Here is a 55,140-nt window from a genome sequence, read left to right as displayed (position 1 = left end):
GATCGGAATGCCGTAGAAGATCGTGGGCAGGCTGAGATTGGGGTTGCCGGTGGCGTAGCCGATCCAGCCGATCACCGAGAGGGAGGCCCCGGCAATCGTGACTAGGCTGCCGGGGGAAACGATGGAAAGCATGGGCTCATCTTCGGTCAGCGCGGGCAGCGCCGGAGACGCGGGCAGCGCCGGGGAACCGAGCACTGCAGAAGTGAGCAAGCCGGAGGCCAGCACAGCTGAACTGGTGGAGCAGCTGCGCGCCGATCGGCTCTGGCTGCTGCAACAGATCGATGGGGGCCGCTGGCCGGAGCTGCGGCTGGATCTGGCCGCCCTCGAGCGCGAATTGGGCCAGGTGCTTGAGCAGGCCCAGGAGAAGCTCAACCTGGGCAGCAACAGCTGAAGGATCAGAACGGAATCTCGTCCTCACCCTCCGGTAGATCCGGCACCAGCGGTGAGGCATTCCAGGCCGGGGGTGCTGGAGGAGCCGCAGGGGCCGGTGCTGAAGCGCGAACCGGTGCTGCGGCTGGAGGCCGGCTGGAGGCCATGGGTGCGGGGGCGCTGGCAGGCATGGGGGTAACCCCGCCGCTGCCGCCAACGGGATGCAGGCGCGAGAGGGTGAACTCAGCACGCTTTTCCTTCACACCGTCCTGCCGGGTCACGGTGTTCATGCGCAGGCGGCCCTCCACCATCAGGCGCTGACCCACCTGCACACGGTTCTGCAGGTCCTGCGCGAGGCTGCCCCAGCCCACCACCTTCAGCTGGCCCGGCGGATCATCGGGGCGAAGCCCATCGAACTGCACCGCCATCTCCGCCACCGGAGTTTGGTTGTCCTGGGTGTAGCGCACCTGGGGCGCCTCCAGCACCTCCACCTCCAGCAAGCAATGGTTCACGGCAGCGTTCATGGGCAGGGGGCCACATCCTGATGCACGGCCCGGTTTTGCACCAGGGGGCCCCAGCAGCAGGGCACTGGGTGTGGCTGTTCGCCGGCACCGCCGAAGGACCGCCCCTGGCGGAGGCCCTGTTGGCCCGCGGCTGGCAGGTGCGGGTGAGCGTGGTCACCGCTGGAGCCACGCGGGCCTACCGCCCACACCCAGGCCTGGCCCTGCAGGTGGGTGCCTGCAGCAGCGATGCCGCGCTCGAGCAGCAGTTACGGCACCTGGCGCCCCGCTGGGTGGTGGATGCCACCCATCCCTTTGCGCAGGAGATCACGGCACGGCTGGAGAGGCTCTGCGGCGAGCTGGATCAACCCTTGCTGCGGCTGGATCGGCGCGAACCTGTCGCCTCACAACCCGCTGAACAGCTGCAGCTGCTGGAGAGCTTCAAAACTCTGAGTGGCTTGGCGCTGGCTGGTGAGAATCTGCTGCTGGCGATCGGCGCCCGCCAGCTGCGGGAGGCCATGGCAGCAACACCACACTGCCAGCACTTTGCCCGGGTGCTGGAGCAACCCGGCAGTCTGCAGGCCGCGCGGGCAGCTGGGTTACCCGATCACCACATCGCCTGCCTGCGGCCGGATGCCAGCGGCGAGGGCCGGCTGGAGGAAGCGCTGTGCCGGCGCTGGCAGATCGATCGGGTGCTCTGCCGCCAGGGGGGCGGCCGCAGCGAGCTGCTCTGGCGGAAGGTGTGCCTGCGGCTGCAACGACCGCTGCTACTGCTGCGCCGGCCAATCGATGCCACCGGGTTGCCCCTGGAGGCTCTGCTGGAGAAGCTGGGCCAACCCTGAGCCCTGGCTGGATCTCACCAATGGCCGACACCGCGATTCTGGGCCTCACCACTGAAGCCAACCTCCAGCTGGCGGAACAGCTCGCGGCAACCCTGGTGGAGCGGCGACTGGCCGCCTGCGTGGCCCTGAAACCGGTGACCTCGATCTACCGCTGGCAGGACCAGATCGAGCGGAGCGAGGAGGTGCAGATCCTGATTAAAAGCCATCCATCCCAGGCCGCCGCTCTAGAGCAGGCCGTGCAGGAGCTGCACAGCTACAGCACGCCGCAGTGGTTGGTTTGGGCGGCCGAGGCCAGTGACGCCTACGACGCCTGGCTGAGCGAGTGCTGCGCCATCAGCTGACGCAGATCCACCTGGGGACGAGGACCCAGCTGGGTGACGACCTGACCGGCGCAGAGCGATCCGAGGCGCCCGCAGGCCTCCACCGATTCACCCTGGGTATGGGCATGGAGGAAGCCGGCGGCATAGAGATCACCGGCACCAGTGGTGTCCACCAGGGGGCCGAGCTTCACCGGTTCGATCACGTGGGTGCCGCTGCCGTTCAGGAGCACGGAACCGAGCTCACTACGGGTGAGGGCAGCGATACGGCAACGGCCGCGCACCTGTTCAGCTGCCTCCTCAAAGCTGTTGGCCTTGTAGAGGGAGGTGATCTCCATCTCGTTGGCAAAGAGGATGTCCACATGGCCATCCACCAGCTCCTGGAAGCTGTCGCGGTGGCGCTCCACGCAGAAGGCATCGGAGAGGCTCAGGGCCACCTCGGCGCCGTTGGCGCGGGCCACTTCGGCGGCGGCGATGAAGGCGCGCTTCGCTTCATCGCTATCCCAGAGGTAGCCCTCCAGATACAACACTTTGGCCTGGGCCACCATCTCCAGATCGAGATCACCGGGATCGAGGCCCACCGAGGCACCCAGATAGGTGCACATCGTGCGCTGGGCATCGGGGGTGACAAGGATGAAGCAGCGGGCCGTCGACGGGCCGTCGGTGGCAGCCGGGGTGTCGAAGCGGGCACCCACGGAGCGAATGTCATGGGCAAAGATGCTGCCGAGTTGGTCGTTACGCACCCGGCCGATGAAGCCGGCGCGGCCGCCCAACTGAGCGATGCCAGCCAGGGTGTTGGCGGCGGAACCGCCGGAGGTTTCCAGGCCAGGACCAACGCTGGCGTAGAGCCGCTCGGCCTGCTCTTCGTCCACCAGGGCCATGGTGCCCTTGGTGAGCTCAAGGTTGTCGAGCTGGTCGTCGTCGGCGTGCACGAGCACGTCAACGATGGCGTTGCCGATCCCGACAACGTCGAGGGTTTTGGATTGGGCCATCAAAGGGATCAGCGGCTGAGGAGAGCCCGCTTGGGCCCGTGGATCGGATCTTCCACCACGATCGTCTGATCACGGTCGGCGCCAAGCGACACGATCGCGATGGGCACCTCCATCAGCTCTGCCAGGAACCGCAGGTAGCTCATCGCCGTTGGGGGCAAATCCTCAAGGGTGCGGCAGTCGGCCGTCGAGGTTTGCCAACCGGGCAGGGTTTCGAAGATCGGCTGGCAGCGAGCGAAGTCTTCAGCGGAGCTGGGGAAATGCTCGATGCGCTGGCCGTCGAGCTCGTAGGCCACACACACCTGGATCTCATCAAGCTCGTCGAGCACATCAAGCTTGGTGATCGCGAGGCAATCGAGGCCGTTCACCTCCACGGCGTAGCGACCAATCACGCCATCGAACCAACCGCAGCGGCGGCGGCGGCCGGTGGTGGTGCCGTATTCCCCGCCGCGATCGCAGAGGTGATCGTTCAGGCTGCCCTCCAGCTCAGTGGGGAAGGGGCCTTCACCCACGCGGGTGGTGTAGGCCTTGGCTACACCGATCACACGGTCGATCAGGGTGGGGCCGACGCCGGCGCCAATGCAGGCACCGCCGCTCACCGGATTCGACGAGGTGACGTAGGGATAGGTGCCGTGGTCGAGGTCGAGCAGCGTGCCTTGGGCGCCCTCAAACAGGATGTTTTGGCGGGCCCGGGCAGCCTCATGGATGGTGCGGGTGCAATCCACCACGTGGGGCGCAAGACGCTGGCCGTAGGCCACGTATTCAGCCACCACCACCTCGAAATCGAGCGGTTCAAGGCCGTACAGCTTCTGCAGGGTTTCGTTCTTCTCGGCCAGGGGGCCGGCCAGGCGGTCCCGCAGACGTGCTTCATCGAGGATGTCGATGATGCGAATGCCGTTGCGCTGCGACTTATCCGCATAGGTGGGACCGATGCCCCGACCGGTGGTACCAATGCGCCGATCGCCCCGCTGCTGCTCCATCGCCTGATCCAGCAGGCGGTGGTAGGGCATGGTCACGTGGGCTGTTGAGGCCAGGCGCAGACCATCCACCGCAATGCCGTTCTCGGCGAGCATGTCGAGCTCACCGATCATCACCTTGGGATCCACCACGGTGCCTGAGCCGATCAGGCACACGGTGTCTGGGTACAGGATGCCGGAGGGGATCAGGTGCAGCTTGAGCACCTTGTCGTCCACAACGATGGTGTGGCCGGCGTTCACGCCGCCCTGATAACGCACCACCACATTGGCGGAGCGGCTGAGGAGATCGGTGATCTTGCCCTTCCCCTCGTCACCCCACTGCGCACCGATGACGACGACGTTGGCCAAGGACACAGCGGCCCGCAGCCGCTTCAAAGCACAAACAAAGAGGATCTCAGATCGAGCTGCCGTCCGTCAAAGTGCCGGCTTCAGATGCGACTTCTTGACACAAAAAAGCGGCCCACAGGCCGCTGTTGCAACGTTGGAAACGTTGGGGGCGTACCAGGACTCAGGCGCCGCGAACCACTCCGGTTTCCGCTTTCTTCAGCTCCTTCGAAACGCGGTCGCGAAGCGCGTCAGGCACCGGACGGTTGGGGTAGTTGGCGTAGTGACCCGCCAGGGAGTTGAGGGCGGTCTGCATGGTGGTGAACGACGCCAGGCCGTTCACCTTGGGCTGAGGCCGGTAACGGGCCATGTAGTCGTTGATGAGACCGCGAGCTGAGGTTTCAGCTTCGCTGCGGCCGGGATCATCTGCGGGCAAGGCAATGGTGGCCAGCAGGGTGTCGGCCACAGCCACCGTGTCTTCCACGTAGTTGCCGCTGAGGGGGCCTCCGCCGGAGCAGGCGGTGAGCATCAGGCAGAGGCACAGGCACACCGCCAGGACGGCTGCTTTGAGTTGACGCCAACCAGCCGCCATGGAGTTCCTGCAAGGGTTGTGCGGATCCTATGGCGTCAGGCTGAGAGCAGCCCGGCTCGTTCACGCTCCAAGTGCACCTGCAGCTGGGCGAGGACAGCAGAGGCTGGAACGTCGCTGCGCTCGCCGCTGGCGCGCTGCACCAGTTCCACCTGACCATCAGCAGCACCACGGCCCACCACCACCCGCCAGGGGATGCCCAGCAGATCGGCGTCCTTGAACTTCACGCCGGCGCGCTCGCTGCGGTCATCCAGCAACACATCGATGCCAGCGGCCTGGAAGGCTCCATAAAGCTGTTCACCGAGCTCCCGCTGCGGAGCCTCGGCCACGTTGGCGATCACCACAATCACCTCGTAAGGGGCAATGGCGGTAGGCCAGCAAATGCCGTTGGCATCGTGGTGCTGCTCCACGGCGGCCTGGGCGAGTCGCGAGACGCCAATGCCATAGCAACCCATCCAGAGAGGCTCATCCTGGCCGGCTTCGTTGGTGAAGGTGGCCTCGAGGGCAGCGGAATACTTGCGCCCCAGCTGGAAGATGTGGCCCACCTCGATGCCGCGGCTGGCCTGCAGCTGCTGCGCAGGATCGTGCAGGCAGCGATCACCCGGCTGGGCTGCCCGCAGATCCAGGCTCTCAGGCGCCGGGCAGAGGGCGCCCCAGCTGGCACCCACCCGGTGGGTATCGAGGCTGTTGGCCCCACAGACAAAGCTCTGCAGCGCAGTGGCTGTGGCGTCGGCCAAGCGCAGAAAACGGGGCTGCCAGCTGCGGGCACCCGAGAGCACAGCGTCCTCCAGGTGGGGGCCCATGAAGCCGAAGGGAATCGGCTCGAGCCCCTCCTTGGCCGCCGCTTCAGCCGTCAGCGGGGTGATTTCAAGCAGGGTGCCGTGCTCGGAGCTGCAACGCGCACTCACGGCATTGGCCAGCTTCACCTCATTGAGTTGCTGATCGCCCCGCAGGCTCACCAGCAGCGGCTGCAGGCAGCCGTCTTCGAAGCGGGCCAGCAGCAGCAGCACCTTCACGGTCTGGCTGGGATCAAATCCATGGGCGCTGCAGAGCGCCTCGATCGCGCTCTGAGCAGGGGTGGGCAGCGCATCGCCGCTGCCACCGGCGCGGGCCCCACCGGGCAGGGGAACCGCGTCAGCCGGCAGCGACACCGCACGCTCCTGGTTGGCGGCATAGCGGCCGTCACCACTGGCGAGGATCAGGTCCTCGCCGGCCTCTGCCGTCACCATGAATTCCTGGCTGGCGGAGCCGCCAATGGCGCCGCTATCGGCCTCCACAGCCACGGCGCGAAGGCCGCAGCGGCTGAAGATGCGCCGATAGGCCTGATCCATCGCCGCGTAGGTCTGCTTCAGGCAGGCCTCATCGGCATGGAAGGAATAGGCGTCTTTCATGATGAATTCACGCCCCCGCATCAGGCCGAAACGGGGCCGGATCTCATCGCGGAATTTGGTCTGGATCTGATAAAGGTTCACCGGCAGCTGCCGGTAGGAGCGCAGCAGATCCCCCGCCAGAGCGGTGATCACCTCTTCATGGGTGGGACCAAGGCCCAGCTCGCGGCCTTGACGATCTTCGAGGTGGAACATGATCCCCTCACCAGCGGTGTAGCCGGCCCAGCGGCCGCTGCGTTGCCAAAGCTCGGCGGGTTGGAGCTGGGGCAGCAGGGTTTCGAGCGCGCCGGTGCCGTTCAGTTCTTCGCGGACGATCGCGGAGATCTTCTGCAAAACCCGCCAGAGCAACGGCAGATAGGCGTAGATGCCACTGCCCACCCGGCGGATGTAGCCGGCACGCAGCAACAGCTTGTGAGAGGGGATCTCGGCTTCGGCGGGATCATCCCGAAGCGTCACCAGCATCAGGCGGGAGACGCGCATGGGATGCTCAGCAGAGAAGGAGGCCGGAAGCTACCACCGAGCTCTGGCCCAACCGGCTGCAGAAGCGCCACACCGCCAGCTTGAAAGCAGAAAGATTTCCAGTTCGGCAGCGAAAACTCTGCTAACTTCCGCTGCAAGTCCAATCTGTCGCATCCAGGTCTCATGCAAGCCCATTCGGTCGCAACGGCAATGGGCGGAGGCGCGCAGTTCACCGGCACCCAAGCCGAAGCACCTGCTGGCGAAAGCGGCGACAACCTGATCGGCATCGACGAGGTTCAGCGTTGCCTGAACCGATCCCGCGCCTCGGTGTACCGCTACACCAACACCGATCCGCGCAATCTCAACCCTCCCTTCAATCCCCGCAAACTCAATCCGGAATACCGCAGCGATCAAAAAGATCCGCTGCTGTTTCACCCCAACGAGGTGGCGCGGTTTGCCCGGGATGTCCTGCGGATCAAGGAAGTGACCGTTGAGGTGCTCAATTCGCCCTCGACCGCCACACAGCAGCTCCTGGGCTCAATCCTGGAGGAGCTGCGCGCGATCCGTGGCCTCCTGAGCGAGGCCGAAGGGCGCCCAACCTCCCTGGAGAGCCGCAGGGAGCATCACGATCAAGCCCGGCCCGCCGCCTGAGCGGTTTTCACCACTTGCCAGCCGGCCTGGAAATGCCAAGCTGAGGGGAATTAGACGCTGATCCGTTGAACGGTGGTTGCATCGCACCCTGCCGATGCGTCGCCGCCAACAGCTTGCATGGATTCAGAACCCCCTCCTCGACCCTCCGATCACTCAACGCTGCTCGCTGCAGGTGAATCGGAGCCACAGCCTTCAGGCCAGCCCTCTGACTCCGGCGACGAACCCTTCAGTCCTCTCTACAGTTCGGGCAGCCTGTTCCACACGGCAGCTCCCCTGTTCGGCGTTGTCGTTGCCCTCTGCACCCTTGTGGTGCCCCTGGCAAGCGTGATTGGCGATCGCCGCTCGGCCCCAACAGCCATCTCCCCAGCCACGGCCCATGGACTTGCACAGCCTGCAGGCCTCACCGGCGCCAGGGCTGGTGAATCTGATGGTGGAGATTCCAGCCGGCAGCCGCAATAAATACGAGTTCAACGCGGAGGCCGGCCTGATGGTGCTGGATCGGGTGTTGCACTCCTCCGTGCGCTACCCGTTCGATTACGGCTTCATCCCCAACACCCTCGCGGAGGACGGCGCTCCCCTCGATGCCATGGTGATCATGGATGAGCCCACCTTTGCCGGCTGCCTGATCACAGCCAGACCGATCGGCATCCTCGACATGGTGGATTGCGGGGCCCACGACGGCAAGCTGCTCTGTGTTCCGGCCGCCGATCCGCGTCAGCGCGAGATCCACAGCATCCGGCAGATCGGGGCCAACCAGCTGGAGGAGGTGGCGGAATTTTTCCGCACCTACAAAAACCTCGAGGGCCGGGTGATCGAGATCAACGGCTGGCTGGATGCCGATGCCGTGCCCGCACTGCTCGAGCGCTGCATCGCCGCCGCCGCCAGCCTCAGCTGAGGCGCTGCAACAGGAAGCCCTCGAAGCCAAGGGCCTGAAAGATGCGGGCTGGATCACCGAAGCCAGCCGCATTCACCAGGCTGGTGAGCCGCGCCAGGCCGATGGGATGGAGCCCCTCCTGCAGCGCATCCTCAAGGCCGCTGGCCCGCTGGAAGCCGCGCCAGGCCTGATCCAACTGCCCTTCCAGTGAGGGCAGGCTGGTTTGCATCAGATCCACCAGCACCAGCTGGGCGCCAGGCTGCAGGCAGCGGGCCAGAGCGGTGAGGAAGGCCAGTTTGCTGCCGTCATCCGGCAGCGACTGCAGCACCAGCACCGAGAGTGCGCCGGCAAAGCGGCCTGCCATGCCCGGCTCATCCACCAAGGCCTCCACTGTGGACTGCTGCCACTGGATCGACGCCTGCTCACCCAGGCGCTGACGCGCTTCCTGCAACATCTCTGCGCTGGGATCGAGGGCCGTGAGGCTCCAGTCGGGCCGTTGGGCCACAGCTTCCAGCAGCTCAGAACCGGTGCCGCAGCCAGCCACCAGCACCTCAGCCCCCGAGGTGGCGGCCACCGGCGAGGCGGCCAACAGGGCCACCGACAGACGCGCCAGGCTGCCGTAGCCAGGAATCATCTGGCTCTGGAGCCGTTCGTAACCGGAGGACTGCACCGCGTATCAGCCAGAAACCCAATGTTACGGAGCCCGGCCATCACGGCATTTGGTGTCAGCCCTCAACATCGGCCGCAGGAATCGGCTGCGGCCAGGTAAGTTTGTCGGCGCCGAAGATCCCCGTCCGACCGTGCCCACCATCCGTTTCGAACAGGAAGGCCAGCAGGTCGGATGCATCGAGGGGGCAAACCTGCGCAAGGCCGCCATCGATGCCGGCATCAACCCTTACAAGGGCCTGAACAACCTCAACAACTGCGGTGGCGTGGGCCAGTGCGGCACCTGCGTTGTGGAAGTGGTGGAAGGCATGCAGAACCTCTCCCCCCGCAGCGATGTGGAGCAGGTGTACCTGGCTGATCGTCCCGCGAATTACCGCCTGAGCTGCCGCACCAGCGTCAACGGCGATGTCACCGTGCGCACCCGTCCCCAGGCCGGTGCGGGTTCCGGGTCCAACAGCCTGATGGGCGCCCTCAAGAGCCTGATCGGCAAGTGAGCCCGCGGCTCCGGATCTACAGCTACGCCAAATGCGGCACCTGCCGCAAAGCCCTGCAATGGCTCGCCCAGCAGGGCTTTTCTGTGGAGGCCGGCAATGTCGAGCTGCTGGACATCACCGAGCAGCCGCCCACTACCGCCGAACTGAGCGCGGCCTTCAAGAGCCTCGGCCGCAAGCGCCTGTTCAACACAAGCGGCCAGAGCTATCGGGCCCTCGGCAGTGCCACCGTTGCCGCGATGGACGACCAGGCCGCCCTGGCAGCCCTGGCCGCCGATGGCAAATTGATCAAGCGGCCCTTCGCGCTGACCCCCGAGGGGGCAACGCTGCTGGGTTTCAAGCTGGAGGAGTGGCAGGCGGCTCTGCAGCACTGATGGGGGCGGTGAGCTCATCGAGCTCATCCATCAGCGCATCAATGCCCGCCCGGTTCATCTGGGCCAGGTAGTTGAGTTTGAGCTGCTGCAGCAGCGCACAGAGCAGCTCCTGGCTGCGCTCGAGCGTGCCGGCCTTCTCGAGGGCCGCCGCCAGCTCCTCCCAGAAGCGATCGATGGCCTGTTGCAGCAGGGCGCTCTGACGATCGTCGCTGCGGGCCAGGCGCTGGGCGGTGCCGCGGGAGAGGTCGAGCAGGCTGTCGACCACACCTCCGGCCAGCTGCCGGCTGACGCCTGCCGGCACCATCACGCCACCGGGAACCTCCCGCAGCTGCTGCTGCAGGGCATGGCCCAGCAGCGACTGCAACTCCGGCGCCAACCGCGGGGTGACCTGACCCAACACCATCGGCCCCCAGAGGCGCAGCAGATCCAGGAGCTGCTGCTCATCGGCGCCGCTGACGCTCTGGTGGCTGCGGAGGCTGCGGATCCAGCGCGGCCACTGGGAGGAGCGAATCAACGACTGGGTGCCATCCACCAGCTGCAGCGCCAGAACCTCGAACAGCTCAAGAGCCAGCAGCGACACCACAGCCCGGCTCACGGCAGCCCGCAGCGGCTCCACGTTGATCAACTGGGCCTGGCTCAGGCGCTCCACCACGGGAACAACCCGCATCCAGCGCCAGAAGGGCAGCAACAAAGGCAGATCGATCCAACGACGCAGCAACGCATCCCGCCAGCTCAGCCCCGGGAAGCGCCGCCGCATGCGCAACATGCGCAGCAGGATGTCGAGGGCGAACACACTCTGGAAGAGCAGCAGGTCGATCCGCCAGAAGTGATCGGTGGGCCTGCCGTTCTCATCGATGGAGCGCCAGTAGCTGGTGGCCACCAATGGGAGCACCTGCTGCTGCCAAAAACGCCGCTCCTGCTGCCAGCTGCTCTGAACAAGCCAGGGATCGCCCAGCAGTTGGGCGGCCGCCTGCTTAGCCGAATCATTGCCGGCTCGCTGCCGCAGGCGGTTCTTGATCTTTTCGAGAGTGCCGCTGTTGCCGGAGGCTGCAAACGGGTTCTCGTTGATCATCGCCTCAGTGAGAGCCACCAGGCGGCGCCGCTGCGCTGCGCTCTGGGCGGGCGTGGCACCGTTGAGAAGGGCCTGATCCAGCCGCTGAAAAGCCTGCAGATAGGCCTGCGTTTCCCGGTGGGGCTCGATTCCCTTGACAGGGTCGTAAAGGGGGGTGAGATCGGGCAGCAGGCTGAGGGGAACCACCAGGGGCACCTGGGGCAGCGGCGTGAGGTTGCGCTGCAGCCAGAAGGTGCGGAGGGGGATGTAGGTGATGTCGAACAGCACCAACAGCAGGTTGACCCCAGCCCAGAGGGCCACAGCCCGATCCCAGTGGCGCCAGAGCCGCGAGGCCGTGACCCTCTGGGCCGACAACCAACGCGGACGAACCATCTGAAGCTGAGCCAACGGCCCTAATCTGCCTCACTTGCACCTGCTGCAGGCAGTTCCAGCCCTTGTCCAGCCCCGACCAAGACGCGACCGCACCGCAGCCCGACCCACAACCAGCCGCGCAGCAGGAAAACCCCTGGGTGTTCTGGCGGGGTGTGCTGATCACCATCGGTGTCGCCCTGGGTGTGCGCCAAACCGTGATCGAGGCCCGCTACATCCCTTCGGGCTCGATGCTGCCGGGGCTGCAGCTCCAGGATCGGCTGCTGGTGGAAAAGCTCAGCTACCGCAGCCGTTCACCCCAACGCGGCGAGATCGTGGTGTTCCATGCCCCGCACCATTTCGATCCGGTGCTCAAGCCCAGCCATCAGGCCGGCCCGCTGCGGTGCCTGCTGGTGAACCTGCCCCTGGTGAACCTGGTGCCTGGTCTGCAGGAACCGGCCTGTGATGCCTACATCAAAAGGGTGGTGGCCGTAGCCGGCGATCAGGTGGTGATCAATCCCCGCGGCGAGGTGATGGTGAACGGGCAGCGGCTGAAGGAGCCCTACGTGAGCAACTACTGCCCGGTGGATGAGCAGGGCATGGGCCCCTGCCGCACGCTCAACGCCACGGTTCCCCCCGGCCATGTGCTGGTGCTGGGCGACAACCGCGGCAACAGCTGGGATGGTCGCTTCTGGCCCGGTGGTGCCTTCCTGCCGGAACGCGAAATCATCGGCCGGGCTTTCTGGCGGTTCTGGCCACTGGGCACCGCCGGCGAACTCAACAGCAGCGATCCGCTCAAGCCGGCGAAACCGACCAGCGCCGCAGCTCCGGGATGAGGCCACTGGCGAGCACCTGGCCCGTGAGCGTGCCTGTCGCGGCCGGCTGATTGGCCGCCTGGGGGCCCCAGCTGTCGTTGCGGGGCTCCCAGCGACAGCTGGGATCGAACACCACCCATTGATCGCTGCCCAGGCTGAGGCTCGGGGGAGCCAGGCCCAGCAAGCGAGCAGGAGCGAAGCAGAGGGCACGCCAGAGCTGCTCGGCGCTCCAGCCGCGTTTCAGCACGAGCTCCTGCCACAAACAGGGCAAAACGAAGCGATGGCCCGCTACCCCGGGCTTGCGCTGATCCAGCGGCAGCAGCTGCTCCTCCGCATCCAGCGCCTGGTGGTGCACGGCGACAGCAGTGAGGACTCCATCGGCCAAAGCCTGCTGAAGGGCCTGGCGATCCGCCGGGGTTCCCAGGGGTGGCACCACCCGCCAGCCCTCCGCAATGGGATCAAGGCTGCCGCTATCGGCCAGCAGATGCCACCAGCACACCGTGGCCTCGGGGCGCTGCTCAGCCGGCAGATCCCGCAGCAGCGCAACGCCGCCTTCCGTGGAGAGATTCATCAATTGCACGCGCCGCTGCGGGTGACGCCGGGCCATGGCCAGCAGGTTCTGCAGCGGCAGGGTTTCGCTGATGGAGGGATCGGTGGGCCAACCCGCGCGCAACGCTTCCACCCCCTCGCGCATGAAGCCGCCCTGGCTGAGGCTGGCGTCGCGGGGGAGCAGGAGCACAGGTGCGTCGCCGCATTCGCCCAGGCTGAGGCCGCGCTCCAGCAGCGCCAAGGGCGGGATCTGATCCGCCTCAGCCAGGCCGATGGCACCGGCGGCGAGCTGATCGCCGTGGGGCGCCAGATCAGCGCCGCTGGCGCCATGGCTGAAGCTGCCCCAGAGCAGCAGCTGCAAGCGGCCGAGAGGCGTCAGACCCTGCAAGCGCTCGGGCCGATCGCGCCAGCTCGAGGCACGCGGCAGCAGGGCCACGGTGCCATAGCCGGCCGCCAGGGCCGAACGCTCCAGGGAGGCCAGGGATTCGGCCGATCCGGTGGCCGGATCCTCCAGCTCGGAATGGGGATCCACCAAGGGCGGTGCGAGCAGCCAGGCCTGGGCATCGAGCACCTGAGCACCACAGGCCGTGGCCTGAGCTGCAGCATCGCCGCCGATGGCCATGAGCCGCCCCGCCTGGATGAGCACATCACAACGGCGCAGCCCAGCACCTTCCGCTTCGAGCAGCTGAACCTGATGCAGCAGCAGCGGCTGCTCGGGGTTGCGGGTCATAGAGCGCCGGCGGCGGTGCGATCCAGAACACCCCCAAGATGGGCCGTTTGGTTCAGACACACCACCACCGGCGCTTGATCGGGCCCGTGGGGGTAATCGATGACGGTGACGCCTCCATTGCCCTGCTTGACCGCCCAGATATCGGCGGGCCCAAGCCCCAACAGGGCGCAAAGGATGGTTTTGTTCACGGCGTCATGAGCCACCACCAGGGCCGTTTCATCGCTGTGCAAGCTCGCGGCGATGGTGTTCCATCCGCGCAGCGAACGGTCCCACACGTCGTGGATGGTTTCGCCATTGGGCATCTGCACCGTTTCCGGCGCGCGCTTCCAGGCAGCCAGCAGCTCGCCCCAGCCTTCGGAGATTTCCGATTCCAGGCAGCCCTCCCATTCCCCATGACCGATCTCCACCAGGTCGCGCACGCTGGCGAGGGGCACCCCGGGGTGGTGGCTCAGGATGCCTTCAGCGGTTTGGCGCGGCCGGGCCATGGAGCTGGTGTAAGCCCGCTGGAACGACACCTTGCGCAGGAAGTCACCGGCGGCGGCAGCCTGAGCGCGGCCGTTTTCGTTGAGCGGGATATCGATCTGTCCCTGAAAGCGGCCCTGGCGGTTCCAGTCGGTTTCGCCGTGGCGCACCAGCAGCAGGCGCGGGCCGGACCCCTTGGAGGGCAGGCGTCCGCCGCACACCTCGGGGTGGAGATGGGTGGTGCCATTGAGCGATTCGATCTGCACCGAAAGATCCCCCTCGCCATCGGCGCTGAGGTTGAGCACCGAGAGGGAGGCGTTGTCGACCCGCAGGCGGCGGAACCCGCTGGCCTCCAGACCCAGCAGGGTGAGCAGCGTGCAGCGCAGGATGGCGTTGTGGCCCACCACCAACACGGTCTGAGGGGTGGGGCTGGAGGGGTTGTGCTCAGCCAGCAGACGATCGACGAAGCGGCGCGCCTGATCCATCAACTCAGGGATCGGGGCGTAGCTGCTGCCATCGGCCCGCTGCAGCACCAGCTGCTGTGGGTGCTGCTTCCAGGTGCGATAGGCCTCAGGGAAGCGCTCCTGCACCTCGCTGCTGAGCAGACCGCTCCAGGGAGCCAGATCCACTTCCAGCAGATCGTCGTCGAGGCAGGGCTCAAGGCCACCACCTTGGGCGGCCAGTAGAGCAGTGGCGGTGTCGTGGGCGCGGCGGAGCGGAGAGCTATAGGCCGCCGTGATCGGCAGATCACGCAGGGCCTCACCCGTGGCCAGGGCTTGCTTCACGCCCTCCTCGGTGAGGCTGGAGAGATCGTCGCGGCCCTGGATTCGGTGCTCGAGATTGAAGCTGCTCAACCCATGGCGAACCAGCAGGATCCGGAGAGACACAGGCGCAGGATTGAGCAAAAGCCATCGTATTTGGTGGGGTTTGAGCCCGAGCTCCCGCTCACACGCAGGCCAGCCCCAACTCAGCCCACAGCGAAACGATGAGATGCTGCGCTGATCAGCACCACGGAGCAGGCGCAGGGTGACAGCAGCCAACAGGCCCGGCGGCAGACCGGACGGGGCACCGCCGGGTTGGAAGGTGGCGTTGGCCTCGGTGAGCCTGGCCCTGAGCCTGTTGCTCTGGCTCAACGGTCTGATCGACAGCCTCAGTCGCCCTTCCGTCGGCAACGACCTCAACCGCCGCCAGCTGGAGCTGGCCGTGCTGGCGGAACCGCAGCTGAGCGGACCGCTGCCCGACCTACTGGCGGGCCGCAGCCCTGTGGAAACCCTGCGCAAGGCCTTGACCGAGGAGATCAACGACGCGCGGGAAGCAGGCCAAACCCCCGATCCAGACCTGCTGCTGGAACAGGCGCTGCTGCTGCGACGCCAGGGGCAGACCCCTGCCTCCGATGCGCTGCTGGCGGAACTGGCCGCCGGGAGCAGCCCTCAGGCGATCCTGGCCCAGGCTCTGCTCAACCCAGAGCCCAAGCCAGCCGGGCCGGCGAAGACAACCTTGATCGAGGCGCTGCCCCAGGGTGGCGTGCTGCAGCTGTGGAGCTGTGAAGCACTCACGCCAGGCGCCAACTGCGGCGCTGGGGGTGCCAGCCGGCGGGCGCTGCTGCAGCTCGTGAGCGTGAGTGTGCTGCCGGTGCTGTTGCTGCTGCTGGGCAGCGCCGCATTGCTGCGGGAGTTTTGGATGCGTTGGCGTGGCCGCGCTGCGGAGGCACCGCCGCTGCAGGGCCCACAACTCAGCGGCCTCGATGCTGTGCTGCTGATCGCGGGCGGTTTCGTGGTGATCGGGGAGCTGCTCACACCGCTGGTCGTGGGCCCCTTGCTCACGGGCCTGCTGCTGCAGCTAGCCGTGACCAGCCCCCTACGCGAGGGCATCAGTGTGGTGAGCCTTTACCTGGCTCTGATGGCCGGGCCCCTGCTGATCCTGGCGCTGTTGCTGGGGGGTAAAGGGGCCATGGGTGGACTGCAGTTCCGCTGGCGCCCCCTGGCCTTGAACCTGCGGCAGGGGCTGAAGGGCCTGTTGATGGTGCTGCCGCTGGTGAGCTTGGTGGGCTGGCTGCAAGGGCAGCTCTGGGGGGATCCGGGCGGCAGCAACCCTCTGCTGGAACTTGTGCTCAACAGCCACAACGTGCCGGCACTGGCCTGTTTCGGCTTCACGGCGATCGTGCTGGCACCGCTGTTTGAAGAAACGATCTTCCGCGGCGCCTTGCTGCCGGTGGCGGCGCGAAAGCTGGGTGCGTCCGGCGGCATCCTGCTCAGTGCGGCGGTGTTCGCTGTGGCGCACCTGAGCCTGGGGGAGCTGCTGCCGCTGCTGGTGCTGGGGGTCGGGCTGGGCTGGGTGCGCTGGAGCAGCGGCCGGCTGGGCAGCTGCGTGCTGATGCATAGCTTCTGGAATGCCCTCACCTTCGCCAATCTGGTGGTGCTGGGCTGGTAGCGAACAGAGCCGTGAATCTCAGTGCTTGATCGCCCCCTTGCTGGAGGGGCGGGCGCGTGGTTCACTTGCGCAGTTCTGCCGCGCACCTGTGGTCGCCGCCCCACTGCATCAGACCCAAGAGGGTCAACGGCGATCCACCGCTCGGCCCCTGGAACTGATCCAGGGATCGCTGTCGTCGCGCAAGGCCGATCGCCAATCCCCCTTGCTCGGCAACCTGCATCGCATCGCCGATGGCAGCCTGCTGGGCTTGGGGGTGGCCGTGCTCGGCCTGAGCGGCCTCACCCTGCATTGGCAGGGGCAGTGGACCCAGAACTTCCAGAAGCTGGAAGCAGCCCAACGGCTGGAGCATCGCTTGCAGGAATCTGCCGCTGTGCTGGAGCAGCATCACCTGGGCATGACCCGCAAACCTGCCCTGCTTGAACCCACCTCCAGCCAGAAACTCGTGTATCTCGAGCCTCCGGCCACAGCTCAGCAGCCCCGCCTACGCGCCCTACTGGCCCAGGTGAATCCCCGTCAGATCCTGCCGGGATACTGATGGCGGTTCACCGCCTCGAAAGCCGGCGGCCGGTCCCCCGCAGCAGCGGCGGTGGGCGCCAGCGGCGCGTGTTGACCCTGAGCCCGGTGCCTGCAGCTCGTCTGTGGGCGGTGTATCTGCTGATGGCGGCTGGCCTGAGTGGCCTAGCCCTGAGGCTGGCCTGGGTTCAGGTGTTGCAAGGCCCTGAGCTGCTCGATCGCGCCCGCGCGGTGCAAACCCAAACGATCACGCCTCTGGGCCGGCGCCGCACGATCGTGGATCGCCAGGGCAGCTTGGTGGCCCTTGATGAGGAGCGCTTCACCCTGTGGGCGCACCCCCGCTACTTCGCCTTCCCCGGCGATGACATCGGCAAGCTGCGCAGCCCATTGGATGTGGCCCGCAAGCTCTCCAGCGTGTTGGCCCTGCCCATGGCCGATCTGGTGCGGGCCATGGAAGGCCGCAAATCGGGGGTAAAGCTCACTAGCGATCTCGATCCAGAAACCGCCCAGCGGGTACGCGAACTGGGGATCAGCGGCATCGATCTAGAGCCCTACCCGCAGCGGGTTTACCCGCAGGGCAACCTGTTCGCGAACGTGGTGGGGTTCCTCAACCTGGAGCGGGTGCCGCAGGCGGGTTTGGAGCAGAGCCGCAACAGCGACCTACGCCGCCACGAAGCCACCCGCCAGCTCCGCCGCGGAGCCGATGGCACCCCACTGCCCGATGGGCTCAAGGCCGGCGTGCTCTACGGCGACGATCTGCGTCTACAGCTCACCCTCGATGCGCGCCTGCAGCAGGTGGCGCAGATGGCGCTGAGCAAACAGGTGAAGCAGTGGAACGCCAAACGCGGTGTGGCGCTGGTGATGGATGTGCGCAACGGCGAACTGCTCGCCCTGGCCTCCACCCCCACCTACGACCCCAATCAGTTCTGGAAATACAAGCCCGGGCTGTTCCGCGAGTGGTCGGTGCAGGATCTCTATGAACCGGGATCAACCTTCAAGCCGATCAATCTGGCGATCGCGCTGCAGGAAAACGCCATCGATCCAGCCGGCAAGGTGAATGACAACGGTCAACTCACCATCGGCGGCTGGCCGATCTTCAACCACGACCGCAAAGGCAACGGGGTCATCGATTTCCCCACGGTGCTGCAGGTGTCGAGCAATGTGGCAATGGTGAAGGCGATGCAGCGGGTGAAGCCCGCCAAGTTCTGGAATTGGCTGCACGCCCTCGGCATCGATACCAAACCCGATACCGATCTGCCCGGTGCCGTTGCCGGCCAGCTCAAAAGCCTAGAAACCTTCCGCACCCAGCCGATCGAGCCCGCCACCGCCGCCTTTGGTCAGGGCTTCAATCTCACGCCGCTGAAGCTGCTGCAGCTGCACGCGATGCTCTCCAACGGCGGCAAGCTGGTGAGCCCCCACATCACCCGTGGCCTGCGCTCGGGCGACGACCTGGCCGCCGCACCGCCCTCCACCGGGCTGCAACTGATCCGGCCGGAAATTGCCCAGACGGTTCTCAACTGGATGGAAACCGTGGTGGAGAAGGGCAGTGGCAAGGGCACCTACATCCCCGGCCACCGCATCGGCGGCAAAACGGGCACCGCCCAAAAAGCCGAAAACGGCGTCTACATCCCTGGGGCTCGCATCACCAGCTTTGTGGCGCACCTACCGATCAATGATCCGCGCTACGTGGTGCTGGTGGTGGTCGACGAGCCCAAGGGAGGCAATGCCTACGGATCCACCGTGGCGGTCCCCGTGGCACGCCAGATCATTGAATCGCTTCTCGTGATCGAGAAGATCCCACCGAGCAAGCCAGTGGCAGGCTGAGGGTCTGGCGGCCGGGTAACCGCTTGATGACAGAGGCGGTTCTTCGCCAATCCGCTGGCTAGTTTGAGCGCATCTCACGGGGCCCTGCATGGCCAACCTGCTCGATCAACTGGCCGCCATGACCGTTGTGGTCGCCGACACCGGTGACATCAACGCCATCCGCCAGTTCACGCCGAGGGACGCCACCACAAACCCCTCCTTGATCCTGGCGGCAGCGCAGATCCCGGCCTATCAAAACCTGATCGATCGCTCCCTGCAGGAATCCCGGGAGGTGTGCGGCAGCGCAGCTCCAGCCGAAGAGGTGGTGCGCGAGGCACTCGATGAAATCTGCGTCACCTTCGGCACCGAGATCCTCAAGATCGTTCCGGGCCGCGTGTCCACCGAGGTGGATGCACGCCTCAGTTTCGATACCGAAGCCACGATCACCAAAGCCCGCAAGCTGATCGGCCTCTACCGCCAGGCCGGCATCGGCCGCGAGCGGGTGTTGATCAAGATCGCCTCCACCTGGGAGGGAATCAAGGCGGCTGAGGTGCTCGAGAAGGAAGGCATCCACTGCAACCTCACCCTGCTGTTCAGCTTCGCCCAGGCGGTTGCAGCCGCTGAAGCAGGCGTCACGCTGATCTCACCCTTCGTGGGGCGCATCCTCGACTGGTACAAGAAGAGCACCGGGCGCGAGAGCTACCCCGGCCCCGAGGATCCGGGCGTGGTGTCGGTGACCCAGATCTTCAACTACTTCAAAACCTACGGCTACAAAACCGAGGTGATGGGGGCCAGTTTCCGCAACATCGACGAGATCATCGAACTGGCCGGCTGCGACCTGCTCACCATCTCACCGAAGCTGCTCGATCAGCTCCGCAACACCGATGGAGAGCTGATCCGCAAGCTCAACGCCTTCAATCCGGCCCCCACCGATGAGCAACTGCATCTGGATCGTGAGGGCTTCGAAGTGATGATGCACAAGGATCCGATGGCCACGGAGAAGCTGCAGGAGGGCATCACCGGCTTCACGCGCGCCATCGAAACCCTCGAGGCTCAGCTGGCCCATCGCCTCGGCGAACTCGAGGGCGCCAGTGCCTTCCAGCACGCCGCCCAGGAGATCTTCCTGCTCAATGATCTCGATGGCGACGGCTGCATCACCCGTGAGGAGTGGCTGGGCAGCGATGCGGTGTTTGATGCGCTCGACACCGACCACGACGGCCGTCTACTGCCGGCCGATGTGCGCGGTGGCCTAGGAGCAGCTCTGGCCATCAGCGGTTCTTAACCTGCCTGCCCCACACTGGGGGCACTGTTCGTTTGCCTGCGTTGAACGCTCTCGACACCATGCGCGCCCTGGCCAGCCAGGGCGAGGTGCTGGACGTACCGGCCGGTGAGCCAATCTTCAGCTCGGGAGAAACCGGCGACTGCATGTTCGGCGTACTCGAAGGCAGCGTCGAACTGAGCTGGAATGATGACGGCGGCCAGGAGATCATTCAGGCTGGTGATGTGTTCGGAGCCGGCGCCCTGGTGACCCCGGAACACCGGCGCTACGGCAACGCGAAGGCTCTCAGCGATTGCAAGGTGCTGGTGATGAACCGCGAGAAGTTCCTGTTCGCCGTTCAGGAATCGCCGATGTTTGCGATCGAACTCCTCGGCTCGATCGACAAGCGCCTGCGGCAGCTCAAAGACTGCACCAAATTCAGCTAACCCCGCTGGAACAACAGCCGCTTGATCACGCGCTGGGCAATGTCGCCGTAGCCCATCTCTCCGGAGAGGATCTGGGCGATGCGCTGGGGAGCTGTCGGCCGCTTGATCCCGATCTGATAGCCCACCTTGGGCACGCGGTAAAACACCTGAGCGATGCGCCGTCCCCAGGCCATCGACTCCCCCCATTGCTGCCGCATCGCCAGGCTGTAGCCCGCCAGGGCCTCCCCGGCCTGGCGTGTGTCATCGGCCGCGAGGTAGCGATCAAGGGCTTCGGCGCTGCGCAGACCGCTGAGCAGGGCTGGCCTCAGCCCCTCCGCCAGGAAGGGATCGCAAAGGGAAGCAGCATCACCCACTGCCACGGCACCGGCCGTGTTGTGCAGGGGATAGTGGCCATCCCACACCCGTAGCGGCGATTGGATCCGTTCGCCGGCGTCGGTGGCCAGGCCGAGGCTCGGCAATAGCTGAGCGAGCACGGCATCAGCATCAACATCCGTGTTGCCGATGAAGCTGCCCACGCCAATGCTGTAGCCACCCTGCCGAGGGAAAGCCCAGCAGAAGCCGTGCTTCACCAGTCCGAATTCAAAGCGGGCGGTGTTGGGCTCAGACACCGCAGCCTCCACCTCCACCGCCACGGCGCTGGCAAAACGGGGTTTGGGGTTGCCCAGAGCAAGTTGGCTAGCGAAGCGGGACTTGGAGCCATCGGCCACCACCACGGCACGACTGCAGTAGCGATGGCCGCCTGCCGTCACCGTCCAACCATCGCCGTCTCGTTCCATCGTCTCCACCGAGGCGGCATCGACCAGCTCGGCACCGGCAGCCACGGCTTGCTCAGCAATGAACTGATCGAGGCGTGATCGCTGCACGATCCAGAATGGAGAGTCGCCAGGCAGCACGGCTGTCACCGGATCATCGAGGCACCAGGTGAAGCGCACCTGCTCGATCACCTGATCCACCGCCGGGCTGAGATCGAACGGAAACCAGCGCTGAACAGACGCCGCCATCCCACCACCACAGGGTTTGCGGCGGGGCATGGATTGGGCCTCCAGGATCAGCACCCGATGGCCCCGTGCCGCCAAGTGATAAGCCGAGGCAGCACCAGCGGCGCCAGCACCGACCACGATCACGTCATGCATGTGAGCTGAGCTCACACTTTGAGGATGTCGGCTTCCTTCTCAGCCAGCAGCTTCTCGATCTCAGCGATGAACTTATCGGTGAGCTTTTGCACCTTCTCTTGTTCGTCGCGGCTCTGATCTTCGGAGAACTCACCCTCTTTCTCTTGCTTCTTCACCTTGTCGATGGCATCGCGGCGAATGTTGCGCAGCGCCACCTTGCCCTCTTCGGCGTACTTCGCGGCGAGCTTGCAGAGATCCTTCCGGCGATCTTCGGTGAGGGGCGGGATGTTGATCCGGATCACCTTGCCGTCGTTGTTGCAGGTGAGGCCCAGATCGCTCATCGAGATCGCCTTCTCGATCAAGCCGAGGGATCCGCCGTCAAACGGCTGCAGCTGGATCGTGGAGGAATCGGGCGTGCTGATCGTGGCCAGCGACTTCAGCGGCGTGTCAGCGCCGTAGTACTCCACCTGGATCTTGTCGAGCAGGGAGGCGTTGGCCCGGCCGGTGCGGATGGTGTTGAAGGTGCGCTGGGTGGAATCCACCGACTTGCGCATGCTGGCTTCGAGTTCCATGGGAGCTAACGGTGGGAGCTGACGGAGAGAAGAGGGCTCAGGCCGAAGGAAGGATGCTGGTGCCGATCGGCTCACCACGCACCGCCCGGCCGATGTTGCCGGCGCCGAACAGATCAAACACCACGATGGGGATGGCGTTGTCCTTGCAGAGGGCGATGGCGGTGCTGTCCATCACCTCGAGCTCACCGCTGAGCACATCAAGGAACGAGAGGCTCTCGTAACGCACGGCATCGGCGTGCTTGTTGGGGTCCTTGTCGTAAACGCCATCCACCTTGGTGGCCTTGAACACCACATCGGCGCCGATCTCGGCGGCGCGCAGGGCAGCGGTGGTGTCGGTGGTGAAGAAGGGGTTCCCGGTGCCGGCGGCGAAAATCACCACCCGCCCCTTTTCCATGTGGCGAATGGCCTTACGGCGGATGTACGGCTCCGCCACCTCCTGCATCGAAATAGCGCTCTGCACCCGGGTGGGGATGCCGGCCCGCTCGAGGCCGTCTTGGAGGGTGATGGCGTTCATCACCGTGGCGAGCATGCCCACGTAGTCGGCCGTGGCGCGATCCATGCCAGCCGCGGAACCCTTAAGGCCGCGGAAGATATTGCCGCCACCCACCACGATGGCCAGCTGGGTGCCATCGGCAACCACCGCCGCCACATCCTTGGCGATGGCATTCACGATGGCCGGATCGATGCCGTAGCCCTGCTCGCCCATCAGGGCTTCGCCACTGAGCTTGAGCAACACGCGCTGATAGGCCATCCGTTCGCGCTTGCACGTCAGTTGGCCGAACAGTAGCAAGCGTGAGATCCCTTGCCGAGCCAGGCCGCTGGCGCTTCGATGGGGCAACGGCTCAGCGGTGATGGCAGGCGCTTCACGACCCCATTCCCAGCCCGAGGCCCAGCCGCCGCGCCACTCCGGCGTGATGGCACGCCTCACCCTCTCGGCGGTGGAACAGCTGGTGGCGGAACCGGGCGGCTGGCGCGAACCGATGGTGCACCGGGCCTTGCTGGTGAGTGGCCTGTCGGTGTTGCTCAGCAGCCTGGCGCTCCTTCAAGAGCAGCACGGCGCTTGATCGCTGGCTGGCTCAGGCTGGCCTCACTTGGCGCCGACAACCCAGCCGACCTGCGCAACTCAAACCCCGAATCCATTCATGAGCACCCAAGGTTTTGTACAGCGTGTACAGAACCAAGGGGTCTTGGCGTCGGCATCCCCGCTAGGTGCTCGGCACCCCAATGGGCGCGATCCTCGGCGACGCCAGCCTTCGCAAGACGCCCTGGGTTCCGAAGCCGCGGGCCTTCAGAACTCGATACCGGCCTGGGCCTTCACGCCCTGCTCGCGGAAGGGATGGCGCAGCAATTTCATCTCGGTCACCAGATCAGCGCGCTCCAGCAGGCCCGCTGGGGCACCGCGGCCAGTGAGGGCCACGTGGGTGAGCGGCGGGCGCAGGGCCAGGCCCTCGAGCACCTGCTCGAGCTGGAGGTAGCCGAGCTTGAGCGCCACATTCACTTCATCCAGCACCACAAGCTTGCGATCGGAGGCAGCGAGGTAATCGAGGGAACGCTGCCAGGCCTGCTGCACCAGCTCGCGGTCACGCTCACGGTCCTGGGTTTCCCAGGTGAAGCCCTCACCGAGGGCATGCCAGTGCAGAGCCTCGCCGAACAGCTCCAGCGCCTTGGCCTCACCCGGCTGCCAGCCACCTTTGATGAACTGCACCACCGCCACCTGCTCGCCGTGACCGAGGGTGCGGAGCACCAGACCAAGGGCTGCGGTGGTTTTGCCTTTTCCATCGCCGGTGAACACCAGCACCAGCCCCTTCTCGAGGTTGCGCTCCCCCACCCGCTGCTGCTGCACCTCCTTGCGGCGGGCCATGCGGCGGCGATAGGCATCGGCGCTGGCTTCCGGTGCCAGATCGCCACCCATTCCCAGCTCGGCCGCAGCCTGATCCAGCGTGGACTCCGCGGCGTGATCGGGCTGCTCAGGGGGCACGGTGCTGCAGCGAATGAACGGCAGCACTCTGGCAACAGACGGCGGGTTCAGGCGGCCCGGGCGCGGGCCAAGGCTGTGTCCACGGCCTGCTGCTGGTCGCGCCGGGTGATCCAGTGGTGGTAGGTGCGGGTGTGGATCGCCACGGAGTGGCCCATCATCCGGGCCGCCACCGTGTCGGGCAGGCCGATGTGAATGGTGCGCACCGCCCAGGCATGGCGCAGGTCGTAGGGGGTGAGGGGCAGGTCGTAGCGGCGAAACTGTTCAGCCACGCGGCGACCCACCTGCTGGAGGGTGGTGCGGCGCAGGTCGGTGCACACCGGCGGCAACAGGCTGCGGGCTTCACCGAGGCGCGGGAGCTCGAAGCGCTCCACCCATTCGGGCTGGAACGGCCACACCTGGTGCTCGCCGGTTTTGCTGGTGGGCAGCACCCGGATCACGCGATCGCCGCCTGGGGCCAGGGCGGAAAGATCGGTGAAAAACACCTCGTGATTGCGCAACCCGTAGGTGGCCATCAGGCCATAGGCCAACCGCCAACCGGGGTTCGGGATCTGCTCGATCCACTCCAGAATCTGGTGATCGCTTGGGAGCTGGCGGAACTGGGCCGCATGCAGACCGTAACCACCGGCGCGATCGGCCCAATCCGGCGGCAACGGAATCTGTTCCTCGCGGGCCAGAGCGGCCAGGGCGGTGCCGCACTGCTGACGGCCCCGGCTGGCCAGCGGGTAGCTCTCCAGCACGGCCAGGAGTAAGTCTTCGCTTAAGGGGAGCTCCCGACTCGCAGCCTGCTCCTGCAACCGGCGCAGATAGGGCAGATAGGCGCTGGTCCACGTGGTGCGGCTGCCGGCGGGATTGCGGCGCCGGCGGGGATCGCCGAAGAACTGCTGCTCAAACCGCTCCACAGCAGCGGTGGCATCGATGCCCGTGGCAGCTGACACCGCTTGGGCTGCGCTCGAGCGGGCTGAGGCTGCAGGCGCCACACACCAATGGCTCCAGGCAAAGCTCTGCTGCTGAAGCTGCTGCACCACCCGGCGCAGCGCCTGGCGGGCTTGCTCCAGCCCGGCCGGATCGGCAGGCACACCCAAGCTGATGCGCTGCACCCGCAGCTGGCCGCTTCCCTGGCGGCAGGGCAGCGGCCCCCGCAGGGAGATGCGCTGCCCGCGCCGCTCCAGCCGCAGGCTCACGCCGCTGGCAGCCAGCTGGGCGTTGTGCTCGCGGATCGGCCCGTCGAGGGGATGGGGCGGTGAGGCGGCGGCCGTCATGGCGCGGACCCTATCGAGACCGCCGCGCTACGGCCAGTGGTGCCCAAACGTGAACCAGCAGAAGGCCAGCAGCGTTACGCTCGCCGACACATTCACCTGAACACCGCTGGGCATGGCCAAGGTCGGCGTGCTGTTGCTGAACCTCGGCGGTCCTGAGCGCATTCAGGACGTTGGGCCGTTCCTCTACAACTTGTTCGCCGACCCGGAGATCATCCGGTTGCCGAACCCGGCCCTGCAGAAACCGCTGGCCTGGCTGATCAGCACCCTGCGGGCCGGCAAATCCCAGGCGGCCTACCGCTCGATCGGTGGCGGCTCCCCCCTGCGGCGGATCACCGAGCAGCAGGCCCGCGAACTGCAAAGCAACCTGCGTCAGCGCGGCATCGAAGCCACCAGCTACGTGGCGATGCGCTACTGGCATCCGTTCACCGAATCCGCCGTGGCCGACATCAAGGCCGATGGCGTGGATGAAGTGGTGGTGCTGCCGCTCTATCCCCACTTCTCGATCAGCACCAGCGGATCGAGCTTCCGCGAGCTCCAGCGGCTGCGCCAGGCCGATTCAGCCTTTGCCCGCCTACCGATCCGCTGCATCCGCAGCTACTACAACGACCCCGGCTACATCGGCGCCATGGCGGAGCTGATCGCCAAGGAGATCCAGGCCTGCCCCGACCCCAGCACGGCCCACGTGTTCTTCAGCGCCCACGGCGTGCCCAAGAGCTACGTGGAGGAAGCGGGCGATCCCTACCAACAGGAGATCGAGGCCTGCGCCGGCCTGATCATGGATCGCCTTGAGCAACAACTGGGCCACCGCAATCCCTTCACGCTGGCTTACCAGAGCCGGGTGGGTCCGGTGGAGTGGCTCAAGCCCTACACCGACGACGCCCTGCATGAACTCGGCGAGCAGGGTGTGAAAGACCTGGTAGTGGTGCCGATCAGCTTCGTGAGCGAGCACATCGAAACGCTCGAAGAGATCGACATCGAATACCGGGAGATCGCCACCGAAGCCGGGATCACCAACTTCCGCCGCGTGCCGGCGCTCGACACCACGCCCTCCTTCATTGAGGGGCTGGCCAACCTGGTGCAGCACGCCCTCGAAGGCCCCGAGGTGAACCTCGATCAGGCCGCAGCCCTCCCCACCAAAGTGAAGCTCTACCCGCAGGACAAGTGGGCTTGGGGCTGGAACAACAGCTCCGAGGTGTGGAACGGCCGCTTGGCAATGCTCGGCTTCTCCGCTTTCCTGCTGGAGCTGCTCAGCGGCCGTGGCCCGCTTCACTCCCTGGGATTGCTGTAAGGCCGCAGGCGCGGCGCTGGCGATGGGCGGGCTGCTTGCGGGCACGGCCCTGGCCGATAGCCGCTGGCGCCAGGGCGTGTTTCCTGTCGCCGTGTTTTCGGGCTACACCAGCCATTTCGGCCAGCGCATCGGCCCTTCGGGAAGCCTCGAGCCCCATCACGGCCTCGATATCGCAGCTCCGCTCGGCTCACCGATCCGCAACTGGTGGGGCGGCGTGGTGAAAGAGGTGATTGATGACGGGCGCTGCGGGTTGGGGCTGGTGATCCAATCAGGCCCCTACGAGCATCTCTACTGCCACCTCAGCGGCAGCGTGCAGAACGGCACCTATCGCAGCGGGCCGGTAGCCCTACGCACTGGCAGCCGGGTGAACAGTGGCGCCCTGATCGGCCATGTGGGCGTGAGCGGCCGGAGCACGGGACCGCATCTGCACTGGGGCGTGCGCTACGGCGGGCGCTGGCTCAACCCGGCGGCCATCTTGCGAGCGATGGCGACGGCCCGCGGTCAGGGGCGCTGAACGAGCACGCCCAATCCCCGGGCCAGCCCTTAGGGTTGGGTCAAGATCGAGTGCTGCCAGCTGCCGTCGTGACCGTTACGTCTGTCTCGCCAACGGCCGCCGCCGCCGGTGATTCCCCCGACCAGGCCTACCCGCAGCGGGTGAATGGCGGCTATGCCCTGATGGACTCCCTGCGCCGCCACGGCGTGGAGCACATCTTTGGTTATCCCGGCGGGGCGATCCTGCCCATCTACGACGAGCTGCACAAAGCCGAGAGCCGCGGCTGGCTGAAGCACATCCTGGTGCGGCACGAACAGGGCGGCACCCATGCCGCTGATGCCTACGCCCGCGCCACCGGCAAGGTGGGCGTGTGCTTCGGCACCTCCGGCCCCGGTGCCACCAACCTGGTGACCGGCATTGCCACCGCCCACATGGACTCGGTGCCCATGGTGGTGATCACGGGCCAGGTGCCCCGGGCCGCCATCGGCACCGACGCCTTCCAGGAAACCGACATCTTCGGCATCACCCTGCCGATCGTGAAGCACTCCTGGGTGGTGCGCGACCCGCGCGACATCGGCCGGATCGTGGCCGAAGCCTTCCTGATCGCCGCCAGCGGCCGGCCCGGCCCGGTGCTGATCGATGTGCCCAAGGATGTGGGCGTTGAAGAGTTCGACTACACCCCGGTGGAGCCCGGCAGCGCGATGCCCGCCGGCTTCAAGGCCACCCCTGCCCCCGAGGCCTCAGCCATTGATGCGGCCCTGGCCCTGATCCGCCAGGCCCGCCGGCCCCTGCTCTACGTGGGCGGCGGCGCCATCAGCTGCGGCGCCCACCAGCAGGTGCATCAGCTGGCGGAGCGCTTCCGCCTGCCCGTCACCACCACCTTGATGGGCAAGGGTGCCTTCGATGAGCAGCACCCCCTGGCAGTCGGCATGCTCGGCATGCACGGCACGGCCTACGCCAACTTCGCCGTCACCGAGTGCGATCTGCTGATCGCTGCCGGTGCCCGCTTCGACGATCGCGTCACCGGCCGCCTCGATGGCTTCGCGCCCCGGGCCCAGGTGATCCACATCGACATCGACGCCGCTGAGCTCGGCAAGACCCGCACCCCCGATGTGCCGGTGGTGGCCGATGTGAAGGCCGCGCTCGAGGCGCTGCTCTCCGCCAGCAGCGGCGAAGATTCGGCCGGCCGCACCGAAGCCTGGCTGGAGCGCATCAACAGCTGGAAGCAGCACTACCCGCTGGTGGTGCCCGCTCCCGAAGGCGACATCGCTCCCCAGGAAGTGGTGGCGATGCTGCAGGAGCTGGCGCCCAAGGCCTACATCACCACCGATGTGGGGCAGCACCAGATGTGGGCTGCCCAGTTCCTGCACACAGGCCCGCGCCGCTGGATCAGCTCCGCTGGCCTCGGCACCATGGGCTTCGGCATGCCCGCTGCCATGGGCGTGCAGACCGCATTCCCCCATGAGCAGGTGATCTGCGTCGCCGGCGACGCCAGCATCCTGATGAACATCCAGGAGCTCGGCACCCTCAGCCAATACAACCTGGCCGTGAAAGTTGTGGTGCTCAACAACGGCTGGCAGGGCATGGTGCGCCAGTGGCAAGAGAGCTTCTACGGCGAGCGCTACTCCGCCTCCGAGATGATCGGCGGCATGCCCAACTTCCCGCAGGTGGCCGAGGGCTTCGGCGTGAAGGGCGTGCGGATCAGTGAGCGCGCCAACCTCCGCCAGCAGCTGTCGGAGGCCCTGGCCCATCCCGGCCCGGCCTTCATTGAGGTGCAGGTGCGCCGCAATGAGAACTGCTATCCGATGGTGCCCCCCGGTGCCAGCAATGCCCAGATGGTGGGCCTGCCCTCCCATCCCGAGCTGGCCATCGACACCAGCCGCGAGTGCCACAGCTGCCACCACACCACCTCCAGCTCCAGCCTCTACTGCCCCAACTGCGGCACCAAGCTCTGATGCGGCGCTGGTGGCTGGCAGCCCTCTTCGCACTGGTGCTCCTGTTCGGAGCCGCTGGGGCCGAGGCGGCTGAGGTGTTGCAGGTGCGCAGCGGCACGCTGCTTCAAGTGGGCGATCACAACCGCACCTACACGGTTGAACTCGCTTGCGTAGCCATCCCCGAGGGAGGCAACCCAGCGGCAACCGAATGGCTGCGAGCCGCTCTGCCGCGCCGCACCAAGGTGAACCTGAGGCCCGTGGGCAACGATGGCGGCACCCTTGTGGCCCGCGTGCAGCGGCTGGGATCGGCCGACGCCGCTATCGGTTCGGATCTCGGTTCAGGTTTGATCGCGGCCGGCCTGGCCAGCCCCAAGCCCAGCTGCTGATTCCCCATGAGCATCAACCGAACCGCCAAAGGGATCGTGCTGGTGCCCTGCCTCCTGCTCGGTGCTGCCTTTCTGGCCGCAGCGGTGTGGGGTGATCAGGCGGCAGCTGCCAACCAGCGGCTGGCACTGATCCTGGGGGGTGCCTTGATGGGGGGAGGCCTGCTCGCCCAGCTCCTGCCAGAAGCGCCGCCAGAACGCGATCAGGCCCAAAATGAGCCGTAAGCCAGCGGGCTCGCCCGACTCAGTTCGCCGGCTTGCCCTTGGCCTGGTTTTCCTTCACCAGACGGAAGTATTCCGGGGTGGGGAAGATCGTGAAGGTGTCGTTAGGGGCGTTAATGATCTCGCGCAGTACGGCGGTGAGATCAGCCACCTGGGGCTTCAGCTTCTGACGCTCAGCCGGGGGCAGCTTGCCCAGGGCATTCTCCAGGTTTTCGTAGCTGAAGAAGAACACCCCACGGGGGCCTTCAGGCGTCTTGATCGTAAGGAAGGGCTTGGTGAAGAACACAGGCACATTCAGCCCCTCACGGATCTGCTGCTCGGTGAGCCCCTGCTCCTTGAGGATCTTCACGGCCTGAGCGCGATCCCCGTCGTTGCCAATAATCGGAGCCACCAGGGTTTTCTTCTGGTCCTTGAGCTGCTTGTTGAGCTCCACCACCCGCTCGTTCATCACGTTGAGAGGCAGCGCCACCACACCGGCCTTGAGGGTGGGGTTGCTCTTGTTCAAAGCAGCCAGCTGCTCGTTCGCTTTGGCACTCTCGAGGTAGAGCGGCAGCACCAGTTGCTCGTCGCGGGGGATCGGTAGGGGCACACCTTTGGAGTCGGTGAGCACGAACACCGGCACCACTTGCAGCTTCTTGATCGCATCCGCTTCTGGAATCGCCTGAGCAGGGGTGGGCGCCAGCGAGAACGCAGCCATCGCCAGGCCAGCGCTCAGCGCAACGGAGCCGAGCTTGCGGCCCAGGAGGTGGCGCATGGCGTTGCGGCGTGACTGCATGCGATCAACTGTTGAAAGGCTGAGCCTAGTCAGGGAAATCCACCTAGCTTTCAACGGCTGGACGGTGCCGGCCATGACCACTGCAGAACAGCGCACTGCGGTTGCCACCGCATCCAGCGTGGCTGGTCTGCGCCGCTTGGCTTGGCCTGCAGATTGGCGACGACAGCTGAGTTTGGTGGCAGGGATCACCGCTGCGCTGCTGGGTAGCCAGACCCTGGCTGCGAGCACCCCCATGCGCAGCGATGTGCGGCTGCTGCTGCCCAGTGAAGGATTGCTGGCGGGACTGGGCGATGGCCTGCGGCGGGGCTACAGCGTGGCGATGGAGGAAACCCGCAGCTGCGGCTTGCAGCCACCCAGCCTGCAGGTGGGCTGGCTGCCGCCCGGTGCCGATCCCCAGGCCCCCGTGGGCGCAGCCCCCCGCAGCCACCTGCTCGTGGCACCGCCCGCCGCCCCGCTGCCTGCCTACGGCCTGCTGGCCGAGCAGCAGCGGCTGAGCGTGCTGCTGCCCTTGCAAAGGGGGGTGTCTCTCGACGGCCTGCCGCAGCTGCGCGGCTCGGATCGGCTCTGGCCCCTGATGCCCGGCCGCAGTCTTGAGGCCGATCGCCTCGCCCAAGCCCTTTTGGCGGAGGGGATCAAACGGGTGATGGTGGTGCGCGATCGCAGCGCCGAGAGCAAGGCCCTCACCGATCGCTTCGTGGCCAGCTTTGCTAACGGCAAAGGCGATGTGATTGGGCCAACGGCTGCCCCGATCAGCGTGCCGGGCGACGACCCAGCCGCCATGGTGCAACTGGTGAGCGATGTGGATTGGACGCGCCCGCCGGCGCTGGTAGTGATCACCCAGCCCGGCAGTGCACTGGCACAAGCAGTGCGTGCTGCCAACTGGCCCGAAACCCTGCTGCTGGCTTGGAGCGCTCCGGTGGAGCAACCCCTAGCTGTGGAGCAGATCGGGGTGCACCCCTTGAGCCGCGGACCGGGCTGGACGTCGTTTGCTCAGCGGTTTGAGCAGCGCTGGGGCTACAAACCCGGCGTGGTGGAAAGCGCCGGCTATGACAGCGGCCTGATGAGCGCCCTGGCCTCCGTGCAGGCCGGTGGCCGCAACGGTTGGGATCTGCAGTGGTTCAGCGCCAATGCCAAACCGCAGCCGTTATGCACAGCGCTGAAACTGAGGGCTGAGGGGGCGAAGGTTCGGCCCCAGGCCGCCAGCAGCCAGTTCGATCTCAGCCCCGCTGTGCCGCCATCGGCGCAACTGCAGCTGAGCCGTGGCTGAGCTGGTTCTGCCGCTGGAGGCCGCCAGCCTCGAGGCCATCGGCGAGGTGGGGGGCAAGAACGCCTCCCTCGGGGAGATGATCCGCCAGCTCTCCGGGCAGGGTGTGCGGGTACCCGGAGGCTTTGCCACCACAGCCACGGCCTACCGCCACTTCATCGAGGCAGGCGGGCTGCAGCAGCAGCTGCACACCATCCTCGATGGCCTCGACGGCCACGACATTGCTGCGCTGCAGGCCGCCGGTGCCGCAGCCCGGGCCCTGCTGCTGGCCGCGCCCCTGCCCAACGATCTCGAGCAGGCGATCCTCAACGCGTACAGGCAGCTCGGTGCACCGGCGGTAGCGGTGCGCTCCAGTGCTACCGCGGAAGACCTGCCGGATGCCTCTTTCGCCGGCCAGCAGGAGACCTACCTGAATGTGGAGGGCGAACAGGCGCTGTTGGCGGCCTGCCGGCGTTGCTTCGCCTCCCTGTTCACAGACCGGGCCATCTCCTACCGCCAGATCAACGGCTTTGATCACTTCGAGGTGGCCCTCTCGATCGGCGTGCAGCGCATGGTGCGCTCCGATCTGGCCTGCTCCGGCGTGATGTTCAGCATCGACACCGAAACCGGCTTCCGCAACGCCGTGCTGCTCACCGCCGCCTACGGGCTGGGCGAAAACGTGGTGCAGGGGGCGGTGAACCCCGATGAGGTTCTGATCTTCAAACCCACCCTGGAGCAGGGCTTCGCGCCGATCGTGAGCCGTCGGCTCGGCAGCAAAGCGATCCGGATGGTGTACGGCGAGCACGGCTCCACCTGCAACGTGGAGGTACCGCTGGCGGAGCGCAACCGCTATGCCCTGACCGACAGCGAGGCCTTGCAACTGGCGCGCTGGGCCTGCCTGATCGAGCGGCATTACAGCGAACGCCGCGGCCAGCCCACCCCAATGGATATCGAATGGGCGAAAGACGGCAGCAGCGGCGAGCTGTACATCCTCCAGGCACGGCCTGAAACGGTTGAATCACGCCGCAGCACCACACTGCTGCGCAGCTGGCAGCTCGAACCCCACAACGCTGAACTGCTCTGCACGGGCCGAGCCATCGGGGCCTCGGTGAGCAGTGGGCGGGCCCGCATCCTGCGCCACCCGTCCGAAATCCAGCGGTTCGAACCGGGGGATCTGCTGGTGACGGAGCGCACCGATCCCGACTGGGAGCCGATCCTCAAGCGTGCCAGCGGCGTGATCACCAACCAGGGCGGCCGCACCTGCCACGCCGCAATCATCGCCCGCGAGATGGGGATCACCGCAATCGTGGGCGCCGGCGACGCCACGGAACGCATCGCCGACGGCACGGTGATCACCGCCAGCTGCTGTGAGGGCGATGAAGGCCGGGTGTATCGCGGAGCTCTTCCCTTCCGAGTGGAGGAGAGCGACATCGGCGAGCTCCCCCCCACGCGCACGCGCATCCTGATGAACGTGGGCAACCCGGAGGAGGCCTTCAGCCAGGCCGCGATCCCCTGCGATGGCGTGGGGCTGGCACGGCTGGAGTTTGTGATCGCCAACCACATCCGCGTGCATCCGATGGCGCTGCTGCAGCCCGATCGGCTCCGCGACCCCGCCGAACGCCAGGCGATCGCCGCCCTCACCGCCGGCTACGAACAGCCCGCCGACTACTACGTGGATTTACTGGCCCAGGGCATGGGACGGCTGGCCGCCGCCTTCCATCCCAGGCCGGTGATCCTGCGCTTCTCCGATTTCAAGAGCAACGAATACGCCAAGTTGCTGGGGGGCAGCAGCTTCGAGCCCAGCGAGGAGAACCCAATGATCGGCTGGCGGGGCGCCTCCCGCTACTACGCCGAGGGCTTCCGCGAGGCCTTCGCCCTGGAGTGCCGAGCCCTCAAACGGGTGCGGGAGGTAATGGGGCTCACAAACGTGATCCCGATGGTGCCCTTCTGCCGCACCCCCGAGGAGGGGGATCGGGTGCTGTCCGAGATGGCGCGCGAAGGGCTGGTGCGCGGCAACAACGGCCTGGAGGTGTATGTGATGTGCGAGTTGCCCAGCAATGTGATCGCCGCTGAGGCCTTCGCCGAACGCTTCGATGGCTTCTCGATCGGCTCCAACGACCTCACCCAGCTCACCCTGGGGCTCGATCGCGATTCAGCCCTGGTGGCTGATCTCTTCGATGAACGCAACGCCGCGGTGGTGGAGCTGATCCGTATCGCGATCCGCACCGCCAAACGCTGCGGCCGCAAGATCGGCATCTGCGGCCAGGCGCCGAGCGATCACCCGGAGTTCGCCGAGCTGCTGGTGCGCGAAGGCATCGATTCGATCAGCCTCAACCCCGACGCCGTGCTCAAGACACGGTTGAAGGTGGCTGCGATCGAGGCCGAGCTCAACCGCAGCTGAACCGAACGGCAGCGGTGCTACAGCTGCCAGACGCACCAGCTCTGCCTAGCTTGCAGACAGCCGGCCTGGGCTTGCCATGGCGACGTTGGAGCAAGGCTTCACGGAGCTTGAACCGGTGCTGCAGCGCCACGGCCATCAGGCCCATGGCCTGATTGAGGTCCTCAACCGTGCTCAGCAGCTCTACGGCCACCTGAGCAAGCCGCTGCTGCGCCACATCGCCCGGCAGCTGCACCTGCCCTTCAGCCGCGTGCAGGGCACGGCGAGTTTTTACCACCTGTTTCGCTTGATGCCGCCGGCGCGCCACTGTTGCCTGGTGTGCACCGGCACCGCCTGCCATGTGCAGGGGGCGGCGCAACTGCTGGCGGAGCTCAAGGCTGCACCTCTGGCGGAGCTGGGTGTGGAACTGGGCTCGGTGCGCTGCATCGGCACCTGCAGCGGAGCTCCTCTGGTGGTGGTGGATGGAGCGGTGTGGAACCACGTGGAAGCCCAAGCCGTGCTGAAGCAGCTGCGGGAGCTTGAGCGATGAGCGGCTGTCTTCGGCTCTGCACCGCCGCCAGCTGCCGCAGCCGCGGAGCCTTGGCCCTGCTGGAGACCAGCACTCTGCCGGTGAAGGAGGTGGGCTGCCTGGGGCCCTGCAGCGAGGGTCCGCTCGCGGTCATGGACGGGACGCTGTTGTCGCTGCAGCAGGCAGCCAGCGAACCCCTCGAGCCCTCGCTGGCAGCGGCGCTGGCCAGGAGCCGCGCGATCAGCTCGGAAGATTCGTTCCTGAAGCTGCAGCGGCGCCTGGTGCTGGCCCGCTGCGGGGTCGTGGATCCCGGTTGCATCAACGACGCCCTGGCCCAGGGTGCCTATCAACAACTGCAGGCCGTGCTGGCGGCAGACAATCCAAGCGCGGTGATCGAAACCGTGCGACGCAGCGGCCTGCGGGGGCGAGGCGGCGCTGGTTATCCCACCGGGCTGAAGTGGGCCACCGTGGCGGCCATGCCCGGCGAGCACAAGGTGGTGGTGTGCAACGCCGATGAGGGCGACCCCGGTGCCTTCATGGATCGCACCTTGATGGAGGGCGATCCCCACACGCTGCTGGAGGGCATGGCGATCGCCGCCTTCGCTGTAGGCGCGCAGCAGGGCTACATCTACGTGCGAGCGGAGTATCCGCTAGCGATCGAGCGGCTGCGCACGGCGATCGCCGCGGCCGAAGTCCGCGGCTGGCTGGGCAAGGGAATCAGGGGGAGCCGTTTCAACGTTGCGATCGAGCTGCGGGTCGGTGCCGGCGCCTATGTGTGCGGCGAGGAAACAGCGCTGATCCATTCGATTGAAGGTCGCCGCGGTGTGCCCCGGCCTAGGCCGCCCTATCCGGCCGAGCACGGCGTGTTCGGTCTGCCCACGCTGATCAACAACGTGGAAACCTTCGGCAACATCCCAGCGCTGCTGCGGCTGGGGGTGGAGGCCTACGGCGCGGGCACCAAGGTGTTTTCGCTCACCGGCCATGTGCGGCGCAGCGGTGTGCTCGAGGTGCCGATGGGCACGCCCCTGCGCACGATCGTGGAAACGATGGGTGGGGGCGCCCCGCCCGGCCGCAGCATCAAGGCCGTGCAAACGGGCGGCCCCTCAGGCGGCTGCGTGCCCGCCAGCGCCCTCGACACACCAGTGGATTACGACTCGCTCAAGGCCCTCGGCACGATCATGGGCTCGGGCGGAATGGTGGTGCTCGATGACACCACCAACATGGTGGATCTCGCCGCCTTCTTCATCGCCTTCAGCCGCGAGGAGTCGTGCGGGAAGTGCATCCCCTGCCGCTCAGGCACGGTGCAGCTGGAGATGCTGCTGCGCAAATTGCTAGAGCGCCGAGGCAGCGCCGCTGATCTCAGCCAGCTCGAATCGTTGTGCCACACCGTGGCCGACGCCAGCCTCTGCGGCCTGGGCCAGAGCGCCCCGAAACCGGTGCTGAGCACGCTGCGCCATTTCCGCAGCGACTACCTGGAGCTGCTGCGGCCGGCGGAGGTGGGGCGATGAGTGTCTGCACGCTGCAGATCAATGAGCGCGATGTGGCCGTACCCACCGGCACAACGCTGCTGGAGGCTGCCCGCCAGGCGAGCATCCCGATCCCCACCCTCTGTTTTCTGGAGGGGCTCTCAGCGGTGGCCGCTTGCCGGCTGTGCCTGGTGGAGGTGAGGGGAGCCGATGGGCGTGAAGAACCGCGCCTGCTGGCGGCCTGCGTTACCACCGCCGCCGAAGGCATGCGCGTTCAAACCCACACGCCGCGGCTGCAGGACATCCGTCGCACGGTGATCGAACTGCTGTTCACAGAAGGCAACCACGTGTGCGCCATCTGCGTGGCCAATGGCCATTGCGAGCTGCAGAACCTGGCGGTTGAGGTGGGCATGGATCACAGCCGCCTGCCGTATCGATTCCCCGAGCGGCACGTGGATCTCTCCCACGCTCAGTTCGGGCTCGATCACAACCGCTGCATCCTCTGCACCCGCTGCGTGCGCGTCTGCGACGAAGTGGAAGGCGCCCACGTGTGGGATGTGGGCTGGCGCGGCGAGCACTGCCAGATCATCAGCGGCCTGGGCGAACCCTGGGGTGCTGTGGAGGCCTGTACCCACTGCGGCAAATGCGTCGACGTGTGTCCCACCGGCGCCCTGTTCCACAAGGCCGACACCAGCGAGGAGAAGCACAGCCACCCGGAGCGGCTCCAGGCCCTGGTGCATGCCCGCAGCCATCAGGAGTGGAGCCCATGAGCACCCGTACCCCCCGCAAAGCAAGGCTGGCGACGGTGTGGCTGGCGGGCTGCTCCGGCTGCCACATGTCGTTTCTCGACCTGGATGAATGGCTGCTGGAGCTCGCCGACCGCGCCGACATCGTCTACAGCCCTGTGGGATCCGACCAGAAGCTCTACCCCGAGAACGTGGATATCGCCCTGGTGGAAGGCGGTGTAGCCAACACCGACAACCTCGAGCTGCTGCAGCGGGTGCGCGCCAACACCCGCACCCTGGTGAGCTTCGGCGACTGCGCCATCACTGCCAACATCCCCGGCATGCGCAACATGCTGCGGGGCAGCGATCCGGTGCTGCGGCGCGCCTACCTGGAGCTGGCCGATGGCAGCGGCCAGCTGCCCCATGCCCCAGGCATCGTGCCGGAGCTGCTGGAGCGGGTGTTGCCGGTGCATGAGCTGGTGCCGGTGGAGGTGTATCTGCCGGGCTGCCCGCCGCCGGCCGAACGCATCCGCGCAGCCCTGGAGCCCTTGCTGCGCGGAGAACTGCCGCAGCTGAGCGGTGCGGATCAGATCCGCTTCGGCTGAGGAGACCAGCAGAGGAACCAAGGAGACACCCCGATGCCGATGGATCCCGCCACCGACGCCAACCAGCCCACCCGGCGCACGATCACGATCGATCCGGTGACCCGGATTGAAGGACACGCAAAAATCTCAATCCACCTGGATGCCGCTGGAGCCGTAGACACGGCCCGCTTCCACGTGACGGAGTACCGGGGCTTCGAAAAATTCTGCGAGGGCCGGCCTTTCACCGAGATGGCGGGCATCACGGCACGCATCTGCGGCATCTGCCCGGTGAGCCATCTGCTGGCTGCCGCCGCCACCGGCGACAAGATCCTGGCGGTGCAGATCCCACCCGCCGCCGAGAAGCTCCGGCGGTTGATGAATCTCGCGCAGATCACCCAGTCGCATGCGCTCTCGTTTTTTCACCTGAGCAGCCCCGATTTCCTGCTGGGTTGGGACAGCGATCCCGAGAAGCGCAACATCTTCGGGCTGATCGCCGCCAACCCTGAGCTGGCCCGCAGCGGCATCCGCCTGCGCCAATTCGGCCAGGGGGTGATCGAAGCGCTGGGGGGGCGCAAAATCCATGCGGCCTGGGCGGTGCCCGGCGGCGTGCGCAGCCCCCTGAGCCCGGAAACCCGCGATCAGATCAGGCAGGGCCTACCGGAAGCCTTCGCCATCGCCGAACAGGGGCTAACGCTGTTTAAACACCTGCTCGATCACCAGCTGGGCGAGGAGCTGGAGGTGTTCGGCCAGTTCCCGTCGCTGTTCATGGGGCTGGTGAGCCGCGATGGCACCTGGGAGCACTCCAGCGGCCGCAACTGCGGAGGCATCCGGGTGATGGCCAGCGACGGCGCGCTCGTGGCCGACGGCCTCAAGGAAGACGACTACGCCTCCTTCCTGGCGGAGGCCGTGGAGCCCTGGAGCTACCTGAAGTTCCCCTACATCAAGGCGCTTGGGCCGGAAGCGGGCAGCTACCGGGTGGGCCCCCTCGCCCGGCTCAACCTGTGCGAGCGCATCGGCACGGAACGGGCCGATCGGGAACTGCTGGAGCTCCGCCAACGCGGCGGCCGGGTGGTGACGGCCTCCTTCCTGTATCACCTGGCGCGGCTGATCGAAATCCTGGCCTGCCTGGAGCAAATGGAACAGCTGCTCGACGATCCCGAGCTCACGGCAACCCATGTGCGCGCCCGCGCCAGCGTGAATTGCCATGAGGCGGTGGGTGTGAGCGAAGCACCCCGCGGCACCCTGCTGCACCACTACCGGGTGGATGCCAACGGCCTGATCGAACGGGTGAATCTGATCATTGCCACTGGGCAGAACAACGGCGCCATGAACCGCACGATCACCCAGATCGCGCGCCACTACCTCGATGGGCAACACCTGAGCGAGGCGCTGCTCAACCGCGTGGAAGCTGGTATCCGATGCTTCGATCCCTGCCTCTCCTGCAGCACCCATGCCGCCGGCCAGATGCCTTTGCAGGTGCAGCTGTTCAGTGCCGACGGCGAGCTGTTGCAGCAGCGACGGCGGGATTAGCGATGAAGCGCAGCCAGGCCCTGGTGATCGGCATCGGCAACCGCCTGCGCAGCGATGACGGCGCCGGCATCCACGTGGCCGAAGCCATCAAGGCCCAACCCACGGGGATGCACGTGGTGCTCTGCGATCAGCTCACCCCTGAGCTGGCGGAGTGCATCAGCCAGGCCCGCGCCGTGCTGTTTGTGGATGCACAGATGAGCGAGGCCGATCACGCACCAGCTCAATCCCCCAGCGCAGCGCAACTGCAGCCCCTGGAGGCCTTAGCCAGTGGCGACCCCGGGGGCCATGCGCTCACGCCACCGCGTTTGCTTGCCCTGAGCGCTGCGCTGTATGGGCCTTGCCCTCCGGCCTGGCAACTGCTGATCCCCGGTGAGCAGTGGCACGTGGGTGATCAGCTTTCAGCGCGCACTGCTGCCGCCTGCAGCAACGCCCTGCCTTTAGTGCTGGCCTGGGGAGCGCGCCATGCATGAGCTGGCACTGCTGCAGGAGCTCTGTGCCCTGGCCGCCGCCGCCGCCCGGGAGCAGGGAGCGAGGCAAATCCATCGGATGGAGCTGCGGGTGGGGGAGCTGGGCGGGGTTAATCCCGATGCCCTGCGCCAGGCCTTCGCCGTACTGGCGGCAACGGCTCCTTGGCAAACAACGGAGCTGCAGCTCGATGTGGTGCCAACCCGCTGTTTCTGCCCACACTGTGCACAGGCCTTCAGCCCGCTCGATGTGATTCACGCCTGCCCCCAGTGCGGTGCCATCAGCCGGCAGGTGCTTCAGGGCAGGGAGCTGGAGCTCGTGGCCTTGGAGGTGTCGTAGATGTGCGGGCAATGCGGCTGCGATGCCCACCAGGCGGCGCCGTTGCCGCATCGGCGGCTGGAGCTGCACCAACCGCTGCTCAGCCGCAACGACAGGCAGGCCGCCCACAACCGCGACCACTTCCGCCGCCACGGCCTGCGCACCGTCAATCTGCTGTCGGCACCGGGTTCCGGAAAAACCGCCTTGCTCGAGCAGCTGGCGCGCCACTGGCCCCGCCCACCGATCGGCGTGATCGTGGGTGATCTGGCCACCGACAACGACGCCCAGCGCCTGCAGCTGGCTGGAGCCAGAGCGGTGCAGATCCTCACGGGTGATCTCTGCCACCTCGATGCGGCCCTGGTGGATCAGGCCTTCGGCCAGCTCGATTGCATCGGCATGGATCTGCTCGTGATCGAAAACGTGGGCAACCTGGTGTGCCCAGCCGCTTTCGATCTGGGGGAGCAGCGGCGGATAGCAATGTTATCGGTGACGGAAGGCGAAGACAAGCCGCTCAAATACCCCGCTCTGTTCAAGAGCGCCGATGCCGTGGTGATCAACAAGCGCGATCTAGCGGAGGCCGTGGGCTTCGATCGCCGCACAGCCATCGCCAACCTCAGCGCAATCGCGCCTCAGGCGACGTTATTTGAGCTCTCTGCCCGCACCGGCGAGGGGCTGAATGCACTGATCCGTTGGTTGGATGGCAAGGCCGCCTGATGCCGCTCCTGAACAGCACCTGAGCCTGGAACTGCAGGGCCTGGTGCAGGGGGTGGGCTTTCGCCCCCATGTGGTGAGGCTGGCGCTGCTGCATGGCCTGCGCGGCACGGTGGCGAACAGCAGCCGCGGCGTGCAGCTGGATCTTGAGGGTGCTCGGCCGGCTTTGGAGGCGTTCCGCCACAGCCTGCTGGCCAATCCACCGGACCGGGCTCGCATCGATCACGAAATCTGCCGCTGGCAGCCGGTGCAAGCCGGCCAGAGCGATGCAGCCAGGCGGCCTGCGGGAGTACGAATCCTGGAGCCGCTGGCCGGTGGAAACGGCACAACACCCGTGAGCCCCGATCTAGCGATCTGCCCCCGCTGCCTGGAGGAGCTCCGGGATCCAACCAACCGCCGCCACGGCTACCCGTTCATCAGCTGCGCCGATTGCGGGCCGCGCTACAGCGTGGTGGAGCAGCTGCCGTTTGAACGGGAGCACACCAGCTTCCGCCATTTTCCGCTCTGCGAGCAGTGCGGGAGCGAGTTCAGCGATCCAGCCGATCGGCGCTTTCACGCCCAAACCATCAGCTGCCCTGCCTGCGGGCCGCAGCTGCGCTGGGATGGCCAGGCGATCACCAATACAGCTGGGATCCAGGCGGCGGCCACCGCCCTAGCCGAGGGGGCCATCGTGGCCCTGCAGGGGGTGGGTGGCTTCCAGCTGCTGGTGGATCCAGCCAACGCCGAGGCACTGCAGCGGCTGCGCCAGCGCAAGGGGCGCCCCCACAAACCCCTGGCACTACTGGCCAGCAGCGACTGGATGGAGAGCCATTGCTGCAGCCATGCCGGCGAACGGGAGCTCTGCCATGGGCCCACCGCTCCGATCCTGCTGCTGCGCCGCCCACCAGATCGGCAAGCCGGCATCGCGGCGGAGGTGGCCGGCAGAAGCCCCTGGCTGGGGGTGATGCGCGCCAGCTCCGGCCTGCAACAGCTGCTGCTGGAGGCCTGCGGCGGGGTGGTGGTGGCCACCAGTGCCAACCGCTCCGGCGAACCGCTCTGCGCCAACGCAGATGCCGATGCTGCAACCCTGCGGGAGCTGGCCGATCACGTGCTCAGCCACACCCTGCCGGTGGTGAACCGCATCGACGACAGCGTGCAGCGCTGGGCCGCCGGAGGGGCCCTCACACTGCGCTTGGGGCGCGGCCTGGCCCCTGTGGCACTGCCGCATCCCAGTCACAACGCCGGCGCACTGGGGCTGGGCGCCCAGATCAAGGGAGCCTTAGCGCTACAAACCGAGAGCCACCTGCTGCTCAGCCCGGATCTGGGGGATCTGAGCAGCGTGATGGGCGCCGCCCATCACCAGCACACCTGCCGCACGTGGCTGCAGCGCCATGGCCTGAGCGTGCGCCACCTCGCCTGCGACCAGCACCCGGGCTACAGCGCCAGCGCCTGGGCCGCTGAACTGGCCGCACGCCATCAACGACCGCTGCATGCCGTGCAGCACCACCACGCCCACCTGCTGGCGGTGATGGCTGAGCACCGAATTGAGGGCCAGGCAGTTGGTGTGGCCTGGGATGGCGCCGGCCAGGGAGACGATGGCACCCTCTGGGGCGGGGAAGCCCTGGCGATCAACCACGATGGCTACCGGCGCATCGCCCATCTGCGCCCCTGGCCGCTGCCGGGGGGTGAGCGCGCCCAACGGGAACCGCGCCGGGCCGCACTCGGACTGTTGCTGGAGGCCTACGGGCCCGGCTGGCGAGATCGGCTGGCGTCTCTGCCCAACCTCAGCTGGCGCACAGCCTTCAGCGACGACGACCTGCAGGTGCTGGAGCAGAGCGTGTGGCGCGGCCTCAATGCACCGCGCAGCTCGAGTATCGGCCGCCTGTTTGATGCGGTTGCAGCACTGCTCGGGCTGGCGCAGTGCTGCAGCTACGAAGCCCAAGCCGCCATGGCGCTTGAGGCGCTTGCCCTGGAGGCCTTCGAACGGCCAAGCGATCGCGATGAGGCCTGCCCACTGGATCTGCCATTGCAGCGCAGGGATGCCCATGGCCCCTGGCAGTGGAACTGGCAGCCGCTGCTGACGCAGCTGCTGGAAGCCCTGGCCAGGGACACACCAGCGCCGCGGCTTGCTCTGGCGTTTCATCAGGCTTTGGCCCAGGCGATCGCCGCACTCGCCCGGGCGGAAGGTTGCCAGGAACTGCTGTTGGCCGGGGGCTGCTTCCAGAACGCCCTCCTGCTCGAGCTCAGCATCAACGCCCTCAACCAGCAGGGCTGCCGGGCTCTCTGGCCGCAGCAGCTCCCCTGCAACGACGCCGCCCTGCCGATCGGTCAGCTGCTGGCAGCCGAAAGCGTGTCTATAAACCGGGTAGCCCCCAGGGCCGAAAGCCATGTGCCTGGCCGTCGCCGGTGAATTGGTGAGCATCAGCGAGCACGCCGATCCGCTCTGGCGGATGGGGGATGTGTGCTTCGGGGGTGTGCTACGCCAGGTGAGCCTGGCCTGCGTGCCGGAGGCTCAGATCGGCGATCAGCTGCTGGTGCATGTGGGCGTGGCGCTCACGGTGCTGGAGCCGGAGCCATGAGCGATGCCCATGGCGACTGGGCCTGGCTGGATGGCAATGAAGCGGCAGCGCGGGTGGCCTATCGCCTCAATGAGGTGATGGCGATCTACCCGATCACCCCCGCCTCACCCATGGGCGAATGGGCTGATGCCTGGGCGAGTGAGGGGCGCCCCAATCTCTGGGGCCAGGTGCCGCAGGTAGTGGAGATGCAGAGCGAGGGCGGTGCCGCGGGAATGGTGCACGGCGCCCTGCAGGCCGGAGCACTCACCACCACGTTCACGGCATCGCAGGGGTTGCTGCTGATGCTGCCCAACCTTTACAAGATCGCCGGCGAGCTCACGGCGGCCGTGATCCACGTGGCGGCGCGCACCCTGGCCACATCGGCCCTATCGATCTTTGGCGACCACAGCGATCTGATGGCCACCCGCGGCACAGGCTGGGGACTGTTGCTGTCGGCCTCGGTGCAGGAATGCGGCGACTTCGCCACCATCGCTACCGCCGCGAGCCTGGCGGGGCGGCTGCCGCTGCTGCATGGCTTCGATGGGTTCCGCACCTCCCACGAGATTCAGCGGGTGGAGCTGATCAGCGATGCGGTGCTGCGCGAGCTGGTGCCCGATGCACTGGTGGCCCAGCACCGCAAACGCGGGCTCTCCCCGGATCACCCGCAGCTGCGCGGCAGCAGCCAGAACCCCGACCTGTGCTTTCAGGCTCACGAGGCGGTGAACCCGTTCCAGAACGCCATGCCCCAGCACGTGCAGGCGGCCATGGATCGCTTCGCTGCACTCACCGGCCGGCACTACCGCCTCTTCGATTACCACGGCCACCCCTCGGCCGAACGGGTGATTGTGCTGATGGGCAGCGGCTGTGAAACCGCCTGCGCCACGGCCGATGCCCTGATCGCGGCAGGCGAAGCGGTGGGCGTGCTGAAGGTGCGCCTGTTCCGCCCTCTCGCTAGCGCAGCACTGGTGGCGTCGTTGCCCGCCAGCACCCGCCGCATTGCCGTGCTCGATCGCTGCAAGGACCCCGGCAGCCCAGGCGAGCCCCTCTACCTCGATGTGCTGGCTGCCCTGAACGAGCACTGGCCTGGAAGCCAGATGCCGCTGGTGGTGGGCGGCCGCTATGGCATCGCCTCCAAGGAGTTCAACCCGGCGATGGTGAAAGCGGTGTTCGACAACCTCTCCGCAGCGCAACCCCGCCGGCATTTCACGGTGGGCATCGTCGACGACGTCACCCAGCTGTCGTTGCCGGTGGATCCGGCCTTCGCGATCGAAGCACCAGACACGCTGCGGGCGGTGTTCTTGGGCCTGGGTTCCGACGGCACCGTGGGCGCCAATAAGAACACCCTCAAGATCGTGGGTGATGCCACCGGCCTGCACGGCCAGGGCTACTTCGTGTACGACTCGAAGAAGGCAGGTTCGATCACGGTGTCGCACCTGCGGTTCTGCCCGCGGCCAATCCACGCCAGCCACCTGATCGAGCAGGCGCAGTTGCTGGCCTGCCACCACTGGGATTTCCTGGAGCAATTCGATCTGGTGGATCTAGCGGCCCAAGGGGGCAAGCTGCTGCTCAACGCCCCCTGGCCCGCCGAACAGGTCTGGCCGCAGCTGCCATTGCGGGTGCAGCAATGGATCCGCCGCAAAGAGCTGCGGGTGACTGTGGTGAATGCCGCCGCGATCGCCCGGGAGCACGGCCTGGGCGGACGCATCAACACGGTGATGCAGGTGGCGTTCTTCGCCGTGGCCGAGCTGATGCCACTGGAGCAGGCGCTGAGCGCCATGCGCACGGCGATCCAACGGAGCTATTGCCGAAAAGGTGAGCAGGTGGTGGCCGCCAACCTGGCTGCGATCGAGGCGGCCCGGAGCGGCCTCCAAGAGCTGGTGGTGCCCTCTGAGCAGCAAAGCGCCCAGGTCGAAACGATCCAGCCCCTGGCCGAACTCCCGATCCCGCCAGCCCTGGCGGCCGCCCCGGTGGACTTGCAGAGGCTGCTCCTGCCGCAGCTGCAGCGCTGCGGCGATCAACTGCCCGTGAGCGCCCTGCCTTGCGATGGCAGCTTCGCCACGGCCACCAGCCAATGGGAGAAACGCAACATCGCCGAGCAGGTGCCGGTGTGGGAGCCCGATCTCTGCGTGCAATGCGGCAAATGCCTGATGGTGTGCCCCCATGCCGTCATCCGCGCCAAGGTGGCCGCGCCAGAAGCGCTGGCCGATGCACCCGAGGCCTTCCGCAGCGCCCCGGCTCGCGACGCCCATTGGGGCAACCAGCGCTTCACGATCCAGGTTTCCGCCGAAGACTGCACGGGTTGCAACCTGTGTGTGGAGGTTTGCCCGGCGCGCGATCGCAGCGAGCCGCGGCGCAAGGCGCTCAACATGGCTCCGCAGCGGCCCCTGCGCCAGCAGAGCCGCGAGCACTGGAGCTACTTCCTTCAGCTCCCGGAGGTGGAGCGCAGCAGCCTCAACCTGCGCCACATCAACCATCAGCAACTGCAGCGGCCGCTGTTCGAATTCCCCGGCGCCTGCGCCGGCTGCGGCGAAACGCCCTACCTCAAACTCGCCAGCCAGCTGTTCGGCGACCGCATGGTGATCGCCAACGCCACCGGCTGCTCATCGATCTACGGCGGGAACCTGCCCACCACCCCCTGGGCCACCAACAGCGAAGGGCGGGGCCCGGCCTGGAGCAATTCCCTGTTTGAAGACAACGCCGAATTCGGCCTTGGCTTTCGCGTGGCCTTCGATCAGCGCCATCGCCGCGCCAAACAGCTGCTGCGACAGCACGCGGCCGATCTGCCCCAGGCCCTGGTGGAGGGCCTGCTCAACGCCGACCAGAGCGATGAAGCAGGCATCCACGAGCAGCGCCAGCGGGTGAAGGAACTGCGGCAACGGCTTGAGATTGAGGGCACTGGCGATGGCAGCCCAGCCCGCGAACTGCTTGAAATGGCCGACGATCTGGTTAAGCGCAGCGTCTGGATCGTGGGCGGCGACGGCTGGGCCTACGACATCGGCTTCGGCGGGCTCGATCACTTCTTCGCCAGCCAACACGACGTGAACGTGCTGGTGCTCGACACCGAGGTGTACTCCAACACCGGCGGACAGATGTCGAAGGCCACCCCCAAAGGCGCTGTGGCCAAGTTCGCGAGCAGCGGCAAGGCCACGGGCAAAAAAGATCTGGGTCTGATGGCGATGACCTACGGCCACGTCTACGTGGCCAGCGTCGCCATGGGCGCCCGCGACGAGCACACCCTCAGAGCCTTCCTGGAAGCGGAGTCTTACCCCGGCCCCTCGCTGATCCTGACTTACTCCCACTGCATCGCCCACGGCATCGACATGGCCAAAGGCATGGCGCAGCAAAAGCAAGCGGTGGATGCCGGCCGCTGGTTGCTCTACCGCCACGACCCTCGACGCAAAGCCCAGGGGCTGCCAGCCCTGAGCCTTGATTCCCGCAGCCCGAGTCTGCCGCTGGCGGAGGCGATGAGCAGCGAGAACCGCTTCCGGATGCTGCGCTACAGCCATCCCGAGCAGGCACGTGCCCTCAGCGATGAAGCCCAGCGCGACCTGCAACAGCGCTGGCGGCTCTACCAGCGACTCTCGGCCCCAGAGCCATGAGCATCCCCCTCACCACCAACTACCTGGGCCTTGAGCTTGCCTCCCCGATCGTGGTGGGGGCCGCAGCCCCCCTAAGCAGTGATCTCCACCGGCTGGAGCAGCTGGAGCAGGAAGGAGCCGGAGCGGTGGTGTTGCGCTCCCTCTTTCTGGAGCAGATCGAGCGCGACTGGCAAGAGTGGATCCACCACCAACACCTCTGTAGTGAGAGCCATCCCGAAGCGCTGAGCTACCTGCCGGCCGTTGATCCCCAGCACCTGGGTCTCGAGGGCTACCTCGAAGAGATCCGGCGTGCGCGGGAGGCCCTCTCCATCCCCGTGATCGCCAGCCTCAATGGCACCCACAGCGGCCATTGGAGCGAGGCAGCCCAGGCCCTGCAGCAAGCAGGTGCATCGGCGATCGAGCTCAACCTCTACAGCGTGCCCAGCAGCACCAGCTGCACCAGCGCAGAACTAGAGGCCGAGCAGCTGGAGATCGTGCGGCAGGTGTGCAATGCCCTCTCGGTGCCAGTGGCGGTGAAGCTCAGCCCCTGGTACACAGGCCTGGCAGCCATGATCCGCGCATTGGCAGTTGCGGGAGCCCGCGGCGCGGTGCTGTTTAACCGTGTTCTGCAACCGGAGATCGATATCGACACCATCAGCACCGAGGCGCACCTGGAGCTGAGCCATGGCAGCGAGCAACGGCTACCCCTGCGCTGGATCGGCCTGCTGCATGGCCGGGTGGCCGTAGAACTGGCGGCCAGCACCGGCAACGAGAACGGGCGCGACGTGCTGCGGATGCTGATGGTGGGCGCGCAGATCTGCCAGGTGGTGAGTGCGCTGCTGCGTCACGGCCCTGGAGCGCTGCAGCGCATGCGCGAGGAGATGCAGCAATGGCTCGACGACAACCACATCGAAAGCCTTGCCAGCCTTCGCGGCAGCCTCAGCCAGCAACGCAACCCCAGCCCCGAAGCGTTCGAGCGAGCTCAATATCTGCGGGCCCTCAGCAGTAGTGGTGCCCTAGCCGTGGACTGGAGTGAGCGATGAGCGCCGAGGCAAGGCAACTGCTGGAGCAGATCCACTGCCACACCACGCGGCCCTGGACCTTGATGGAGGTGTGCGGCGGCCAAACCCATGCCCTGCTGCGCCATGGCATTGATCAGTTGCTGCCGCCCGAAATCACGCTGGTTCACGGGCCCGGTTGTCCGGTGTGCGTAACCGCCACAGAGCGAATCGACCAGGCCCTAGCGCTGGCCGAACGGCCGGAGGTGATCCTTTGCTCCTACGGCGACATGCTGCGAGTGCCGGGTAGCGACGGTCGCAATCTTCTCAGCCTGCGGGCCCAGGGAGCCGACGTGCGCGTGATCTATTCCCCGCTCGATGTGCTGGAGCTGGCACGCAGCCAGCTGCAGCGGCAGGTGGTGTTCTTCGCCGTGGGGTTTGAAACCACAGCTCCGGCCACGGCGCTTCTAGCTCAGCAGGCTCTGGCCGAGGCGGTGGGCAATCTGAAGCTGCTGGTGGCTCATGTGCGGGTGGTGCCAGTGCTGGATCAGCTGCTAAGCGATCCGAGCTGTGCGGTGCAGGGGGTTCTGGCCGCCGGCCACGTGTGCACGGTGATGGGCGATAGCGAACTGGAGGATCTGGTGCAGCGCCATCGCAGGCCGGTGGTGGTCACAGGCTTCAGCTCCGAGGAGCTGCTGCGGGGGATCCTGCGCTGCATCAGCCAATTGGAGCGGAGTGAGGCAAGGGTGGACAACGCCTTCGACAGAGCCGTCAGCAAAGCGGGCAACCGAGAAGCGCAAGCGCTGCTCAAGCACGTGTTTGAACCGATCAACACCATCTGGCGCGGTCTTGGAGAGATCAACCAGGGCGGCTACGGCCTGAGGCCAGCGTTTGGCCAGCTAGCCATGAGCCCCCACGATCACCAGGGCCCAGCGCAGCAAGCATCTGAGCAGGCCAGCTGCCCCAGCGGCTTAGTTCTACAAGGCCTCTTGCGCCCCAGCGCCTGCTCCAGCTTCGGCAACCGCTGCACACCAGACCATCCCCTCGGCGCTCCAATGGTGTCGAGCGAGGGAGCTTGCGCCGCCTACTACCGCTACCAGCGCTGAGCCATGGCCCCTTCCCATGAAACGGTGCTCCTGGCTCACGGCGGAGGCGGCCGGCTCAGCCAACAACTGATCGAGGGGCTGCTACTGCCGGCGTTCGCGCCAGCAGATGGCGTGCTGCACGATGCCGCCCTGCTGAACAGTCCGGGGCAAACACTCGCGTTCACCACCGACTCGTTTGTGGTGCAGCCCTTGGTGTTTCCCGGGGGCGACATTGGCCGGCTGGCCGTGTTCGGCAGCGTCAACGATCTGGCGATGACGGGTGCCCGACCAGTCGCCCTCAGCCTTGGGCTGATCCTGGAGGAAGGGCTGGCCATGAGCCTGCTCAAGCGGGTGGTTCACTCAATACGCGCAGCTGCAGATGCTTGCGGTGTAGCGGTGATCACTGGCGACACCAAGGTGGTGGAGCGAGGCAAAGGCGACGGCATCTTCATCAACACCAGCGCCATTGGTGTGGTGGAGCATCCATTGCGGATTCACCCCAGTGCTGTGCGGGCGAGTGATGCTGTACTTGTGAGTGGCGACCTGGGCCGCCATGGTGTGGCGATCTTGGCCGCACGGGAAGAGCTGGGTTTTCGCTCGTCGCTGGAGAGCGACCTGGCGCCGCTCCACACCACAGTGCAGGAGCTGATCAGCTCGGAGGTGGAAGTGCACTGCTTGCGTGACCTCACCCGGGGCGGATTGGCCAGTGCCAGCGATGAAATTGCCCGGGCTGCCTGTTGTCAGATCGAACTGGAAGAAGCCGCGATTCCACTGCACCCGAGCGTGAACGGCGCCTGCAACCTGCTGGGGCTAGACCCCCTCAGCATGGCCAACGAGGGGCGAATGATTGTGATCTGCCCGGAGAAAGATTCTGAGTGCGCTCTTAAAATCCTACAGAAGCACAACCCGCATGCAAGGCGAATCGGTGTTGTACAACAACGAGACATCCAAAGAAAACGCCTCACCCATGATCATTCAGTAGTTCTGCGTAACAACCTAGGTGCTCGGAGACCCCTGGACCTGCAGAGGGGAGAGCAGCTGCCGCGGATCTGTTGAAGCAAGCTGCAAAGTATCGCCATGCTTCTTGAGCATCCATAGGTTCACAATAGCTCTCCCAGCTCAGCAATGAAACAGCAGGATCAACGCATACTGAACGCACTATTTGCCCATCCGCTACAGCATGATCTGCGCATGGACGATGTGGAAGCGCTGCTGATTCATCTTGGCATACGCACAGAACATCGAGACGATCACCGCATCAACCTGCAAGCACCGAGCGGCCGAACAGTTGTGCTGCATGCCGCATCAGGCAAACACCATCCACTCCTCGACGACGACGGGGTGTTGCGCCTAAGACGGTTTTTAAAGGAAGAAGGAATCACCCCCGAGCACCCGATTGCGGATGCGCCTCAGCCTCGGGGCGAACAAGCCAAACGGCTGGTGGTTCACCTCGACCACCGTGGCGCACGCCTGTGGTGGCTGGATGGCGATGAGGTGCAACTATCAACGCTGCAACCGCATGGCCTGTGGAGCAACCATCAGCGTCTGACTCATCGCCATGATCGAGATGTTGCCGGACAGAGAGCACCGGCGGATCACGATTATCTCAATCAATTAAGCCAAGCAGTTCTTCAAGCCGATCGCGTGTTGCTGATAGGTCACGGGCATGGCGAGAGCGATCTTCGCCAGTTACTCAAGAAACATCTCAGGCAGCACCATCACGCCGCAGAAAAGCGAGTGGAGCTTGCCATCGTGGACGACACAGCCTGCAGCGATGCCGAGCTTCTGGCAATTGCCAAAGAACACTTTGGGAATACCCCACAGCGACAAAAGCCATAAGGCAGGCAAACCACGACAACAACTCACAACGCCAAAGAAATGAATCCAACAGGGGTCCCCTTCATCATGCACGCTGATAGCACTAAGTTCCCAGTCTCAACTTGTTCAGCAAGAACATCAGAACGGTGGTGCGGCGGGTAACAATATCTCCAGTGAGCTTCATTCCTGGGCGCAACGTGCAGCTCCCCTGACGGCCCCTCAGACTGGTTTGCAGGGGATGCAGGACTGCCTCGTAAACCGCCGCAGTTGTGCCACTGGGCTCTCCCGGCTGGGGAATGATGTCAGCTGACACGCTGGTGACACGGGCTGGCAACACACCGAATTCCGCCGTTGGACATGCACTCACCTTTAAGGTCGCTTTCTGAGCGGGACGAAGCTGGCTGATTCTCTCGGCAGGTACCTGCAGCTTCAATTCGTATTGACTCTTGTCTGGCGCCAGCACAGCCACCAACTCGCCAGGCTGCATGACCTGTCCGGGATGCCGGAGGTTGGTGCTGAGCACAGAACCACTGATGGGAGCCCGCACAGTGGCAAGTTCGAGAGCACGATCAACCTGCTGCAACCTGGCACGTCGCTGGGCCACTTGCTTCCTCAACTCGTCGGCAGATGAACGCGCTTGAGAGGAGCTCTGGCGCAAGCGCGCAAGCTCGCTCAAGCCACGAGCCCGCTGTTCCGTCACGCCTTGCAGCGCCTTGAGGACCTCCGACTGGCTCACCAGCTGACGAGCCTGCTTTTCTTCAACCAGGCTCCGGGGCACAGCCCCGCTCGACTGCAAAGAGCGATAGCGACGTAGTTCGTTGCGATCAAAGGCCAGTGCTGCCTTGGCCTGCTCCACGCCACGGAGTGACGACTCTGTTAGTGATGTGCTCAACCGCTCCAACGCGGATGCCTGGGTGTCAAGAGATGCCTGTTCGTTGCGGGCCTGCTGGGCCTGAGCCTGCAAAGCCGACAACTCCACTTCCAGTTGACGCCGCTCAGCCTGCAAAGGCCGACGATCAAACACTGCCAACAACTGACCGGCACGCACTGATTGGTTCTGGCGAAGCAAGACGCGTTGCACCGTTCCGCCCTGCTCGCTCTGCACCAAGGTGTTCTCACCAGTCGGACGCACAACGCCTGGAGCTGTCACGGTTTCGCGCATGGGCCAGATCGCCAACGCAAGGGCCCCAACACTGAGTAGGAGCAAGAGTTGTCGTCCCAAAGCCGACGCCCAGGGACCCGGCTCTGGAAGAAAGTCGTCGCAACTGACTGGCTGCAGTGTTGGCGGCAACACAGGCTGACGGTGTTGAGACAGAGCTTCGCCGGTTGAAGCCACCGGCAGATCGGAAGAAGGGCTTTCCATCAGGCGGCTTGTAGGTAGGGCGCAACCTGGATGTGGTCGCGAAGGTCATGGGGATGGCTCTGCTGGCGGACCGCCCCCTTCTCCATAAACACGATCCAGTCAGCGCGAAGGATCACCGAAGGCCGATGGCTCACGAGGATGGTGGTACGCCCCAGTCGATGAGCCAACAAGCGATCCATCACACGGGCTTCGAGAACTGGGTCGAGGGCAGATGTGGATTCATCCAGCAGTAACACCGGAGGATCACTCGCCAGGCCGCGGGCAAGCGCTAGACGCTGGCGTTGGCCTCCGGAGAGGTTGGCTCCAAACTCTCCGAGAACCGTGCCGTAGCCGTCTGGCAAATCACGGATGAACTCATCGGCGAGGGTGAGGCGACACAACTCCACAACCCGCTCATAACTGAGCTCGGGGTAGGCAAACACGAAATTCTCAAAGATCGAGCGGTTCAGGAATGTGTCGTCCTGCGGCAACAGCACGACTTGTCGCCGCAAACAATCCAGGCTGAGGTCGCGGGAGCTGAATGGTCCGTAATGCACCGTGCCTTGCTGGAGTGGATACAGACCGGCAATGAGCTTGCTTAGGGTGCTCTTGCCACAGCCCGATTCCCCGATCAGGGCTGTTGTGCTGCCACCAGGGATACGTAGTTCGAGATGATCAAGCAAGGCGCAGCGACCAGGGTGATGAAAGGAAATGTCATTGCAGACAATGTCCCCATCAGCGGGGATGAGCGCCTGCTGGCGGCCACGGACAACACTCTCCTCGTCGGGATGCTGAAGCGCATCGTCTAAGCGAGCCATCACCACCCGAGACGTGATCAGTTCCTGACTCAGTCCACCGATGGCAGCGAGGAAGGCCAAGACATTGGCTCCCATGCCGTTGAAGGCCAACAGCTGACCGATGCTCAGCTGTTGGCTGAGCACAAACGAACTGCCGTACCAGAGCAGGACCACACTGGTGACATTTCCAAGGAAGCTGGTAACCGTGCTTGCCTTGAGATCAAGCAGGCCAACATTCCAGGCAAAGCGCGCCAACCGGCCCTCATTACGTTGAAACTCCTGCCAGGCCTGAGGACTGGCCTGGGTGGTTTTAAGCAAAGCCTGGCCGCGGAAAAGCTCCACTAAAAAACCCTGGTTTTCAGCCGACTGCACAAGCAGCCCCTGGGTGCGTCTGTGCAATGCCGGCAGCACAGCCAGTTGAGCTCCAATCACCAAGGCATAACCAAGTAGAGCTGCCAGGGTGAGTGGACCGCTATATTGAGCCATCAAACCCAGTGAAATCAGAGCAATACAGAATTGGCCTGGCAAACCAAGTGCAAGATTGGCAATCAGCTGATTGAGTTTCTGGATGTCGTCGAGGCGACTTACAACCTCTCCGCTGCGGCGGCTCTCAAAGTAGGTGAGAGGCAAACGCAATAGGTGCTGACCGTAATGCAGCACCATCTGCAACTGAAGCTTCTGACCGAAATGACCTACCAGCAGACCCTGCAAGAGACTTAGCAAAGCCCGCAATAAAAACAGCATCAGAATGCCGATAGCAAGGGTGCGAAGCATTTCTCCATCACCGCGCACCAACACATCATCCGTCAGGATCTGCATGAGTAAAGGCATCCCCAGAGCCAGCACACCTATCGCCAGGTTGATGATCAACGCCTTAAGTAACAGCTTTTTGAAAGGCAATACATAAGGTAAAAACGCTCCCAATCCTTTTCCAGCTTGCCAACCCTCACTGGCGCCATCCACGGCGGGGAAGCGAGTGGGATCAGGCTCAAGGGCAAGAAGTACTCCATTGCTCCAGGAACCCAGAAACGCGTCCCGTGAAAGCAGCCTCAAACCCACCGCTGGATCAGCCACCAAGAGCTGGTTTCCACGCCAGCCGTGGAGCACCACCCAATGACAGCCCTGCCAATGGCAAATGATCGGCATCGGCAAGGAAGCCAAATCCTCGAGAAGAGCGGCATCCGCCTTTGCAGCACGGGCATGAAAGCCAAGACTTTCAGCACCACGCTTCAGACCGAGCAGTGTCGTGCCCTGTGATGACGTCCCCACGCGATGCCGTATGAGCGCAAGCGGTAGCCGCTCGCCATGGCTCTGGCACACCGTCGCCAAACAGGCAGCACCACAGTCCTCCTCATCGAACTGATGCACGCAGGGGTCGCTTGGCGTCCGTTCGTTGAAGCCAGGGAGCTGTCTTAACCATCGCAGGCGAGCAACAGCATCCAGCCAGTTGGTCATGGCCATCAATCGCTCAGGCACTCACAGAAAGATCAAGACCGTTCAACTGGTTATTCACAATGGAGCCACCATTGAGCACGATGTTGAAGGCAAGATTCACCTGATTCACTGTGGTATCAATCGCTGTAGAGCCAATCGAAGTCAGTCCAGACTGAGCCAGTCCACCGCCAGCACGTAAACCAAGAAAACCGCGAAGCAGAAATGCGACTGGGGCCCTACCTCGACCAGCCATTGAAGAGAATCTGCCCCCGCTAATACACTCAGCCTGTTTCTCGTCAAGAAATTGCATGATTCGAAGATGAAAAGAGAAAGAAGTCAATGTCAGCAAAAAGCCTGAGCCACAAGCTCAGGCTGTGAGCGAGAATTAGAAGGAGAAATTGGCAAGGTAGGTCGAAAGATTCAGCCCAGTGATCTGAGCCAATCCCGAAGCACCGTCACCAAGAACACCGATACCTAGACTGGTGCCGCTATTACCCTGCAAACCAGTCACAACCGCAGTGGAAATGGCGATCGTCGGGCTTACATTGATACGGAATCCACCAGTAACCAGCTGAGATTCAGCATCGCAGAATAAGTACATCAGAACCTCTCATGGGTGAAGAAAAAGGGCCCGAGAATCAGGCCCTAGTACTGGAAGATCAGCCGAGGACCGTGGCAATACTGGAGCCATTGCCCTGGAGACTTTGGGCGCCACCGAAGCCACCCAACAAGCCCAGGCCCAAGTTATTCACGGTACTGTCCTGACCAAGGGCTGTATAGACACCGCTGGCCTTGGCGAAACGGATGCGGGAAAAACCCCAACCACCAGCAATAACCTGAGCCTTGTCGTCAGCGAGAATGGAAAGATGTGCCATTGTTCAGAAGGAGTTTGGATGAGATATTTGGATCAGAGAACGAATGTTGCGATCTCTGAGATATTCATCTGCTCACTGGTAGCAATACCAGCACCGTTCAGAACACCAAGGCCAAGATTATTGGCCGCATTGGTTTGACCTACTTTGGTAGTCACCCTCTTGAAGTTGGCGCTGGAAAAGCTAAACCACGAACCCCAGCCGCCATTAACGAGCTGAGAATCACGATCCTCAAGATTCACGAGATAAGCCATGGAGAGCTTTTAGAGAAGGAACAAGCATCAAGTGATGCCAGCTAGGTCATAGCCGCTCAGAAAAATGAAAACGTACCAAACCAGCAGGAATGCAGCAGGAGCGCTTCGGTAGAAACACCAAACCCGATACAGCATCCATGCATCTCTGATCTCAACACGGACGACAGCGGCTAAGGAGACTCTGGAAAACCAGGGCCATTCGCGGGACAATGGTCCTGGGATCGC

59 protein-coding genes (1 of these 59 only partly in view) are annotated in these 55,140 nt (G+C 65.4%); 36 read left to right on the top strand and 23 right to left on the bottom strand.

The window, feature by feature from the left end; all coding sequences use genetic code 11:
• A protein-coding gene (locus tag H9532_RS14245; RefSeq protein WP_296369702.1) for a DUF2854 domain-containing protein crosses the window boundary here: on the bottom strand, positions 1 to 132 show its 5' end (the start). 414 nt of this gene lie to the left of the window's left edge; the window shows 132 of its 546 coding nt (coding positions 1-132); its start codon is at positions 130 to 132; its stop codon lies off the left edge, out of view.
• Here H9532_RS14245 and H9532_RS14240 point away from each other — a divergent pair.
• Positions 122 to 391 (top strand): hypothetical protein, encoded by a 270-nt coding sequence (locus tag H9532_RS14240; RefSeq protein ID WP_296369700.1) that lies wholly within the window; start codon positions 122 to 124, stop codon positions 389 to 391. The genes H9532_RS14245 and H9532_RS14240 overlap by 11 nt on opposite strands.
• Positions 392 to 395: 4 nt before the next feature.
• Here the strand turns inward: H9532_RS14240 and H9532_RS14235 are convergent, their stop codons facing one another.
• Complete coding sequence (locus H9532_RS14235; RefSeq protein WP_296369698.1) at positions 396 to 893, bottom strand: single-stranded DNA-binding protein; 498 nt, start codon at positions 891 to 893, stop codon at positions 396 to 398.
• Positions 894 to 913: 20 nt separating this feature from the next.
• On the opposite strand from H9532_RS14235, the gene H9532_RS14230 reads away from it, so the two are divergent.
• Positions 914 to 1,711 carry a precorrin-6A/cobalt-precorrin-6A reductase gene (locus tag H9532_RS14230; protein ID WP_296369696.1) on the top strand — a complete coding sequence of 266 codons (798 nt, stop codon included), beginning with the start codon at positions 914 to 916 and terminating at the stop codon, positions 1,709 to 1,711.
• Positions 1,712 to 1,731: 20 nt separating this feature from the next.
• A complete protein-coding gene (gene cutA, locus H9532_RS14225) occupies positions 1,732 to 2,052 on the top strand; it encodes a divalent-cation tolerance protein CutA (RefSeq protein ID WP_296369695.1) in 321 nt (106 codons plus the stop codon).
• Here the strand turns inward: cutA and H9532_RS14220 are convergent.
• The 4 genes from H9532_RS14220 to H9532_RS14205 form a co-directional block, all read right to left on the bottom strand.
• The gene (locus H9532_RS14220; protein WP_296369694.1) at positions 2,013 to 3,020 is read right to left on the bottom strand and encodes an adenosine kinase; all 1,008 of its coding nucleotides are present in this window, start codon (positions 3,018 to 3,020) and stop codon (positions 2,013 to 2,015) included. The genes cutA and H9532_RS14220 overlap by 40 nt on opposite strands.
• Positions 3,021 to 3,028: 8 nt before the next feature.
• The gene (locus H9532_RS14215; RefSeq protein WP_296369883.1) at positions 3,029 to 4,348 is read right to left on the bottom strand and encodes an adenylosuccinate synthase; all 1,320 of its coding nucleotides are present in this window, start codon (positions 4,346 to 4,348) and stop codon (positions 3,029 to 3,031) included.
• Positions 4,349 to 4,502: 154 nt separating this feature from the next.
• Complete coding sequence (psb27, locus tag H9532_RS14210; RefSeq protein ID WP_296369692.1) at positions 4,503 to 4,910, bottom strand: photosystem II protein Psb27; 408 nt, start codon at positions 4,908 to 4,910, stop codon at positions 4,503 to 4,505.
• A gap of 35 nt (positions 4,911 to 4,945) precedes the next feature.
• Positions 4,946 to 6,775, bottom strand: a complete 1,830-nt coding sequence (locus H9532_RS14205; RefSeq protein WP_296369690.1) for a proline--tRNA ligase — start codon at positions 6,773 to 6,775, stop codon at positions 4,946 to 4,948.
• Between the two features lie 189 nt (positions 6,776 to 6,964).
• Here H9532_RS14205 and H9532_RS14200 point away from each other — a divergent pair, with 189 nt between their 5' ends.
• Complete coding sequence (locus tag H9532_RS14200) at positions 6,965 to 7,405, top strand: hypothetical protein (RefSeq protein WP_296369688.1); 441 nt, start codon at positions 6,965 to 6,967, stop codon at positions 7,403 to 7,405.
• A 376-nt stretch (positions 7,406 to 7,781) separates the two neighbouring features.
• Positions 7,782 to 8,300 carry an inorganic diphosphatase gene (locus tag H9532_RS14195; RefSeq protein ID WP_296369686.1) on the top strand — a complete coding sequence of 173 codons (519 nt, stop codon included), beginning with the start codon at positions 7,782 to 7,784 and terminating at the stop codon, positions 8,298 to 8,300.
• Here the strand turns inward: H9532_RS14195 and H9532_RS14190 are convergent.
• Positions 8,293 to 8,949, bottom strand: a complete 657-nt coding sequence (locus H9532_RS14190) for a class I SAM-dependent methyltransferase (protein WP_296369684.1) — start codon at positions 8,947 to 8,949, stop codon at positions 8,293 to 8,295. The two genes, H9532_RS14195 and H9532_RS14190, sit on opposite strands and share 8 nt — an antisense overlap.
• Positions 8,950 to 9,079: 130 nt before the next feature.
• Here H9532_RS14190 and H9532_RS14185 point away from each other — a divergent pair, with 130 nt between their 5' ends.
• Both H9532_RS14185 and H9532_RS14180 read left to right on the top strand, forming a co-directional pair.
• On the top strand, positions 9,080 to 9,439 hold the full coding sequence (locus H9532_RS14185) for a 2Fe-2S iron-sulfur cluster-binding protein (protein ID WP_296369682.1): 360 nt from the start codon (positions 9,080 to 9,082) through the stop codon (positions 9,437 to 9,439).
• A complete protein-coding gene (locus H9532_RS14180; RefSeq protein WP_296369679.1) occupies positions 9,436 to 9,810 on the top strand; it encodes a Spx/MgsR family RNA polymerase-binding regulatory protein in 375 nt (124 codons plus the stop codon). Before H9532_RS14185 ends, H9532_RS14180 begins: the two co-directional genes overlap by 4 nt.
• Here the strand turns inward: H9532_RS14180 and H9532_RS14175 are convergent.
• Complete coding sequence (locus tag H9532_RS14175) at positions 9,773 to 11,254, bottom strand: hypothetical protein (protein ID WP_296369677.1); 1,482 nt, start codon at positions 11,252 to 11,254, stop codon at positions 9,773 to 9,775. The two genes, H9532_RS14180 and H9532_RS14175, sit on opposite strands and share 38 nt — an antisense overlap.
• Positions 11,255 to 11,316: 62 nt before the next feature.
• Here H9532_RS14175 and lepB point away from each other — a divergent pair, with 62 nt between their 5' ends.
• Positions 11,317 to 12,066, top strand: coding sequence for a signal peptidase I (gene lepB / locus H9532_RS14170; protein WP_296369675.1), 750 nt, complete (start codon positions 11,317 to 11,319; stop codon positions 12,064 to 12,066).
• Here lepB and H9532_RS14165 read toward each other — a convergent pair.
• Together H9532_RS14165 and H9532_RS14160 are read right to left on the bottom strand one after the other, a co-directional pair.
• Complete coding sequence (locus H9532_RS14165; protein ID WP_296369673.1) at positions 12,026 to 13,324, bottom strand: dihydroorotase; 1,299 nt, start codon at positions 13,322 to 13,324, stop codon at positions 12,026 to 12,028. The two genes, lepB and H9532_RS14165, sit on opposite strands and share 41 nt — an antisense overlap.
• Positions 13,321 to 14,673, bottom strand: coding sequence for a histidine phosphatase family protein (locus H9532_RS14160; RefSeq protein WP_296369671.1), 1,353 nt, complete (start codon positions 14,671 to 14,673; stop codon positions 13,321 to 13,323). The genes H9532_RS14165 and H9532_RS14160 overlap by 4 nt, the downstream gene beginning before the upstream one ends.
• Positions 14,674 to 14,812: 139 nt before the next feature.
• Between H9532_RS14160 and H9532_RS14155 the strand changes: the two genes are divergently transcribed.
• From H9532_RS14155 to H9532_RS14135, 5 genes are all read left to right on the top strand, one after another.
• Positions 14,813 to 16,216 (top strand): CPBP family intramembrane glutamic endopeptidase, encoded by a 1,404-nt coding sequence (locus H9532_RS14155; RefSeq protein WP_296369669.1) that lies wholly within the window; start codon positions 14,813 to 14,815, stop codon positions 16,214 to 16,216.
• Positions 16,217 to 16,304: 88 nt separating this feature from the next.
• Positions 16,305 to 16,751 (top strand): hypothetical protein, encoded by a 447-nt coding sequence (locus H9532_RS14150; RefSeq protein ID WP_296369666.1) that lies wholly within the window; start codon positions 16,305 to 16,307, stop codon positions 16,749 to 16,751.
• On the top strand, positions 16,751 to 18,553 hold the full coding sequence (locus tag H9532_RS14145) for a penicillin-binding protein 2 (RefSeq protein WP_296369665.1): 1,803 nt from the start codon (positions 16,751 to 16,753) through the stop codon (positions 18,551 to 18,553). Before H9532_RS14150 ends, H9532_RS14145 begins: the two co-directional genes overlap by 1 nt.
• 88 nt (positions 18,554 to 18,641) lie before the next feature.
• Entirely contained in the window at positions 18,642 to 19,814 is a 1,173-nt protein-coding gene (locus H9532_RS14140; protein ID WP_296369663.1) for a transaldolase, read from the top strand.
• Positions 19,815 to 19,855: 41 nt separating this feature from the next.
• Positions 19,856 to 20,236, top strand: a complete 381-nt coding sequence (locus tag H9532_RS14135; RefSeq protein ID WP_296369661.1) for a Crp/Fnr family transcriptional regulator — start codon at positions 19,856 to 19,858, stop codon at positions 20,234 to 20,236.
• On the opposite strand, the gene H9532_RS14130 is transcribed toward H9532_RS14135, so the two are convergent.
• The 3 genes from H9532_RS14130 to pyrH are packed head-to-tail and all read right to left on the bottom strand — an operon-like array spanning position 20,233 to position 22,671.
• Entirely contained in the window at positions 20,233 to 21,369 is a 1,137-nt protein-coding gene (locus H9532_RS14130; RefSeq protein ID WP_296369659.1) for an NAD(P)/FAD-dependent oxidoreductase, read from the bottom strand. The genes H9532_RS14135 and H9532_RS14130 overlap by 4 nt on opposite strands.
• Before the next feature lie 11 nt (positions 21,370 to 21,380).
• Positions 21,381 to 21,920, bottom strand: a complete 540-nt coding sequence (frr, locus tag H9532_RS14125; protein WP_296369657.1) for a ribosome recycling factor — start codon at positions 21,918 to 21,920, stop codon at positions 21,381 to 21,383.
• A gap of 37 nt (positions 21,921 to 21,957) precedes the next feature.
• On the bottom strand, positions 21,958 to 22,671 hold the full coding sequence (gene pyrH, locus H9532_RS14120) for a UMP kinase (RefSeq protein WP_296369655.1): 714 nt from the start codon (positions 22,669 to 22,671) through the stop codon (positions 21,958 to 21,960).
• Between the two features lie 100 nt (positions 22,672 to 22,771).
• On the opposite strand from pyrH, the gene H9532_RS14115 reads away from it, so the two are divergent.
• The gene (locus tag H9532_RS14115; RefSeq protein WP_296369653.1) at positions 22,772 to 22,984 is read left to right on the top strand and encodes a hypothetical protein; all 213 of its coding nucleotides are present in this window, start codon (positions 22,772 to 22,774) and stop codon (positions 22,982 to 22,984) included.
• 224 nt (positions 22,985 to 23,208) lie between these two features.
• On the opposite strand, the gene cobO is transcribed toward H9532_RS14115, so the two are convergent.
• Together cobO and H9532_RS14105 are read right to left on the bottom strand one after the other, a co-directional pair.
• Positions 23,209 to 23,832, bottom strand: coding sequence for a cob(I)yrinic acid a,c-diamide adenosyltransferase (gene cobO / locus H9532_RS14110; protein WP_296369881.1), 624 nt, complete (start codon positions 23,830 to 23,832; stop codon positions 23,209 to 23,211).
• A gap of 113 nt (positions 23,833 to 23,945) precedes the next feature.
• Positions 23,946 to 25,157 (bottom strand): site-specific integrase, encoded by a 1,212-nt coding sequence (locus tag H9532_RS14105; protein ID WP_296369650.1) that lies wholly within the window; start codon positions 25,155 to 25,157, stop codon positions 23,946 to 23,948.
• Between the two features lie 112 nt (positions 25,158 to 25,269).
• Here H9532_RS14105 and hemH point away from each other — a divergent pair, with 112 nt between their 5' ends.
• The 5 genes from hemH to H9532_RS14080 all read left to right on the top strand — a co-directional run bounded on the left by hemH (position 25,270) and on the right by H9532_RS14080 (position 29,480).
• The gene (gene hemH, locus H9532_RS14100) at positions 25,270 to 26,445 is read left to right on the top strand and encodes a ferrochelatase (RefSeq protein ID WP_296369647.1); all 1,176 of its coding nucleotides are present in this window, start codon (positions 25,270 to 25,272) and stop codon (positions 26,443 to 26,445) included.
• Positions 26,414 to 26,959 carry a M23 family metallopeptidase gene (locus H9532_RS14095; RefSeq protein ID WP_296369645.1) on the top strand — a complete coding sequence of 182 codons (546 nt, stop codon included), beginning with the start codon at positions 26,414 to 26,416 and terminating at the stop codon, positions 26,957 to 26,959. Before hemH ends, H9532_RS14095 begins: the two co-directional genes overlap by 32 nt.
• Before the next feature lie 140 nt (positions 26,960 to 27,099).
• Positions 27,100 to 28,893: a biosynthetic-type acetolactate synthase large subunit gene (gene ilvB, locus H9532_RS14090; protein WP_296369879.1), complete on the top strand. Its 1,794-nt coding sequence runs from the start codon at positions 27,100 to 27,102 to the stop codon at positions 28,891 to 28,893.
• Positions 28,893 to 29,258 (top strand): nuclease, encoded by a 366-nt coding sequence (locus H9532_RS14085; protein ID WP_296369643.1) that lies wholly within the window; start codon positions 28,893 to 28,895, stop codon positions 29,256 to 29,258. The genes ilvB and H9532_RS14085 overlap by 1 nt, the downstream gene beginning before the upstream one ends.
• 6 nt (positions 29,259 to 29,264) lie before the next feature.
• A complete protein-coding gene (locus H9532_RS14080; RefSeq protein WP_296369641.1) occupies positions 29,265 to 29,480 on the top strand; it encodes a GIVxVP protein in 216 nt (71 codons plus the stop codon).
• 19 nt (positions 29,481 to 29,499) lie between these two features.
• Here H9532_RS14080 and H9532_RS14075 read toward each other — a convergent pair whose 3' ends face one another.
• The gene (locus tag H9532_RS14075) at positions 29,500 to 30,252 is read right to left on the bottom strand and encodes a Tic22 family protein (RefSeq protein ID WP_296369639.1); all 753 of its coding nucleotides are present in this window, start codon (positions 30,250 to 30,252) and stop codon (positions 29,500 to 29,502) included.
• 73 nt (positions 30,253 to 30,325) lie between these two features.
• On the opposite strand from H9532_RS14075, the gene H9532_RS14070 reads away from it, so the two are divergent.
• From H9532_RS14070 to H9532_RS13990, 17 genes are all read left to right on the top strand, one after another.
• Positions 30,326 to 31,519, top strand: coding sequence for an ABC transporter substrate-binding protein (locus H9532_RS14070; protein ID WP_296369637.1), 1,194 nt, complete (start codon positions 30,326 to 30,328; stop codon positions 31,517 to 31,519).
• The gene (ppsA, locus tag H9532_RS14065; protein ID WP_296369634.1) at positions 31,512 to 33,896 is read left to right on the top strand and encodes a phosphoenolpyruvate synthase; all 2,385 of its coding nucleotides are present in this window, start codon (positions 31,512 to 31,514) and stop codon (positions 33,894 to 33,896) included. Before H9532_RS14070 ends, ppsA begins: the two co-directional genes overlap by 8 nt.
• Before the next feature lie 76 nt (positions 33,897 to 33,972).
• Entirely contained in the window at positions 33,973 to 34,422 is a 450-nt protein-coding gene (locus tag H9532_RS14060; protein WP_296369632.1) for an NAD(P)H-dependent oxidoreductase subunit E, read from the top strand.
• Positions 34,419 to 35,909: an NADH-ubiquinone oxidoreductase-F iron-sulfur binding region domain-containing protein gene (locus H9532_RS14055; RefSeq protein ID WP_296369630.1), complete on the top strand. Its 1,491-nt coding sequence runs from the start codon at positions 34,419 to 34,421 to the stop codon at positions 35,907 to 35,909. The genes H9532_RS14060 and H9532_RS14055 overlap by 4 nt, the downstream gene beginning before the upstream one ends.
• Positions 35,906 to 36,637: a bidirectional hydrogenase complex protein HoxU gene (hoxU, locus tag H9532_RS14050; RefSeq protein WP_296369629.1), complete on the top strand. Its 732-nt coding sequence runs from the start codon at positions 35,906 to 35,908 to the stop codon at positions 36,635 to 36,637. Before H9532_RS14055 ends, hoxU begins: the two co-directional genes overlap by 4 nt.
• Positions 36,634 to 37,197, top strand: coding sequence for an oxidoreductase (locus tag H9532_RS14045; protein WP_296369628.1), 564 nt, complete (start codon positions 36,634 to 36,636; stop codon positions 37,195 to 37,197). Before hoxU ends, H9532_RS14045 begins: the two co-directional genes overlap by 4 nt.
• A 33-nt stretch (positions 37,198 to 37,230) precedes the next feature.
• Positions 37,231 to 38,706 carry a Ni/Fe hydrogenase subunit alpha gene (locus H9532_RS14040; protein WP_296369627.1) on the top strand — a complete coding sequence of 492 codons (1,476 nt, stop codon included), beginning with the start codon at positions 37,231 to 37,233 and terminating at the stop codon, positions 38,704 to 38,706.
• Positions 38,707 to 38,708: 2 nt separating this feature from the next.
• Positions 38,709 to 39,176 (top strand): hydrogenase maturation protease, encoded by a 468-nt coding sequence (locus H9532_RS14035; protein ID WP_296369626.1) that lies wholly within the window; start codon positions 38,709 to 38,711, stop codon positions 39,174 to 39,176.
• Positions 39,169 to 39,510: a hydrogenase maturation nickel metallochaperone HypA gene (locus H9532_RS14030; protein ID WP_296369625.1), complete on the top strand. Its 342-nt coding sequence runs from the start codon at positions 39,169 to 39,171 to the stop codon at positions 39,508 to 39,510. The genes H9532_RS14035 and H9532_RS14030 overlap by 8 nt, the downstream gene beginning before the upstream one ends.
• Entirely contained in the window at positions 39,511 to 40,203 is a 693-nt protein-coding gene (gene hypB, locus H9532_RS14025) for a hydrogenase nickel incorporation protein HypB (RefSeq protein ID WP_296369622.1), read from the top strand.
• Complete coding sequence (gene hypF, locus H9532_RS14020) at positions 40,187 to 42,589, top strand: carbamoyltransferase HypF (protein ID WP_296369620.1); 2,403 nt, start codon at positions 40,187 to 40,189, stop codon at positions 42,587 to 42,589. The genes hypB and hypF overlap by 17 nt, the downstream gene beginning before the upstream one ends.
• Positions 42,567 to 42,758, top strand: coding sequence for a HypC/HybG/HupF family hydrogenase formation chaperone (locus H9532_RS14015; protein WP_296369618.1), 192 nt, complete (start codon positions 42,567 to 42,569; stop codon positions 42,756 to 42,758). Before hypF ends, H9532_RS14015 begins: the two co-directional genes overlap by 23 nt.
• The gene (gene nifJ, locus H9532_RS14010; protein WP_296369616.1) at positions 42,755 to 46,336 is read left to right on the top strand and encodes a pyruvate:ferredoxin (flavodoxin) oxidoreductase; all 3,582 of its coding nucleotides are present in this window, start codon (positions 42,755 to 42,757) and stop codon (positions 46,334 to 46,336) included. Before H9532_RS14015 ends, nifJ begins: the two co-directional genes overlap by 4 nt.
• Positions 46,333 to 47,358, top strand: coding sequence for a dihydroorotate dehydrogenase-like protein (locus H9532_RS14005; RefSeq protein WP_296369614.1), 1,026 nt, complete (start codon positions 46,333 to 46,335; stop codon positions 47,356 to 47,358). Before nifJ ends, H9532_RS14005 begins: the two co-directional genes overlap by 4 nt.
• Positions 47,355 to 48,419, top strand: coding sequence for a hydrogenase formation protein HypD (gene hypD, locus H9532_RS14000; RefSeq protein WP_296369611.1), 1,065 nt, complete (start codon positions 47,355 to 47,357; stop codon positions 48,417 to 48,419). Before H9532_RS14005 ends, hypD begins: the two co-directional genes overlap by 4 nt.
• Before the next feature lie 3 nt (positions 48,420 to 48,422).
• Positions 48,423 to 49,454 carry a hydrogenase expression/formation protein HypE gene (gene hypE / locus H9532_RS13995; RefSeq protein ID WP_296369609.1) on the top strand — a complete coding sequence of 344 codons (1,032 nt, stop codon included), beginning with the start codon at positions 48,423 to 48,425 and terminating at the stop codon, positions 49,452 to 49,454.
• 69 nt (positions 49,455 to 49,523) lie between these two features.
• A complete protein-coding gene (locus H9532_RS13990) occupies positions 49,524 to 50,237 on the top strand; it encodes a hypothetical protein (protein ID WP_296369606.1) in 714 nt (237 codons plus the stop codon).
• Between the two features lie 82 nt (positions 50,238 to 50,319).
• Here the strand turns inward: H9532_RS13990 and H9532_RS13985 are convergent, their stop codons facing one another.
• The 7 genes from H9532_RS13985 to H9532_RS13955 form a co-directional block, all read right to left on the bottom strand.
• Positions 50,320 to 51,378 (bottom strand): HlyD family efflux transporter periplasmic adaptor subunit, encoded by a 1,059-nt coding sequence (locus tag H9532_RS13985; RefSeq protein ID WP_296369605.1) that lies wholly within the window; start codon positions 51,376 to 51,378, stop codon positions 50,320 to 50,322.
• 200 nt (positions 51,379 to 51,578) lie between these two features.
• Entirely contained in the window at positions 51,579 to 53,723 is a 2,145-nt protein-coding gene (locus H9532_RS13980) for a peptidase domain-containing ABC transporter (protein ID WP_296369877.1), read from the bottom strand.
• 100 nt (positions 53,724 to 53,823) lie between these two features.
• Complete coding sequence (locus H9532_RS13975) at positions 53,824 to 54,099, bottom strand: hypothetical protein (protein ID WP_296369604.1); 276 nt, start codon at positions 54,097 to 54,099, stop codon at positions 53,824 to 53,826.
• A gap of 75 nt (positions 54,100 to 54,174) precedes the next feature.
• Positions 54,175 to 54,390: a hypothetical protein gene (locus H9532_RS13970; protein ID WP_296369602.1), complete on the bottom strand. Its 216-nt coding sequence runs from the start codon at positions 54,388 to 54,390 to the stop codon at positions 54,175 to 54,177.
• Between the two features lie 58 nt (positions 54,391 to 54,448).
• A complete protein-coding gene (locus tag H9532_RS13965; RefSeq protein WP_296369600.1) occupies positions 54,449 to 54,664 on the bottom strand; it encodes a hypothetical protein in 216 nt (71 codons plus the stop codon).
• A gap of 32 nt (positions 54,665 to 54,696) precedes the next feature.
• On the bottom strand, positions 54,697 to 54,915 hold the full coding sequence (locus tag H9532_RS13960) for a hypothetical protein (protein WP_296369598.1): 219 nt from the start codon (positions 54,913 to 54,915) through the stop codon (positions 54,697 to 54,699).
• A 27-nt stretch (positions 54,916 to 54,942) separates the two neighbouring features.
• A partial coding sequence (locus tag H9532_RS13955; RefSeq protein WP_296369596.1) for a hypothetical protein occupies positions 54,943 to 55,140 on the bottom strand: 198 nt, incomplete at its 5' end.

It is taken from the genome of Vulcanococcus sp. Clear-D1 (genome assembly GCF_014654725.1).
GTDB lineage: Bacteria > Cyanobacteriota > Cyanobacteriia > PCC-6307 > Cyanobiaceae > Vulcanococcus.
The sequence above is the reverse complement of the archived record's forward strand: the minus strand, read 5'-3'. Positions and strand labels throughout refer to the sequence as shown.

Bases quoted from the DNA above. Each gene is read 5' to 3' on its own strand.
- H9532_RS14240 (WP_296369700.1), top strand. From the start codon at position 122: ATGGAAAGCATGGGCTCATCTTCGGTCAGCGCGGGCAGCGCCGGAGAC.
- H9532_RS14235 (WP_296369698.1), bottom strand. From the start codon at position 893: ATGAACGCTGCCGTGAACCATTGCTTGCTGGAGGTGGAGGTGCTGGAG.
- H9532_RS14230 (WP_296369696.1), top strand. From the start codon at position 914: ATGCACGGCCCGGTTTTGCACCAGGGGGCCCCAGCAGCAGGGCACTGG.
- cutA (WP_296369695.1), top strand. From the start codon at position 1,732: ATGGCCGACACCGCGATTCTGGGCCTCACCACTGAAGCCAACCTCCAG.
- H9532_RS14220 (WP_296369694.1), bottom strand. From the start codon at position 3,020: ATGGCCCAATCCAAAACCCTCGACGTTGTCGGGATCGGCAACGCCATC.
- psb27 (WP_296369692.1), bottom strand. From the start codon at position 4,910: ATGGCGGCTGGTTGGCGTCAACTCAAAGCAGCCGTCCTGGCGGTGTGC.
- H9532_RS14205 (WP_296369690.1), bottom strand. From the start codon at position 6,775: ATGCGCGTCTCCCGCCTGATGCTGGTGACGCTTCGGGATGATCCCGCC.
- H9532_RS14200 (WP_296369688.1), top strand. From the start codon at position 6,965: ATGGGCGGAGGCGCGCAGTTCACCGGCACCCAAGCCGAAGCACCTGCT.
- H9532_RS14195 (WP_296369686.1), top strand. From the start codon at position 7,782: ATGGACTTGCACAGCCTGCAGGCCTCACCGGCGCCAGGGCTGGTGAAT.
- H9532_RS14175 (WP_296369677.1), bottom strand. From the start codon at position 11,254: ATGGTTCGTCCGCGTTGGTTGTCGGCCCAGAGGGTCACGGCCTCGCGG.
- H9532_RS14165 (WP_296369673.1), bottom strand. From the start codon at position 13,324: ATGACCCGCAACCCCGAGCAGCCGCTGCTGCTGCATCAGGTTCAGCTG.
- H9532_RS14145 (WP_296369665.1), top strand. From the start codon at position 16,751: ATGGCGGTTCACCGCCTCGAAAGCCGGCGGCCGGTCCCCCGCAGCAGC.
- H9532_RS14140 (WP_296369663.1), top strand. From the start codon at position 18,642: ATGGCCAACCTGCTCGATCAACTGGCCGCCATGACCGTTGTGGTCGCC.
- H9532_RS14130 (WP_296369659.1), bottom strand. From the start codon at position 21,369: ATGCATGACGTGATCGTGGTCGGTGCTGGCGCCGCTGGTGCTGCCTCG.
- frr (WP_296369657.1), bottom strand. From the start codon at position 21,920: ATGGAACTCGAAGCCAGCATGCGCAAGTCGGTGGATTCCACCCAGCGC.
- pyrH (WP_296369655.1), bottom strand. From the start codon at position 22,671: ATGGCCTATCAGCGCGTGTTGCTCAAGCTCAGTGGCGAAGCCCTGATG.
- H9532_RS14115 (WP_296369653.1), top strand. From the start codon at position 22,772: ATGGCAGGCGCTTCACGACCCCATTCCCAGCCCGAGGCCCAGCCGCCG.
- cobO (WP_296369881.1), bottom strand. From the start codon at position 23,832: ATGGGTGGCGATCTGGCACCGGAAGCCAGCGCCGATGCCTATCGCCGC.
- H9532_RS14105 (WP_296369650.1), bottom strand. From the start codon at position 25,157: ATGACGGCCGCCGCCTCACCGCCCCATCCCCTCGACGGGCCGATCCGC.
- hemH (WP_296369647.1), top strand. From the start codon at position 25,270: ATGGCCAAGGTCGGCGTGCTGTTGCTGAACCTCGGCGGTCCTGAGCGC.
- H9532_RS14085 (WP_296369643.1), top strand. From the start codon at position 28,893: ATGCGGCGCTGGTGGCTGGCAGCCCTCTTCGCACTGGTGCTCCTGTTC.
- H9532_RS14080 (WP_296369641.1), top strand. From the start codon at position 29,265: ATGAGCATCAACCGAACCGCCAAAGGGATCGTGCTGGTGCCCTGCCTC.
- H9532_RS14075 (WP_296369639.1), bottom strand. From the start codon at position 30,252: ATGCAGTCACGCCGCAACGCCATGCGCCACCTCCTGGGCCGCAAGCTC.
- H9532_RS14070 (WP_296369637.1), top strand. From the start codon at position 30,326: ATGACCACTGCAGAACAGCGCACTGCGGTTGCCACCGCATCCAGCGTG.
- H9532_RS14060 (WP_296369632.1), top strand. From the start codon at position 33,973: ATGGCGACGTTGGAGCAAGGCTTCACGGAGCTTGAACCGGTGCTGCAG.
- H9532_RS14055 (WP_296369630.1), top strand. From the start codon at position 34,419: ATGAGCGGCTGTCTTCGGCTCTGCACCGCCGCCAGCTGCCGCAGCCGC.
- hoxU (WP_296369629.1), top strand. From the start codon at position 35,906: ATGAGTGTCTGCACGCTGCAGATCAATGAGCGCGATGTGGCCGTACCC.
- H9532_RS14045 (WP_296369628.1), top strand. From the start codon at position 36,634: ATGAGCACCCGTACCCCCCGCAAAGCAAGGCTGGCGACGGTGTGGCTG.
- H9532_RS14040 (WP_296369627.1), top strand. From the start codon at position 37,231: ATGCCGATGGATCCCGCCACCGACGCCAACCAGCCCACCCGGCGCACG.
- H9532_RS14035 (WP_296369626.1), top strand. From the start codon at position 38,709: ATGAAGCGCAGCCAGGCCCTGGTGATCGGCATCGGCAACCGCCTGCGC.
- H9532_RS14030 (WP_296369625.1), top strand. From the start codon at position 39,169: ATGCATGAGCTGGCACTGCTGCAGGAGCTCTGTGCCCTGGCCGCCGCC.
- hypB (WP_296369622.1), top strand. From the start codon at position 39,511: ATGTGCGGGCAATGCGGCTGCGATGCCCACCAGGCGGCGCCGTTGCCG.
- hypF (WP_296369620.1), top strand. From the start codon at position 40,187: ATGGCAAGGCCGCCTGATGCCGCTCCTGAACAGCACCTGAGCCTGGAA.
- H9532_RS14015 (WP_296369618.1), top strand. From the start codon at position 42,567: ATGTGCCTGGCCGTCGCCGGTGAATTGGTGAGCATCAGCGAGCACGCC.
- nifJ (WP_296369616.1), top strand. From the start codon at position 42,755: ATGAGCGATGCCCATGGCGACTGGGCCTGGCTGGATGGCAATGAAGCG.
- H9532_RS14005 (WP_296369614.1), top strand. From the start codon at position 46,333: ATGAGCATCCCCCTCACCACCAACTACCTGGGCCTTGAGCTTGCCTCC.
- hypD (WP_296369611.1), top strand. From the start codon at position 47,355: ATGAGCGCCGAGGCAAGGCAACTGCTGGAGCAGATCCACTGCCACACC.
- hypE (WP_296369609.1), top strand. From the start codon at position 48,423: ATGGCCCCTTCCCATGAAACGGTGCTCCTGGCTCACGGCGGAGGCGGC.
- H9532_RS13990 (WP_296369606.1), top strand. From the start codon at position 49,524: ATGAAACAGCAGGATCAACGCATACTGAACGCACTATTTGCCCATCCG.
- H9532_RS13985 (WP_296369605.1), bottom strand. From the start codon at position 51,378: ATGCGCGAAACCGTGACAGCTCCAGGCGTTGTGCGTCCGACTGGTGAG.
- H9532_RS13975 (WP_296369604.1), bottom strand. From the start codon at position 54,099: ATGCAATTTCTTGACGAGAAACAGGCTGAGTGTATTAGCGGGGGCAGA.
- H9532_RS13970 (WP_296369602.1), bottom strand. From the start codon at position 54,390: ATGTACTTATTCTGCGATGCTGAATCTCAGCTGGTTACTGGTGGATTC.
- H9532_RS13965 (WP_296369600.1), bottom strand. From the start codon at position 54,664: ATGGCACATCTTTCCATTCTCGCTGACGACAAGGCTCAGGTTATTGCT.
- H9532_RS13960 (WP_296369598.1), bottom strand. From the start codon at position 54,915: ATGGCTTATCTCGTGAATCTTGAGGATCGTGATTCTCAGCTCGTTAAT.